This is a genomic window from Paracoccus zhejiangensis, assembly GCF_002847445.1.
GTDB classification, from domain to species: domain Bacteria; phylum Pseudomonadota; class Alphaproteobacteria; order Rhodobacterales; family Rhodobacteraceae; genus Paracoccus; species Paracoccus zhejiangensis.
The window spans coordinates 3,730,851-3,787,018 of the sequence record NZ_CP025430.1 but is presented as its reverse complement, the minus strand read 5'-3'; the positions used below and the strand labels follow the sequence as shown (position 1 = coordinate 3,787,018).

Annotated in this window: 56 protein-coding genes (2 of these 56 cut by a window edge); 20 read left to right on the top strand and 36 right to left on the bottom strand. The window is 66.6% G+C overall.

Going from position 1 to position 56,168, the window contains the following annotated elements:
* On the top strand, positions 1-6 hold the final stretch of the coding sequence (locus tag CX676_RS18410; RefSeq protein WP_408634466.1) for a DUF1289 domain-containing protein. The gene continues 231 nt to the left of window position 1, outside the view; the window shows 6 of its 237 coding nt (coding positions 232-237); its start codon lies off the left edge, out of view; the stop codon is at positions 4-6.
* On the opposite strand, the gene CX676_RS18405 is transcribed toward CX676_RS18410, so the two are convergent.
* The 23 genes from CX676_RS18405 to dusB all read right to left on the bottom strand — a co-directional run bounded on the left by CX676_RS18405 (position 7) and on the right by dusB (position 25,110).
* Entirely contained in the window at positions 7-753 is a 747-nt protein-coding gene (locus CX676_RS18405) for a class I SAM-dependent methyltransferase (protein WP_101753862.1), read from the bottom strand.
* 5 nt (positions 754-758) lie between these two features.
* Entirely contained in the window at positions 759-1,091 is a 333-nt protein-coding gene (locus CX676_RS18400) for a hypothetical protein (protein WP_101753860.1), read from the bottom strand.
* 4 nt (positions 1,092-1,095) lie between these two features.
* Positions 1,096-2,058 (bottom strand): DnaJ C-terminal domain-containing protein, encoded by a 963-nt coding sequence (locus tag CX676_RS18395; RefSeq protein WP_101753859.1) that lies wholly within the window; start codon positions 2,056-2,058, stop codon positions 1,096-1,098.
* Between the two features lie 56 nt (positions 2,059-2,114).
* The gene (locus tag CX676_RS18390; RefSeq protein ID WP_101753858.1) at positions 2,115-3,173 is read right to left on the bottom strand and encodes an aldo/keto reductase; all 1,059 of its coding nucleotides are present in this window, start codon (positions 3,171-3,173) and stop codon (positions 2,115-2,117) included.
* Positions 3,174-3,201: 28 nt separating this feature from the next.
* Positions 3,202-3,954 (bottom strand): ABC transporter ATP-binding protein, encoded by a 753-nt coding sequence (locus CX676_RS18385; RefSeq protein ID WP_101753857.1) that lies wholly within the window; start codon positions 3,952-3,954, stop codon positions 3,202-3,204.
* A gap of 1 nt (position 3,955) precedes the next feature.
* Positions 3,956-4,840: an ABC transporter ATP-binding protein gene (locus CX676_RS18380; protein WP_101753855.1), complete on the bottom strand. Its 885-nt coding sequence runs from the start codon at positions 4,838-4,840 to the stop codon at positions 3,956-3,958.
* Positions 4,837-5,754, bottom strand: a complete 918-nt coding sequence (gene nikC / locus CX676_RS18375; RefSeq protein ID WP_101753854.1) for a nickel transporter permease — start codon at positions 5,752-5,754, stop codon at positions 4,837-4,839. Before nikC ends, CX676_RS18380 begins: the two co-directional genes overlap by 4 nt.
* On the bottom strand, positions 5,751-6,743 hold the full coding sequence (locus tag CX676_RS18370) for an ABC transporter permease (RefSeq protein WP_198590370.1): 993 nt from the start codon (positions 6,741-6,743) through the stop codon (positions 5,751-5,753). Before CX676_RS18370 ends, nikC begins: the two co-directional genes overlap by 4 nt.
* A gap of 111 nt (positions 6,744-6,854) precedes the next feature.
* A complete protein-coding gene (locus CX676_RS18365; RefSeq protein WP_101753852.1) occupies positions 6,855-8,453 on the bottom strand; it encodes an ABC transporter substrate-binding protein in 1,599 nt (532 codons plus the stop codon).
* A gap of 102 nt (positions 8,454-8,555) precedes the next feature.
* On the bottom strand, positions 8,556-9,107 hold the full coding sequence (locus CX676_RS18360) for an invasion associated locus B family protein (protein WP_101753851.1): 552 nt from the start codon (positions 9,105-9,107) through the stop codon (positions 8,556-8,558).
* Positions 9,108-9,129: 22 nt separating this feature from the next.
* Positions 9,130-10,365 carry a molybdopterin-binding protein gene (locus CX676_RS18355; protein ID WP_332872942.1) on the bottom strand — a complete coding sequence of 412 codons (1,236 nt, stop codon included), beginning with the start codon at positions 10,363-10,365 and terminating at the stop codon, positions 9,130-9,132.
* Positions 10,362-10,856: a molybdopterin-guanine dinucleotide biosynthesis protein B gene (gene mobB / locus CX676_RS18350; protein WP_101753850.1), complete on the bottom strand. Its 495-nt coding sequence runs from the start codon at positions 10,854-10,856 to the stop codon at positions 10,362-10,364. The genes CX676_RS18355 and mobB overlap by 4 nt, the downstream gene beginning before the upstream one ends.
* Positions 10,853-11,461 (bottom strand): molybdenum cofactor guanylyltransferase MobA, encoded by a 609-nt coding sequence (gene mobA, locus CX676_RS18345; RefSeq protein WP_101753848.1) that lies wholly within the window; start codon positions 11,459-11,461, stop codon positions 10,853-10,855. Before mobA ends, mobB begins: the two co-directional genes overlap by 4 nt.
* Complete coding sequence (locus CX676_RS18340) at positions 11,454-12,335, bottom strand: formate dehydrogenase accessory sulfurtransferase FdhD (RefSeq protein WP_101753847.1); 882 nt, start codon at positions 12,333-12,335, stop codon at positions 11,454-11,456. The genes mobA and CX676_RS18340 overlap by 8 nt, the downstream gene beginning before the upstream one ends.
* Positions 12,336-12,401: 66 nt before the next feature.
* Positions 12,402-13,736, bottom strand: coding sequence for a GTPase HflX (gene hflX / locus CX676_RS18335; RefSeq protein WP_101753846.1), 1,335 nt, complete (start codon positions 13,734-13,736; stop codon positions 12,402-12,404).
* A complete protein-coding gene (gene hfq / locus CX676_RS18330; RefSeq protein WP_020949330.1) occupies positions 13,737-13,970 on the bottom strand; it encodes an RNA chaperone Hfq in 234 nt (77 codons plus the stop codon).
* A 192-nt stretch (positions 13,971-14,162) separates the two neighbouring features.
* Positions 14,163-15,809: a TrkH family potassium uptake protein gene (locus CX676_RS18325; RefSeq protein ID WP_101753845.1), complete on the bottom strand. Its 1,647-nt coding sequence runs from the start codon at positions 15,807-15,809 to the stop codon at positions 14,163-14,165.
* Positions 15,810-15,819: 10 nt separating this feature from the next.
* Positions 15,820-17,196, bottom strand: a complete 1,377-nt coding sequence (gene trkA / locus CX676_RS18320; protein WP_101753844.1) for a Trk system potassium transporter TrkA — start codon at positions 17,194-17,196, stop codon at positions 15,820-15,822.
* A gap of 560 nt (positions 17,197-17,756) precedes the next feature.
* On the bottom strand, positions 17,757-19,148 hold the full coding sequence (ntrX, locus tag CX676_RS18315; protein ID WP_101753843.1) for a nitrogen assimilation response regulator NtrX: 1,392 nt from the start codon (positions 19,146-19,148) through the stop codon (positions 17,757-17,759).
* On the bottom strand, positions 19,145-21,409 hold the full coding sequence (locus CX676_RS18310) for a sensor histidine kinase NtrY-like (RefSeq protein ID WP_101753842.1): 2,265 nt from the start codon (positions 21,407-21,409) through the stop codon (positions 19,145-19,147). The genes ntrX and CX676_RS18310 overlap by 4 nt, the downstream gene beginning before the upstream one ends.
* A gap of 72 nt (positions 21,410-21,481) precedes the next feature.
* A complete protein-coding gene (locus CX676_RS18305) occupies positions 21,482-22,951 on the bottom strand; it encodes a response regulator (protein WP_101753841.1) in 1,470 nt (489 codons plus the stop codon).
* Between the two features lie 21 nt (positions 22,952-22,972).
* Entirely contained in the window at positions 22,973-24,088 is a 1,116-nt protein-coding gene (locus CX676_RS18300; protein WP_101753840.1) for a two-component system sensor histidine kinase NtrB, read from the bottom strand.
* On the bottom strand, positions 24,085-25,110 hold the full coding sequence (gene dusB, locus CX676_RS18295) for a tRNA dihydrouridine synthase DusB (RefSeq protein ID WP_101753839.1): 1,026 nt from the start codon (positions 25,108-25,110) through the stop codon (positions 24,085-24,087). The genes CX676_RS18300 and dusB overlap by 4 nt, the downstream gene beginning before the upstream one ends.
* Positions 25,111-25,337: 227 nt before the next feature.
* Here dusB and CX676_RS18290 point away from each other — a divergent pair, with 227 nt between their 5' ends.
* From CX676_RS18290 to CX676_RS18275, 4 genes are all read left to right on the top strand, one after another.
* Complete coding sequence (locus CX676_RS18290; RefSeq protein ID WP_101753838.1) at positions 25,338-26,720, top strand: L-serine ammonia-lyase; 1,383 nt, start codon at positions 25,338-25,340, stop codon at positions 26,718-26,720.
* 112 nt (positions 26,721-26,832) lie between these two features.
* Entirely contained in the window at positions 26,833-27,384 is a 552-nt protein-coding gene (locus tag CX676_RS18285) for a COG3650 family protein (RefSeq protein ID WP_101753837.1), read from the top strand.
* A gap of 110 nt (positions 27,385-27,494) precedes the next feature.
* The gene (locus CX676_RS18280) at positions 27,495-29,645 is read left to right on the top strand and encodes a YjbH domain-containing protein (protein WP_232816523.1); all 2,151 of its coding nucleotides are present in this window, start codon (positions 27,495-27,497) and stop codon (positions 29,643-29,645) included.
* 5 nt (positions 29,646-29,650) lie between these two features.
* Positions 29,651-30,301: a YjbF family lipoprotein gene (locus CX676_RS18275; RefSeq protein WP_232816522.1), complete on the top strand. Its 651-nt coding sequence runs from the start codon at positions 29,651-29,653 to the stop codon at positions 30,299-30,301.
* A gap of 180 nt (positions 30,302-30,481) precedes the next feature.
* On the opposite strand, the gene CX676_RS18270 is transcribed toward CX676_RS18275, so the two are convergent.
* The 4 genes from CX676_RS18270 to CX676_RS18255 all read right to left on the bottom strand — a co-directional run bounded on the left by CX676_RS18270 (position 30,482) and on the right by CX676_RS18255 (position 32,992).
* The gene (locus tag CX676_RS18270) at positions 30,482-30,709 is read right to left on the bottom strand and encodes a hypothetical protein (RefSeq protein ID WP_101753834.1); all 228 of its coding nucleotides are present in this window, start codon (positions 30,707-30,709) and stop codon (positions 30,482-30,484) included.
* 192 nt (positions 30,710-30,901) lie between these two features.
* Entirely contained in the window at positions 30,902-31,684 is a 783-nt protein-coding gene (locus CX676_RS18265; protein WP_101754430.1) for a metal ABC transporter permease, read from the bottom strand.
* A complete protein-coding gene (locus CX676_RS18260; protein ID WP_101753833.1) occupies positions 31,677-32,483 on the bottom strand; it encodes a metal ABC transporter ATP-binding protein in 807 nt (268 codons plus the stop codon). The genes CX676_RS18265 and CX676_RS18260 overlap by 8 nt, the downstream gene beginning before the upstream one ends.
* On the bottom strand, positions 32,480-32,992 hold the full coding sequence (locus tag CX676_RS18255) for a Fur family transcriptional regulator (protein WP_101753832.1): 513 nt from the start codon (positions 32,990-32,992) through the stop codon (positions 32,480-32,482). Before CX676_RS18255 ends, CX676_RS18260 begins: the two co-directional genes overlap by 4 nt.
* A 90-nt stretch (positions 32,993-33,082) precedes the next feature.
* Here CX676_RS18255 and CX676_RS18250 point away from each other — a divergent pair, with 90 nt between their 5' ends.
* Together CX676_RS18250 and hemP are read left to right on the top strand one after the other, a co-directional pair.
* Positions 33,083-34,006, top strand: coding sequence for a zinc ABC transporter substrate-binding protein (locus CX676_RS18250; RefSeq protein ID WP_101753831.1), 924 nt, complete (start codon positions 33,083-33,085; stop codon positions 34,004-34,006).
* A gap of 123 nt (positions 34,007-34,129) precedes the next feature.
* On the top strand, positions 34,130-34,306 hold the full coding sequence (gene hemP / locus CX676_RS18245; RefSeq protein ID WP_101753830.1) for a hemin uptake protein HemP: 177 nt from the start codon (positions 34,130-34,132) through the stop codon (positions 34,304-34,306).
* Positions 34,307-34,309: 3 nt separating this feature from the next.
* On the opposite strand, the gene CX676_RS18240 is transcribed toward hemP, so the two are convergent.
* A complete protein-coding gene (locus tag CX676_RS18240) occupies positions 34,310-35,998 on the bottom strand; it encodes a pseudouridine synthase (RefSeq protein WP_101753829.1) in 1,689 nt (562 codons plus the stop codon).
* A gap of 155 nt (positions 35,999-36,153) precedes the next feature.
* Between CX676_RS18240 and CX676_RS18235 the strand changes: the two genes are divergently transcribed.
* The 13 genes from CX676_RS18235 to CX676_RS18175 all read left to right on the top strand — a co-directional run bounded on the left by CX676_RS18235 (position 36,154) and on the right by CX676_RS18175 (position 49,304).
* Positions 36,154-36,606, top strand: coding sequence for a nucleoside deaminase (locus CX676_RS18235; RefSeq protein ID WP_232816521.1), 453 nt, complete (start codon positions 36,154-36,156; stop codon positions 36,604-36,606).
* A gap of 80 nt (positions 36,607-36,686) precedes the next feature.
* Positions 36,687-37,202, top strand: a complete 516-nt coding sequence (locus CX676_RS18230; RefSeq protein WP_101753828.1) for a 2Fe-2S iron-sulfur cluster-binding protein — start codon at positions 36,687-36,689, stop codon at positions 37,200-37,202.
* Entirely contained in the window at positions 37,199-38,194 is a 996-nt protein-coding gene (locus CX676_RS18225; RefSeq protein WP_101753827.1) for an FAD binding domain-containing protein, read from the top strand. The genes CX676_RS18230 and CX676_RS18225 overlap by 4 nt, the downstream gene beginning before the upstream one ends.
* Positions 38,191-40,311, top strand: coding sequence for a xanthine dehydrogenase family protein molybdopterin-binding subunit (locus CX676_RS18220; protein ID WP_101753826.1), 2,121 nt, complete (start codon positions 38,191-38,193; stop codon positions 40,309-40,311). Before CX676_RS18225 ends, CX676_RS18220 begins: the two co-directional genes overlap by 4 nt.
* Positions 40,308-41,237 carry an NAD(P)-dependent oxidoreductase gene (locus CX676_RS18215; protein ID WP_101753825.1) on the top strand — a complete coding sequence of 310 codons (930 nt, stop codon included), beginning with the start codon at positions 40,308-40,310 and terminating at the stop codon, positions 41,235-41,237. Before CX676_RS18220 ends, CX676_RS18215 begins: the two co-directional genes overlap by 4 nt.
* A 14-nt stretch (positions 41,238-41,251) precedes the next feature.
* Positions 41,252-42,178 carry a hypothetical protein gene (locus CX676_RS18210; protein WP_157935988.1) on the top strand — a complete coding sequence of 309 codons (927 nt, stop codon included), beginning with the start codon at positions 41,252-41,254 and terminating at the stop codon, positions 42,176-42,178.
* 152 nt (positions 42,179-42,330) lie between these two features.
* The gene (locus CX676_RS18205; protein ID WP_101753823.1) at positions 42,331-43,317 is read left to right on the top strand and encodes a TRAP transporter substrate-binding protein; all 987 of its coding nucleotides are present in this window, start codon (positions 42,331-42,333) and stop codon (positions 43,315-43,317) included.
* Between the two features lie 57 nt (positions 43,318-43,374).
* Positions 43,375-43,884, top strand: a complete 510-nt coding sequence (locus CX676_RS18200) for a TRAP transporter small permease subunit (RefSeq protein WP_101753822.1) — start codon at positions 43,375-43,377, stop codon at positions 43,882-43,884.
* Between the two features lies 1 nt (position 43,885).
* Positions 43,886-45,202: a TRAP transporter large permease gene (locus CX676_RS18195; RefSeq protein WP_101753821.1), complete on the top strand. Its 1,317-nt coding sequence runs from the start codon at positions 43,886-43,888 to the stop codon at positions 45,200-45,202.
* Positions 45,203-45,233: 31 nt separating this feature from the next.
* Positions 45,234-46,742 (top strand): malonate--CoA ligase, encoded by a 1,509-nt coding sequence (locus CX676_RS18190; protein ID WP_101753820.1) that lies wholly within the window; start codon positions 45,234-45,236, stop codon positions 46,740-46,742.
* A 242-nt stretch (positions 46,743-46,984) separates the two neighbouring features.
* Positions 46,985-47,419, top strand: coding sequence for a type II 3-dehydroquinate dehydratase (aroQ, locus tag CX676_RS18185; RefSeq protein WP_101753819.1), 435 nt, complete (start codon positions 46,985-46,987; stop codon positions 47,417-47,419).
* Positions 47,420-47,423: 4 nt separating this feature from the next.
* A complete protein-coding gene (locus CX676_RS18180; protein ID WP_101753818.1) occupies positions 47,424-48,461 on the top strand; it encodes a Gfo/Idh/MocA family protein in 1,038 nt (345 codons plus the stop codon).
* Between the two features lie 81 nt (positions 48,462-48,542).
* Entirely contained in the window at positions 48,543-49,304 is a 762-nt protein-coding gene (locus CX676_RS18175) for an aldolase/citrate lyase family protein (protein ID WP_101753817.1), read from the top strand.
* A gap of 13 nt (positions 49,305-49,317) precedes the next feature.
* Here the strand turns inward: CX676_RS18175 and CX676_RS18170 are convergent, their stop codons facing one another.
* The 8 genes from CX676_RS18170 to CX676_RS18135 all read right to left on the bottom strand — a co-directional run.
* Positions 49,318-51,651 (bottom strand): aldehyde dehydrogenase family protein, encoded by a 2,334-nt coding sequence (locus tag CX676_RS18170; RefSeq protein ID WP_101754428.1) that lies wholly within the window; start codon positions 51,649-51,651, stop codon positions 49,318-49,320.
* A gap of 7 nt (positions 51,652-51,658) precedes the next feature.
* Positions 51,659-52,609 carry a deoxyribose-phosphate aldolase gene (gene deoC, locus CX676_RS18165; protein WP_101753816.1) on the bottom strand — a complete coding sequence of 317 codons (951 nt, stop codon included), beginning with the start codon at positions 52,607-52,609 and terminating at the stop codon, positions 51,659-51,661.
* A 96-nt stretch (positions 52,610-52,705) separates the two neighbouring features.
* Entirely contained in the window at positions 52,706-53,398 is a 693-nt protein-coding gene (locus CX676_RS18160) for a DUF1523 family protein (RefSeq protein WP_101753815.1), read from the bottom strand.
* A gap of 9 nt (positions 53,399-53,407) precedes the next feature.
* Complete coding sequence (locus CX676_RS18155; protein WP_101753814.1) at positions 53,408-53,689, bottom strand: hypothetical protein; 282 nt, start codon at positions 53,687-53,689, stop codon at positions 53,408-53,410.
* A complete protein-coding gene (locus tag CX676_RS18150; RefSeq protein ID WP_101753813.1) occupies positions 53,686-55,074 on the bottom strand; it encodes a DUF6638 family protein in 1,389 nt (462 codons plus the stop codon). Before CX676_RS18150 ends, CX676_RS18155 begins: the two co-directional genes overlap by 4 nt.
* A complete protein-coding gene (locus tag CX676_RS18145) occupies positions 55,071-55,430 on the bottom strand; it encodes a hypothetical protein (RefSeq protein WP_101753812.1) in 360 nt (119 codons plus the stop codon). Before CX676_RS18145 ends, CX676_RS18150 begins: the two co-directional genes overlap by 4 nt.
* A gap of 243 nt (positions 55,431-55,673) precedes the next feature.
* A complete protein-coding gene (locus tag CX676_RS18140; RefSeq protein WP_157935987.1) occupies positions 55,674-56,126 on the bottom strand; it encodes a hypothetical protein in 453 nt (150 codons plus the stop codon).
* Positions 56,123-56,168: the final stretch of an AAA family ATPase gene (locus tag CX676_RS18135; protein WP_101753810.1), read on the bottom strand. Its footprint extends 1,877 nt past the window's final position; only the last 46 of its 1,923 coding nucleotides appear in the window; its start codon lies beyond the right edge, outside the window; the stop codon is at positions 56,123-56,125. The genes CX676_RS18140 and CX676_RS18135 overlap by 4 nt, the downstream gene beginning before the upstream one ends.

The following is a 56,168-nucleotide window of genomic DNA, read 5'->3' as shown; positions in this document are numbered from 1 at the left end:
GACTGATCAATCCAGCCGGGCAAAGCGCCCGGTGATCGGCCAGCTGATCCGATATTCGGTCCCCGGATCACCCCAGAGCGCGGCGGTCTCGGCCATCGCGGTCTCGGCAATCGCGCCCTGACCCGCCCTGGCCGCCGCCTTCACCGCCGACCATGTCTCGACATAGCCCGCGAGCGCCGCAAGCGACCAATCCCGCTCGATCATCAGCGGCGGGATCGAAAGCTCGGCAAAGGGGAAATCCAGCGCGGCATAGCCCTGCTCGACATGCGCCCGGCCCTCGGGCCAGAACGGATGGATATCGCCCCAATAGAAGTCCTTGAATCGCGTGCCCGCCGGTCCGTCAAGCTGCGGCACGCCATAAGAGACCAGCGCCAGCGCCGCCCCCGGCGCGGCCACCCGGCGCACCTCGGCATGAAAGCGCGGCAGGTCGAACCAATGTGCCGCCTGCGCCGCCACGATCAGATCGACTGCTCCATCGGGCAGCGCGCTCTGCTCGGCCGGTTCGACGCGATAGGTGATATTCGGGCGCGGCTCGGCATGGGCGATCTGGTCGGCGCTGATATCGGTTCCCGTCACCCGGTCGAACTCGGCCGCCAGCAGCACGGTCAGCTGGCCGTTGCCACAGCCCACATCCAGCGCATGCCCGCGACCTGCCGGCAGCGCGGCCAGCGCCCCGGCCAGAGCCGGGGGATAGGTCGGGCGGTGGCGGGCATAGCCGGCCCCGCCCTCCTCGAAATGCCGCCGCTCGGCCATGCCGGTCAGCGCAGCCGCCGCACCACGGTATGGATGCGGGTGCGAACCTCGTCGGGTTCGGTGGCGACCGCCTGCATCAGCGCCCGCATGTCGCCGCGCATGGTGCTGAGCTGATCGACCAGCGACATGACCATGGTCAGCGCATCCTCGTGCAGCTCATAGGTGTCGCTGAGATCGCAGAGCAGTTGCAGCCGCGCCAGATCGGCCTCGCGGTAAAGCTGCTGGCCCTCGGCCTGCACCGGCTGGACGATACGGGCGCGGACGAAGGCGACCAGGCGCGGACCGTCGAGATCGTCAATGGCGGCGATGGCTTCTGCTTCGGTATAGGTGCGGCTCATCGGTTCACCCCTTCCTCTTGGCGCGGGCGTCATAGGCGTGTGACTTGCGCCAGTTTTCCATGAACGCGGCCAGATCGTCATCGACCTGCGGCGGCATCACCACCTTCAGCTCGACCTGCTGGTCGCCGCCATTCACCCCGCGACCGCGCAGGCGCAGCTTTTGCCCGGTGGTGGCGCCCTTGGGAATGGTCAGGTTCACCGGCCCGTCGATGGTCGGCGCGGCGACCTTGCCGCCCAGCACCGCCTCGTCGATCGAGATCGGCAGGGTGGTGAAGATGTCATCCCCCTCGCGCACGAAATCCGGGTGCTGGCCGACGCTGAGCGTCAGGTAGGCATCGCCCGCGCCGCCCTTGCCATAGCCGGGACCGCCCTTGCCCTTCAGCCGGATGGTCTGGCCCTCATGCGCGCCCTTCGGAATGGCAACCTCGAGATCGCTGCCATCGGGCATGGTGATCCGCGTCTTGCCGCCCTTGGCGGCGGTCAGAAAATCGACATCGAGCTGGAAACGGTGGTCCTGCCCGCGCATGCTGAAATCGGCCTCGCGCTGACCCGCCCCCGCGCCCGGACCGCCGCCGAAGCCGCGAAAGCCCCCCTGCCCCGGTCCGCCACGCCCGCCGCCGCGCTGGCCGAACAGATCGCCAAACACATCCGATAGGTCAGGATCGCCGCCAAAGCCGTAGTCCTGCGCATAGGGATTGCCCGCCGCCTCGGCATGTTGCCGGTAATAGCGCTGCTGCGGCCGCTCATGGCCCTGATCGTCGATCTCGCCCGCGTCAAAGCGCCGGCGCTGCTCGGGGTCTTTCAGCAGGTCATAGGCGGCCGAGGCAGCCTTGAAACGCTCGCCCGCCGCCGGATCGGGGTTCAGGTCGGGGTGATCGGTCTTGGCGATCTTGCGATAGGCCTTCTTGATCTCGGCATCGCTGGCACTCTTGGATACGCCCAAAGCTGCATATGGATCACCCGCCATTCCCCGGCCCCCGTCTTGGTTCTTGCCTCAACAAGATAACCACCGGAGAGGTTTCATCAATAGGGCTGGGGATGGGCCTTGTGCAGCCGGTCGATGGCTTTTGCCAGATCGCGGTCCATGCGCCGGTCGATCCCCGCCAGCAGATGCGAAAGCTGCAGGGCCGTGGTTGCGCCGATGATCGGCACGACCTTGAAGGGTCGGGTCAACTGCCAGGCCACGGCCAGATGCAGCGGGTCCCAGCCCTGTTCGGCGGCAAGCTGGTGATAGGCCGCCACCGCCGCGATCCCGCGCGCGGTCTTGCGCCCGCCGAGATTACCCAAGCCCCCATGCGCCTTGTCCACCGCCGCGCGGCTGCCATCGGGCAGCGAGCCCTCCTGATACTTGCCGGTCAGCAGCCCCGCAGCCAAAGGCGAATAGGACAGCAGCGTCACATCCTCGTTCACCGCGACCTCGGCCAGATCGGTGTCATAGGGGCGGTAGAGCAGTGAATACTCGTTCTGGATCGCCGCCATGCGCGGCCCGCCGGTTTCCCCGGCCATATCGAGCCATCGCGTCAGCCCCCATGCGCTTTCATTCGACAGGCCGGCAGCGCGGATCTTTCCCGCCGAAACCGCCGCCGCCAGCGCCCCCAGCACGTCGCGCATATGGTCCAGCGTCTGCTCGCGGTTCTGCCCCGAGGGGTCATAGGTCCAGTTCTGCCGGAAGGCATAGGAACCACGCACCGGCCAGTGCAGCTGGTAGAGGTCGATACGATCGGTGCCGAGGCGCTTCAGCGATCTGTCGATCGCCGCCGTTACCGCCTTGCCGTCAAAGGGGGTATTGCCGTTCACCATCTGGCTTGGCCCGGTGATCTTGGTGGCGATCTCGACCCGATTGCGGTGGCCGGTCCGCGCCAGCCAGCGGCCGATGATCTCCTCGGACCGGCCCACGGTCTCGCGCCGGATCGGGTTCACCGGATACATCTCGGCGCAGTCGAGAAAGGTCAGCCCGGCCTCCAGCGCCATATCCATCTGGGCATGGGCCTCGGCCTCCGCCGTCTGACTGCCGAAGATCATGGTGCCAAGGCAGATCTCGCTGACCTCGACATCGCTGCCGCCCAGTTTCACGCGCTGCATGGATTAGCCCTTGTCCCCGTCCACAACGTCACGCGCGCTCATAGCCCGCGCTGGCGGCGATCAGGTGCCGGGTATAATCCTCGGTCGCGCCGCCGTGACGCAGTTGATCGACGGTCATGATCTCCTCGATCCGCCCGCCGCGCATCACCGCCAACCGGTCGCACATGTGGCCCACAACGGAAAGGTCGTGACTGACCATGACATAGGTCAGCCCGTGCTCGGCCCGAAGATCGGTCAGCAGGTTCAGGATCTCGGCCTGCACGCTGACATCCAGCGCCGAGGTCGGCTCGTCCAGGAGCAGCAGCCGGGGCTCGGCCGCCAGCGCCCGGGCAATGGCGACGCGCTGGCGCTGGCCGCCCGACAACTGGTGCGGATAGCGGAAGCGGAAGCCCCGACCGAGGCCCACATCTTCCAAGAGCCGGGTGATGCGGCTGTCGATATCATCCATGCCCTGCAGCTTCAGCGTCTCCGACAGCACCCGGTCGACCGAATGACGCGGGTGCAGGCTGGCATAGGGGTCCTGAAACACCATCTGCACGGTCTTGTGAAAGGCCCGGTCGCGCTTTTGACCCGCAACCGCCTGCCCGGCGACCTCGATGGTGCCGGACCAGCTGTCGATCAGCCCGGTGATGGCGCGCAGGATGGTGGATTTGCCGCTGCCAGATTCGCCCACGAGGCCGAAACTCTCGCCCTCGGCCACGGTGAAGCTGGCGCCCTTGACGGCATCGACCCGGTCGGGCGGAAAACCGAACCAGACATTCAGGTCATCAACCCTCAGCATGTCAGAGGCCCCCCGGAAAATCGGTTTCGCTCAGTTCACCCTGCAGCGGGCCGTCGCGCCAGCTGTCCTGCCGCTGCAGCACCGCCAGCCGCTCGACCGGGTGATCGAGCCGCGGCAGGCTGTTCAACAGCCCCTGCGTATAGGGGTGGCGGGCATTGTGCAGATCCTTGGCGGCCAGCGTCTCGACGATGCGACCGGCATACATGATCAGCACCCGGTCGCAGAATTGCGCCACGAGGTTCAGGTCATGGCTGATGAAGATCAGCCCCATGCCACGGTCGCGCACCAGCCGGTCCATGATGTTCAGGACCTCGGTACGCACGGAAACGTCCAGCGCAGAGGTCGGCTCGTCGGCTATCAGGATCTCGGGATCGGGGGCCAGCATCATGGCGATCATGATGCGCTGACCCATGCCGCCCGAAACCTCGTGCGGATAGGCGCCCATGACCCGTTCGGGATCGCGGATCTGCACCGCGCGCAGCATCTCCAACGCCTTCTGCCGGGCGGCATCCCTCGCCCCGCCGGCATGAAGGCGATAGGCTTCGATGATCTGGTCGCCGATCTTCATCACCGGGTTCAGGCTGAACTTGGGGTCCTGCATGACCATGCTGATGCGGTTGCCGCGAATGGCGCGCATCTGCCGCTCGGGCAGGTTCAGGATCGACTGGCCGTCCAGCTCCAGCCGGTCGGCGCTGACCTTGCCGGGCGGCCGCACAAGGCCCAGCACGGCGCGTCCGGTCATCGACTTGCCCGAACCGGATTCGCCCACCACGCCAAGCCGTTCGCGCCCCAGATCAAAGCTGACCCCGCGCACCGCCTCGAACACGCCCTGACGGGTCGGAAAGGCAACGCGCAGGTTCTTCACCGACAGCAGCGGCGCGCTCATTCCTTGGCCCCCTTCGGGTCCAGCACGTCGCGCAGGCCGTCACCCAAGAGGTTGAAGGCCAGCGAGACGATGAAGATCGCCAGACCCGGCATGGCCGCGACCCACCAGAAATCGAGGATATAGGTCCGCCCGTCCGAGATCATCGCCCCCCATTCCGGCATCGGCGGCTGCGCACCAAGGCCGAGGAAACCCAGACCGGCGGCAGAGAGGATGATCCCCGCCATGTCCAGCGCCACCCGCACGATCAGCGAACTGACGCAGAGCGGCCAGATATGACCGATCAACAGCCGCATCGGCCCCGCCCCCTGCAAGCGCGCGGCGGCGATGAAATCGGCATTGCGGATGGTCAGCGTCTCGGCCCTTGCCAGTCGCGCATAGGGCGGCCAGGCGGTGATCGCCAAGGCCAGAACGGCATTGCCGATGCCGGCGCCTAGGGCGGCGACAAAGGCCAGCGCCAGCACCAGCTTGGGGAAGGCGAGGAAGATATCGGTGATCCGCATCAGCACCTGATCGACCCAGCCGCCGGCAAAGCCCGCCACCGTGCCGATGAAAAGCCCGATCACCGGCGCGATCAGCGCCACGGTGCCGACGATGAACAGCGTGATGCGCGAGCCGTGGATCAGCCGCGACAGGATATCCCGGCCCAGATGGTCGGTGCCCAGCCAATGCTCAGGCCCCGGCGGTTGCAGCCGGTCGGCAAGGTTCTGGCTGAACGGGCTGTAGGGCGCGAGCCAAGGCGCGAAGATCGCCATAAAGATCAGCAGGATCAGGATGACCAGCCCGAACATCGCCAGCTTGTTGGCGCGGAAGGTCAGCCAACCCTGGTAGATCGCCCCCAGCCGCGCCTGCCGGCGGGTCTGCGGCGCGTCGGTCAGCAGCCAGTCGCGGCGGCTTTGAAATTGCACGTCGCTCATTTCGACCTCGGATCCAGCACGCGATAGAGAAGATCGCTGAGAAGGTTCAGCCCGACGAAACAGGTGCCGATGACCACCGTGCCGCCCAGAACCGCGTTCATGTCACCGGCCAGAAGCGCCTTGGTCACGTATTGGCCGAGGCCGGGCCAGCTGAAGATGATCTCGGTCAGAACCGAACCCTCCAGCAGCGAGCCGAAGCTGAGCGCGATCACCGTGATGAGCGGGATCGAGATATTGCGGAAGGCATGGCGCCAGATCACCGCGCGTTCGCTGAGGCCCTTGACACGCGCCGTGGTGATATATTCTGCCGACAGCTGCTCCAGCATGAAGCTGCGGGTCATACGGCTGATATAGGCAAGGCTGAAATAGCCCAGCAGACTGGCGGGCAGGATGATGTGGGAAAACGCATCCTTGAACGCGCCCCAGTCGCCGGCGATCAGGCTGTCGACCATCAGAAGGCCGGTCACATTCGGCACCATGCCGGTATAGATGATATCCTGCCGGCCCGGGCCGCCGACCCAGCCAAGGATGCCGTAGAAGATCAGAAGACCCATCAGGCCCAGCCAGAAGATCGGCATGGAATAGCCAACCAGCGCCACGACGCGCGCAACCTGATCGACCCAGCCACCCCGGCGCGCGGCGGCGATGACGCCAAGCGGCACACCGACCAGCACGCCGATCAGCGTGCCAAGCGTGGCCAGTTCGACCGTGGCCGGGAAGACCCGCTTGATGTCGTTGATGACCAGCTGCCCGGTCGAGATCGACTTGCCGAAATCGCCCTGCAGCACGTCGCCGATATAGCCGATGAACTGCACGTAAAGCGGCTTGTCCAGCCCCATGGCCAGATAGGCGGCATCATATTGCGCCTGCGTGGCGCGGTCGCCGACGACCTTCAGCACCGGGTCGATGGGCATGACCCGGCCGATGATGAAGGTGACGAGAAGCAGGCCCAGAAGCGTCAGGAGCAGCGACAGGAACACCCCGCCGATGCGCTTCAGCCGGCGGAGGGTGGCGGCGCGGCGGTCAGCCGCCGAAGGGCCAGCGGGGGACGGGCCTGAAGCCCGCCCCCCCTCGGCACCGCTTTCGGTGCTGCTCAAGGCTTATTCGCCCTTGGTAACCGCGCGATAGATGACCGAGGTCACCGCCTTGCCCGAGTTCCAGTTCTCGACCCCGTCGCGCAACCCGGTCGGCTCGATCCGCTGGAACAGCGGCACGATCGGCGCCTCGGCCTGATATTGCTTCTGCAGGTCGATATACATTTGGGCGCGCTTCTCGCCGTCCTGCTCCAGCGTGGCATCGACGGTTGCCTTGCCCATCGCCTCGGGCACGGCATAGGCGTTGCGCCAGGCCAGAAGGCCGGTGGCATTGGCCTCGTCGCTGTTGTCGGGGTTATAAGCGAAGGTCGCGGCATTGGTGTTCGGGTCGGAATAATCCGGGCCCCATTCGCCAAGGAAGATCGGCACTTCGCGGGCACGATAGGCATCCAACACCTGCGCGCCGGTCATCTGCTCGATGTTCAGCGTCAGCCCGGCCTCGGCCATGGAAGCCTGCAGCGCCTGAGCCGTGTCGACATATTCGCGCAGGTCGCGAACCTTGGTGGTGATGGTCTTGCCGGCCATGCCGGCTTCCTCGATCAGCGCCTTTGCCTTGGCGACATCATAGGTATAGGGGTTCTCGTCCAGCGCACCCAGGTAGCCCGAGGGCAGGAAGGCCTGATGCACCATGAACTGGCCCTTCAGGAAGCTGCCGGCGATGCCCTCGTAATCGACGAGATATTTCATCGCCTCGACAACCTTGGGATTGGACAGAACCTCGTCCTTCTGGTTCAGACCCATGTAGAGGATACGGCCACGCGGCTCGTCCTGAACCTTGATGCCCTCGACGGTCGAGACCGCCTCTACATCCGTCGGCGTCAGGTTGCGGGCCACGTCGATATCGCCGGCCTCGAGCTGCAGGCGCTGCGCGCTCGACTCGGCGACGTTCTTCACGATCACCCGCGCCATCTTCGGCGCGCCCTGGAAGTAGTCGGCAAAGGCCGTCAGCTGCACCGCCTCGTTCGGGGTCCAGCCGGCCAGCACATAGGCGCCCGAGCCGGCATCGTTGTTCGACAGCCAGGCATTGCCCATGTCCTCGCCCTCGACATGCTGCATCACCAGCTCTTTATCGACCACGCTGGCGATGTTGGCGGTGAGGCAGTTCAGCACGAAGCTGGGCGCATAGGGCTTGTCCATCGTCAGCGTCAGCTTGTTGCCGTCCGCGGTGATGTTCGTCTCGACATTGTCGGCGGTGAAGCCGAACTGGGTCAGGATGAAGGCCGGGGTCTTGTCCAGCTTCACCGCACGCTGCAGCGACCAGGCGGCATCCTCGGCCCGGACCGGATTGCCCGAGTGGAACTTGACGCCTTCGCGCATGGTGAAGGTGATCGACAGCCCGTCCTCGCTGACCTCCCAGCTTTCGGCGAGGCTCGGCTGGAAGCCCTTGTCCAGGTCGAGCGGGTCGAAATCGACCAGGCGGTCATAGGTGTTGTTGTTGACGTCATTGCCCGAGAATTCGAAGGACTGCGCCGGGTCGAGGCTGATGATGTCGTCGATCGTGTGGGCCACGACCAGCACATCGGCCGGAGTCTCGGCATAGGCCGCCGGCGCGAAGGCCAGCGCCGTGGCCAGCAGCATCGCCCGCGTGTTCAAGAACTTGGTCATCTAAACGTCTCCCTGTGATTGTTCTCCGGCCGAACTCTCCGGTTCGGCGTCATGGCCGTGACAGTGGCGCAGGGCTGGCCGGTTTGGCAAGCCCCATCCGCCTTACTCGGTTGACGCAGCCGGTTTCAGCGCCGCCATGCCCTCGCTTAAACCCTTGGTCGAAATCGGAAAAACCGCCATCTCGGCACCTACGGCAGGACGGTATCCAGCCAGCACCTGCTCGGCCCCGGTCAACCGGTCCAGCGCCGCCTGATCGGGCAGGTTCACCGCCTCGCAGATCTGCGGGCTGCAGGCCTGCCAGATGAAGGGAAGCTGCTCGTCCTCGGTCGCACCTTCGGGTTGCAGGACGAAGCTCGAGGGCAGATGCGCCCCCACCGGCACCTGCGCGACGAGGATCTGTTTCCCGTCATCGGTCCAGAAGGCCAGCAGTTCGGCCAAGAGCTGGTTGGTTTCGCGCATCGAGATCCGCTGGCTCAACATGCAGCGGGTGCGGTTCACCCCCAGCGCCTCGCAGCGCACGGTCCAGTCGTCGAAGGCCTGCCCGTTCGAAATCTCGGCGGGCGCTTCGGCAGCCTCGGGCGCGGTGGCGTCCTGCGCAAGCGCGGCAAGCGGCAGGGTGGCGGCGAAAAGGGCGGAAATCAGAACATGTCGCATGAAGCGTCCTTGTTTGGGTCAATCATTGAAAATGGGCAAAGGGCAGATAGCGGACCGGCGTTCCGGGCGCGACCTCGACCGCGCCGTCGGGCAGTTCGACCAGGCCCTCGGCCCAGCTTAGCCCGCTGATCCGGCCCGAGCCTTCGGACTCGAACACCTCTGCCGCGCCATCCGCGTTCAGCCGGGCGCGCAGATATTCGCGCCGCCCGGGGCGTTTCGATTTGCCGAACGCGGCGGGAACCGTGAAGGCCAGCGGCTCGCGCCAGCCCGCGCCGGCGATCAGGCTGGCGGCGGGGCGGGCAAAGATCAGCGCGCAGACCAGCGCCGCGACCGGGTTGCCCGGCAGGCCGATCACCGGAACGCCCTGCCAGCAGGCCAGCGCCAAGGGCCGCCCCGGCTTCATCGCGATCCGCCACGCCGTCAGCTCGCCCTGTTCGGTCAACAGCCGGCTGACATGATCCTCGTCCCCCGCCGAGGCCCCGCCCGAGGTCAGGATCAGGTCGCACTCCCGCGCGCCCCGGTCCAGCGCCGCGGCGATGGCGGCGGGATCATCGGGCGCATGGCGCAGATCGACCGCCTCCGCTGCCCAGCCTTGGGCCAAGGCCAGAAGCATCGGCCGGTTCGCATCCCAGATCTGATGCGGCAGCGCGGGCAGGTCGGGGCTGGCGATGATCTCGTCGCCGGTCGACAGCACGCCGACGCGCAATCGTGGCCGCACCGCCAGCCGCGCGATCCCCAAAGCCGAAGCGAGCGCCAGATCAGCGGGCGTCAGCCGCCGCCCCTTGGGCAAAGCCAACGCCCCCTCGGCCATGTCCTCGCCCGCCATGCGGGTATTCGCCCCGCGCTTCGGGATCCGGTCGAACCGCACGCGCGCGCCGGTCACATGGCTTTCCTCTTGCAGGATCACCGTATCGACGCCCTCGGGCAGGATCGCCCCGGTCAGGATCTTCACCGCCTGCCCCTTGGGCAAGGCCCCCGCAAAGGGCTGTCCCGCCGCCGCCCGGCCCTCGGCCAAGGGCAATTCCTCGGCGGCGCTCTCATGGGCAAAACCGAACCCATCCACCGCCGCGTTGGCGCGCGGCGGGTTCGACCGCCGGGCAAAAGCATCCGCTGCCAGCACCCGCCCCAGGGCCTCACCCGTCGCCACCTCTTCGGTCCCTTTGAGCGGCGACAGCGCCGCCCTGAGCCGCGCCTGCGCCTCAGCCACCGGCAACCAGTCCACCCCGGGCGGCATCGAGGATTTCTCGGGGCGGTTCACCGGATCACCTGCGCATGGTCCCAGACAAAATCCGCCAGCGCCGCCGTGTCGTCATGGCCCAGCACCGGCAACGCTGTTTCGGGCGCGGCGGTCGAGGCGACGGCGATGATGTGATAGCCCTCGCCCAGCAGGGGCCGCCCGGTCTCGGGGCGGTGGCATTCGATCTTCGGATGCGGCGCGGTCTTGTAGCCCTCTACCAGCACGATGTCGCAGGGCTCCAGATGGGCGATCAGATCGCTCAGCATCGGCTCTGCTGCCACGTGCAGTTCCGTCATCAACGCCCAACGCGCGGGCGTCGACAGGATCACCTGCCCCGCCCCCTGCGCCCGCAGATGAAAGCTGTCGGTGCCCTCGACATCGATATCGGCGGCGTGATGGGCGTGCTTGATCGCACTGACCATCAGCCCGCGCTGGCGGAATTCATGGATCAGCCGCCCGGTCAGGTTGGTCTTGCCGGAATTCTTCTGCCCGGTGATGCCGAAAATTTTCATGCGCCGATCAACCTTTCCGCCGTGGCAATATCCTCGGGCGTGTTGACGTTGAAGAATGGATCATACGGGTCCGAGGACCAGACCGCCCGGCCCGCAGCATGGCCTTCGGTCCAGAGGACGATCTTTCGCAAACCGCCCTGCAGCGCCGCCCGCAGATCCTCGCGCAGCGCCACGGGCCAGAGGCCGAAGGTCGGATGCTGGCGGATCACGCCGGCCTCGTCGGGGCTGGCGGCCAGCGCCAGACCCTGCGGCCCTGCAGCGGCTTGCAACCGCGCCGCCAGATCGTCGGGAAAGAAGGGCGTATCGGCGGCGGCGGTGATGATGGCCTCCGCCCCCTGCCCCGCCGCCCAGTCGAGTCCGGCCAGAACACCGGCCAGAGGCCCGGCAAAACCCTCGATGCTGTCCGAAAGCACCGGCAGGCCAAGGGCGTCGAACCGCCCCGCATCGCCATTGGCGTTCAGCGCCAAGGTCGCGCATTGGGCGCCAAGCCGGGCGATCACCCGATCCATCAGGCTTTCGCCGCCGACCAACCGCAAGCCCTTGTCGCCGCCGCCCATGCGCGTCGCCCGTCCACCCGCCAGAATGACCCCTGGCAGCCTAGTCATCGGCGGCACTCTTGCGCCGGTGCTTGCGGTCTTCCTCGGGGACCGAGGCCAGATCGGCATCGAAAACCAGTCGCTCGGCCCCGGCCAGACAGGTGAAGCGCTGCCCGCGCATCCGGCCGATCAGCGTCAGCCCCACCTGCCCCGCGATCTCGACGCCCCAGCCGGTAAAGCCCGAGCGCGACGCCAGCACCGGAATGCCCATCTGCGCGCATTTGATGACCATCTCGCTGGTCAGCCGCCCGGTGGTGTAAAGAATCTTGTCTGTCCCTTCGACGCCGTGGCGGAACATGAAGCCGGCGATCTTGTCCACGGCATTGTGGCGGCCAACATCCTCCATGTAGACCAGCACCCGGTCCTTCTGGCACAGCACCGTGCCATGGATCGCCCCGGCCGCGAGATAGAGCGAGGGCAGCGTGTTGATCTGGCGCGCCAGCGCATAGAGCCAGCTGGTCCGAACCTCGGCCGCAGGCAGTTTCAGCCCCGCGATCCCCTCCATCAGGTCGCCAAAGACCGTGCCCACGGCGCAGCCCGAGGTGCGGGTCTTGCGCGACAGCTTGTCCTCGTAATCCGTCTGGGTGGCGGTGCGCACCACGACCGCCTCGGCTTCGGCGTCGAAATCGACGCCGGTCACCACCTCGCCCGGCTTCAGCATCCCCTGGTTGCGCAAGAACCCCAGCGCCAGATAGTCGGGATGATCGCCGATGGTCATGGCAGTGACGATCTCGCGGCCATTCAGCCAGATGGTCAACGGCCGTTCCTCGACCACCCGCAACTCGACCGGCTGGCCCAACTGGTCAAGGCCCGTCACCGCACGGGTCAGGCTGACGGCTTCGGGATCGGGCAAGATCGGCAGAGGTGGCAGCGGCTCGGTCATGCGCGGCAGTCTGGCGCGCAGACCCGGGGGGTGCAAGGGGGCAGGACCGGGGTGATCCCCGCGGCCCTATTCCGCTTCGCCGCCGCTCAGCGCCTCATAGGTCGCCTTCTGCCGTTCGGTCCAGCGCAGGTCGAGGTGCAGCCCGTCTTCGCCGGCCTCTTCGCGCTCGACCACGCCGGCCTCGTGCAGCCAGGCCCGGCGGCGACCGTCCGAGAAGGGCAGCACCACCTGCCCCGGATAGCGCGGTTCATCCAGGGCCTCGCCCAGATGGGCGTCGATGGCGGCAATCAGGTCGTCCAGTCCCTCGCCAGTCAGGGCGCTGACCGCCTGCACACCCTCGGTGCGCGAATCGGTGCGGCGCAGGGCGGCGCGGGTATCGGCGGACAGCGCGTCGATCTTGTTCCAGACCTCGATCAGCGCCACGTCCTCGTCCACGCCCAGCCCGTCGAGGATCTCGGCCACATCCGCCGCCTGTTCCTCGGTTTCGGGATGGCTGATGTCGCGGACATGCAGGACCAGATCGGCTTCCAGCACCTCTTCCAGTGTGGCGCGGAAGGCGGCGACCAGTTCATGCGGCAGGTCGCTGATGAAGCCCACGGTATCGGAGAGGATGATCTTGCGCCCCTGCGTCCCGCCGCGCGCATCGGGCAGGCGAATGGCGCGCATGGTCGGGTCCAGCGTGGCGAAAAGCATGTCCTTGGCCAGCACCTCGGCCCCGGTCAGGCGGTTGAACAGCGTCGATTTTCCCGCGTTCGTATAGCCAACCAGCGCGACGATCGGATAGGGCACCTTGGCCCTCGCGGCGCGGTGCAGGGTGCGAGTCTTCACCACGCGCTCCAGCTGCCGGCGCAGACGGGTCATCTGCTCATCGATGGCGCGGCGGTCGGCCTCGATCTGGGTTTCCCCCGGACCGCCGACGAATCCCAACCCGCCCCGCTGGCGTTCAAGGTGGGTCCAGGCCCGGACCAGCCGGGTGCGCTGATAGCTGAGGGCGGCCAGTTCCACCTGCAAGACACCCTCGCGCGTGCGGGCGCGGTCGGCGAATATCTCGAGGATCAGCCCGGTCCGGTCCAGAAGCTTGACCTCCCAGGCCTTTTCCAAATTGCGCTGCTGGACCGGGGTCACCGGGCCGTCGATCAGCACCAGATCAACCTCGGCCTCGGCCAGTCGCTCGCCGATCTCGGCGACCTTGCCCTTGCCGAACAGCCGACCCGCATCGGGCTTGCGCAGCCGCGCGACCTCGGAACCGACGATCTCGGTCCCCGGCAGGGCATGAGCCAGCGCAATGGCCTCGGCCAGCGCATGTTCGGGTTCACGCCGCTGGGTGCGCCGATCTGCGAGGTCGGGATGGATCACATAGGCGCGTGTCGGCCGGGCCTCGGTCGAGGTGGTTTCGGCCAATCAGTCCTCGCCTTCGTAGAGGCTGATCGGCTGCCCCGGCATGATCGTGCTGATCGCGTGCTTGTAGACAAGCTGCGATTGTCCATCGCGGCGCAGAAGCACGCAGAAGTTGTCAAACCAGGTGATGACGCCCTGCAGCTTCACGCCGTTGATCAGGAAGATCGTGACGGGCACCTTGGCTTTGCGGACGTGATTGAGAAACGCGTCCTGAAGGTTCTGCTTGTCGCCAGCCATCTGGTCTCAACCTGCCTGCTAAAGTTGGTCTATATATCAAGGTGTAGGCGCAGCGCAGCGCGCTTGCAAGTTACTTGACATCATCCGAAGCCATGGGCCGGCACAAGGGCAACAGCGCTTTTTATTCGCGCCTCTGGCAAATCCGATACAGTGTCGATGCTCGTTTGCAGCGGTTCTTTCGCCAAGAGGCGCTCAGCGACGCCAGAAATCGGGCGTGAACAGGGCCAGAATCGCCAATGTCTCCAGCCGCCCCACGATCATCGCACCGGCGAGGATGGACTTGTTGAAGATCGACAGGCCCGACCAGCCTTCCCACGGGGCCGAGGCGATGCCGGCAGTGCCCTCGAAGGTCGGGGTCAGGGGGATGGCTCCGGCCAGCGGGCCGGTATTCGTCAGCGCGGCGATGGACAGGATGGTCGCGGTCTCGAACTCGATCTGCTGGATCGAGATCAGCGTGACCACCACGGCGATGGACATGGCAAAGAGCATGAAGAAGATGAAGGCCAGATAGGCGCCCTCGCGCCGCAGCCGCCGGGCCATGCGCCCGCCCCCGGCGATCGAGCGCGGGTGGATGATCCGCTCCATCTCGCGTTCGCCATGGCGCGCAAGGGCATAGACGCGCAGCAGCTTCACCCCACCCGCCGTGGTCGCCACGCCGCCGCCAAAGATTGCCAGCCCGGCCAGGATCAGACCCGGCGAAGAGAGCCCCGACCAGGTCCGCGCGCCCTGCCAGTCGGCGCTGTTCCAGCCGGTCGTGGTCAGATAGCTGAGACCGTTGAAGAGGCCGCCCCAGGCCGCCGCCGCGCCCCTCACCACGCTTTCGAAAGGCTGCTGCGCGGGGCCCGCGGCGGCTTCGGCAGCGCCGGTCTTGGCCACGTCGATGGCACCGATGAAATGGCGGGCGAACAATACCAGTGCGACCAACAGCACGATCCCGGCGGCCAGCCGCAGTTCGGGATCGTCGATGACCCGCTCGGTCGAGCGCAGCTCGCCCCCGCCCGGCCAGAAGCGCCGCGAGAGGGCGAGGATCAGGAACAGGAAAACTACGACCTCGCCCGCCACGCCCGCGCCATCGGTGGCCGGGCCGATGACCGGCGAAATGCCCGAAGTGGCCAGTGTCCCCATCGCCCGGCACAGCGCCACGATGGAGCTGTCACCCAGAAGCAGCAGGATCACCCACATGACCAGCGTCAGCCCGGCATAGACCGGCGCAACCGCCTGCGCCGCGCGCAGTACGCGATAGGCGGGATCGACGAGCTCGGTCTGATAGGACGGGCTGGACAGATGCGGCTGAATCTCACGCGGGTTGGCGGATTTCGGCAGCCGCTCGAAATATTCCTGCCGGCCATAGGGTGAGGACATCAGTTCGAAGCCGCCCACCCGCAGTGGCGCGAGGATGGCGATGGCGGCGACCAGCATGAACAGCCCGCCCATCCAGCCGACGAGCGCCCGCCACAGATGCAGCGGCAGCGGCAAGAGGTCGGCGGAATAGAGCGAGGCCCCGGTGGTGGTCAGCGACGACACCATCTCCCACCAGGCGTTGAAGAGGCCTGTATCGGGCATGCTTTCGGAAAAAGGCACCGCCAGCATCAGCGGCAACAGGCCCATGGTCGCCACCATGGTCAAAAGCATTGAGCGGGCGCGCGGACCGGCCGGATTGGCGGCGGTGGCGATGCCAAGCATCCCCGCGAGGATCAGGAACAGGATACCGGAATAGAAGAAATTGCGCGCGATGGCGTCGAAATCCATCACCGAGGCATAGACAGCCGGGATCAGCATCGCCAAGGCGCCGATCCCGGCAAGGATCACGATCAGCGGCAGGCGGATCAGGACCGACATGCGCGCGGCCTCAGAAGAAGTCGATCGAGACCTGAAGCAGGCGCTCGACCTCGGGAACATCGGCGGACAGCGCGAAGATCAGCACGATGTCGCCCTCTTCGATGCGCATGTCCGAGCTGGGCTTCAGCACCTTGTCGCCCTTCTGCACCGCGCCGATCAGCACGCCCTCGGGAAACTCGATGTCGCGGATCGCCCGGCCCGAAATCGGCGAGGTGGACAGCACCTGCGCCTCGATCACCTCGGCCTCGGCATCACCGATGGAATAGATGTCGCGCACCCGGCCATGGCGGATATGGCGCAGGATGGTCGAGACGGTCGTGGCGCGCGGGTTGATATAGGCGTCGATGTCCAGCGCCGACATCAGCGGCACCAGCGTCGGGTCGTTGATCAGCGCGATGGCGAGCTTCGCCCCCGCCTGCTTGGCCCGGACCGAGGCGAGGATGTTGGTCTTGTCGTCATCGGTGATCGCCAGCACCGCATCGGCGCGCGGCACCGCGGCCTCTTCCAGCAGTTCCGCCGACAGCCCGTCGCCGTTCAGCACAATGGTCCGCTCGAGCGCATCCGCCGCAGCCTCGGCCCGGTGGCGGTCGCGTTCGATCAGCTTGGCGCGGACACGTTCGGGCCGCGCCTCGAGCGCACGTGCGACCGCAAGGCCCACATTGCCGGCGCCGATGATGACCACACGCTCCTGCTTCTCGGTGGGCTTGCCAAAGATCTCCAGCGCCCGGTCGACATCCTCGGAATGGGCGAAGACATAGATCTGGTCATGGGCGAACAACTGGTCGCCGGGCTCGGGCGCGAACAGCCGGCCATCACGGCGCACGCCGGCGACAATGGCGCGCAGGCTGGAAAAGATCTCGTTCAACTGCCGCAGGGGCGTATTCAGAACCGGGCTGTCCTCGTCCAGCGCGATACCCAACAGGTGAACGCGGTTGCCCATGAAGGTCTCGGCATCGAAGGTCGAGGGTGCCGACAGCCGCTGCATCGCCGCCTGCGCCACCTCGCGCTCGGGGCTGATGACCACGTCGATGGGCAGATGCTCGGTGCGGTAGAGATCGGAATAGATCGCATCCAGATAGGCGGCGCTGCGCAGCCGGGCGATCTTGCGCGGGATCTGGAACACCGAATGGGCCACCTGGCAGGTGACCATGTTCACCTCGTCCGAATGGGTCGCTGCGATGATCAGGTCGGCATCGCGCGCGCCGGCGCGGTCCAGCACGTCGGGATGGCTGGCAAAACCGGTCACGCCCTGCACGTCCAGCGCATCGGTCGCCCGTCGCACCAGCTCGGCATTGTTGTCGATCACGGTCACGTCGTTGCGCTCGACCGACAGATGCCGCGCGATCTGCCAGCCGACCTGCCCTGCCCCGCAGATGATGATCTTCATGCCGTCCCGTCCCGCTGGATCGTCAAAGTCCAAGCAATAGGCAAGATGGCGGCGAGGAGCAATCGGTCGCCCTCGTTGGGCCCTATTCCGGTGCCGTGACTGCCTGCCTCCCAGGTCTTCGCGCGGCGGTTGTGCTTGCCGCGGAAGGGCCATTGGCGTAGACTAATAGAGCCTGAAAAGCTGCAGCGGTTCGGTCGCGCTGCTAAGATGCTGGCCTTGGGATGATCCGGCCGGGGCAACCCGGTTCCAGCGCAGGCAGGGGCCGTCCAGCGACTGACCACGCGGTCGGAAACGGGCAGGGATTGCGCAGCATTGATGCAGGTCCCTGCGATCGGGCCAACCGTCAGGCGGGAGTGTAGCATTTGTTCTGCGCGGGCCGACATCGGTGTTTCGTCGTCTGTGCACCTTGGCGCCCACGGCATGGGCAAGGCGTTGTTTTCCCTCCGAACAGCATGCCCGGCGGTGTGAAGTCTGTTGCGGTCAGCCATTGGCGAACCCACTTCCAATGACCGACCGCAACATGGAACTGAAGGCCAGCCCCGGGGACCGGGGCTTGCGGCTCACTTGCCCGCCATCATCTCGTCATCGATCCTGACGCCGCCGACGACCCCCAGCGATTTCAGCTTGCGATGCAGGGCACTGCGCTCCATCCCGACGAATTGTGCGGTGCGACTGATATTGCCGCCAAAGCGGTTGATCTGCGCCAGGAGGTATTCGCGCTCGAACAGCTCGCGCGCCTCGCGCAAGGCCAGCGCAGTGATCTGCGGCCCGAGGCTCAGCGCCTCGCCGTTTTCCGAGCTTGCGCCCTGCGGCTCCAGCTCGGCCGGCTGGATCGGGCCGCTGTCCTCGGCCAGAATCAGCACCCGCTCGATCACGTTGCGCAGTTGCCGGATATTGCCGGGCCAGCGCATGGATTGCAGGGCCGCAACCGTCTCGTCGGGCAGCGCGCGCGGCGTCAGGCCCTGATCGCGGTTGAATTCCTCGATGAAATGCTGCGCCAGCAGGGGGATGTCATCCCGGCGCTCGGCCAGCGAGGGGACGACGACCGGCACGACGTTCAGCCGGTCGAACAATTCCTGCCGGAAGCGGCCACCGGCGATTTCGACGGCCAGATCGCGGTTGGTCGAGCTGACCACGCGCAGGTCGACCCGCACCCGATCGGCCCCGCCAGAGCGGCTGAATTGCTGCTCGGTCAACACCCGCAGGATCTTGGGCTGGGTGCCGACGGGCATGTCGGCGACCTCGTCGAAATAGATGACCCCACCATGCGCCTGTTCCAGCAGCCCCGGCTCGACCCCGCGCTCGGGCGTCTCGCGACCGAACAGCACCTCCTCCATCCGCTCAGGCTCGATGGTGGCGCAGGACACGGTGACGAAGGGCGCACGGGCGCGAGGGCTGTTGGCGTGGATATAGCGCGCGGCCAGTTCCTTGCCCGCCCCCGGCTCGCCGGTCAGCATCACCCGGCCATTCGATTTAGCGACCTTTTCCAGGTTGTCGCGCAGCCGCTTGAAGCTGGCCGAGATGCCCAGCATATCCGCCAGCTTCACATCGCCGCGCTTGAGGCTGCTGTTCTCGCGCCGAAGGCGGCTGGTCTCCATCGCCCGGTTGATCACCACCATCAGCTGGTCGATGTTGAAGGGCTTCTCGATGAAGTCATAGGCGCCCTGCCGGATCGCGGCGACCGCGATCTCGATATTGCCGTGCCCCGAGATGATGATGACCGGCACCTCGGGATTGTTGCGCTTGACCTGTTTCAGGATGTCGATCCCGTCCATCCGACTGTCCTTCAGCCAGATGTCGAGGATCATCAGCGAAGGTTCGGCGGCGTTCAGCTCGGCCATGGCCTCGTCCGAATTGGCCGCAACACGGGTCTGGAAGCCCTCGTCCTTCAGGATATCCGCGATCAGCTCGCGAATGTCGCGTTCGTCATCGACGATCAGAATGTCGCTCATGTCGTCCCCGTCTGCTCTTTTTCTGGTTTCTGCCGCCGGGACATCAGCCGGACCGGCTGGCGTTCCCGCGGCAATCTGATTTCGGCCATGGCCCCCTCATGGCCGGGCGCATCGGTCAAGGACAGGCTGCCGCCATGTTCCTCGATGATCTTCTTGACGATCGGCAGCCCCAGCCCGGTGCCCTGCGACTTCATCGTCACATAGGGCTCGAACAGGCGGGTGCGATCGGCGGGCAGGCCGGTGCCATTGTCGATGATGCGGATACTGACCGCATCGGGCTGGGCCTGCATCACCACCTCGATCCGCGGCACCCAGCCCTCGGGCGGGTTGGCGGCCTTCTCGTCCACCGCCTCGCCGGCATTCTTCAGGAGGTTGGTGAAGGCCTGGCTCAGCATCCCGGCATCGCAATCGACGATCACCGGCTGATCGGGGATCTGCGAGACCAGCGCCCCGCCAAGCGCATCCTGCTGGATCAGCGCCGCGTCGCGCAGCAGCCGCGCCAGATCGATCTCGGCCCGGTCGGGCTCGGGCATGCGGGCGAAGCGGCTGAATTCGTCGACAATGCGGCGCAGGTCGCCGGTCTGGCGGATGATGACGTCGACATATTGGTCAAGACTGGCGCGGTCCGCCTCGCCGGCCAGCGGCATGAACTTGCGCCTGAGCCGCTCGGCCGAGAGCTGGATCGGGGTCAGCGGGTTCTTGATCTCATGCGCCACGCGCCGGGCCACATCGCCCCAGGCGGCCATACGCTGCGCGCTGACCAGTTCGGTCACATCGTCAAAGGCCACCACATAGCCCTCGACCCCGCCATCGTTCGAGCGCCGGATCGCCATGCGCACCAGCAGGCTTTCCACCCGTCCCTCGCGGTTCAGCCGCACCTCGTCCTGCACCGCCTCGGCCACCGACCCGGAAAGCCGGTCGAACAGCGGCGCAAATTCAGGCACCGCCTGAGACAGAAGCGCATCGATGTCGCGCGCCGGGTCAAGCCCCAACAGCCGGGTGGCCGAGCGGTTCAGGAAATCGATCTCGCCGGCCGGATCCAGCCCGATCACCCCCGATGTAACCGAGGACAGCACGTTGTCGAACAGCCGGCGTTGCTCGTCACTGGCGCGGTAGCTTTCGATCAGTTCTTCGCGCTGGGTCTTCAGTTGCCGGGTCATGCGGTTGAAGCTTTCGCCAAGCGTCTGGATCTCGTCGCCGGTATCGGGCGCGGGAACCTGCACGTCCAGATCGCCCCGTCCGACCTGCTCGCTGGCCAGTGCCAGCTGCCCGATGGGCCGCGACAGCCGGCTGGCGAACCACAGGCCCAGCCAGATGGCGGCGGCGACCATCAGCAGCGCAAAGCCCAGATAGACCAGCGAAAACTCCAGCAGCACCCGCCCCCGGGTCTGTTCAAGCTGCTGGTAATCGCCCACGGTCTTGCGGGTGTCGTCCAGGAGCCCCAGCAGCGAGCCATCCACGTCGCGGGTGACGTAGAGGTAGCGGTCGGCCAGCGGCGGCAGCGAGACCAGCGCGCGGAACTCGTTGTTCTGCCAATCCTCGACCAGCACCAGCCCATCGGCCCGGGCCTGATCGAATTGCGTCACCGAGGGCGCCTCGTACCAGAAAAGATAAGATCGCTCACCGCGCGCGCGGATCTGGCCCGAACCGTCGATCACATAGGCCTCTCGCAGCCCGCGCTGGATCAGCCCCTGCCCCTGCGACAGCAATTCGCGCAACATTCCGTCCTGGATCAGCGGATTGTTCCGCGCCGCCTGCGTCAGCACCCCGGCCAGGGCACGGGCATCCTCGCTGAGATCGTGGCGGTGTTCCTCCTGATAGGCAACGGCGGCGGCCTGCGAGGTGGTCACCACCTGCTGCACCCGGTCCGAGAACCAGCCCTCGAGCCCGATATTGACCAGCAATCCGGCGAAAAGGGCGACCAGCACGGTGGGCACGAGCGCGATGATGGCAAAGACGCCGACCAGCCGCATATGCAGCCGCGATCCAGCCGCCGAGGCGCGCCGCGCCGCCAGAAGCCGCAGCAGCCGCATGGTGACAAGCCCGGCCAGCGCGATCAGGTAGACCACGTCCAGCATCAGCACCAGCCGCAGCACCCATTGCGGCGTGCGCGCGCCGAAAGGCCCAAGAACGAGAATGGTCGCGGCGGCCAGCGCAAAGCCCAGCCCCAGCATCGCGCCACTGACTGCGCCTTCCAGCCGCCAGCCATCGCCCAACCCGGCAAGCCTGTTCCGTATCGAGCCGCCTGCAGCTCCTGCCATCGCCACCTCAACGCCGTCTTCTGCGGCTGTTGTTGCAATGCCGTGACTCTGGCATTGCTTTCTGTGGCCCTTTTACATCAGTTTGCGCCGCCGTGTCACCTCGATATTCAGGTCGGTCAGCTTCTTGCGCAGGGTATTGCGGTTTATTCCCAGCAAATCAGCGCAACGCAGCTGATTTCCGCCGGTCGCATCGAGCGCGATTTCCAGTAGCGGCTTCTCGATTTCGCGTAGGATGCGGTCATAGAGGCCCGGCGGCGGCAGCTCCTCGCCATGCAGGTCGAAATAGCGTTGCAGATGCGCCTCGACTGAATCCGCCAGCCGGGCATCGGCGGCCGAGACCATCTGCGGCATCCGGCTGCCGCGATCGGGCGCGCCCGGGGAAAGGCGCGGCTCGGCCACCCGGGCCGACAGTTCAGCCCCCGGCACCTGCGCCAGCGCCTCGCGTGCCTCGGTCTCGGTGATCTCGGCCTGTGCGGCGGTCAGGGCCAGTCGGCGCATGGTGTTTTCCAGCTCGCGCACATTGCCGGGGAAGGGATGCGAACGGATCAGCGCCGCCGCCCCTTCCGACAGGCTGCGGTCGGGCAGGCCCTGAGCCGCCGCGCGGGCCAGAAGGTGCCGGGCCAAGGGCACGATATCCTCAATCCGCGCGCGCAACGGCGGCACGTTCATCGTCACCCCGGCCAGCCGGTAATAGAGATCCGCGCGCAGCCGCCCCGCCGCCAGATCGGCCTGCGGATCATGGCCCATGGTCGAGATCAGCCGCGGCGCCCGGCCCGGCTCGGGATCGGCCTCGAGGGTCTCGATCAGCCCGACCAGCCGGGCCTGCGCCGCCGGATCGAAGCCCGCCGGGTTCTCGATGATGACCGATCCCCCAGCTGCCTGGGTCTCGATCCGGGCAACCGCCGCATCCAGCGGATCGGCAGAACTCAGCACCACCAGCCCGCGATCCTTGCGGTCGGAAAGGTCGTGGAAACTGCGCGCGATCATCGACTTGCCCACCCCCGCCTCGCCCGAGACGACCACCGGCAGATCGGCGTTCAGCACCCGCGCAACCATGCGGAACAGCGCCTGCATCGCCGGGGCATGGCCGATCAGCGGCATGGCCGGATCGGCGCTGGCGGCCCCGCCCTCGGGCGACACGGTCTCGCCCGCGACCGTCGGCTCGCTGGATCGACGCGGGCGGCGCGACAGGGCTTGGCCCGCCTTGCCCATCAGGTCAGGCAGGTCGAAGGGCTTGGGCAGGTATTCGAAGGCATCGGCCTCGGTGGCGCGGATGGCGGTGACGATGGTATTCTGGGCCGAGATGACGATGACCGGCAGGTCGGGCCGGGCCTTGCGGATCGCGGGAATGCGGTCGATGCCATTGCCGTCAGGCATCATCACATCGGTGATGACCAGATCCCCCCGCCCCTCGTCCACCCATTTCGTCAGCTGCGCCAGCGAGCCGGTCGCGTGGACCCGGCAGCCCGCCCGGGTCAGCGCCTGGGTCAGGACGGTGCGGATGGTGCGGTCGTCGTCGGCGATCAGAACGGTGCCATCCATGGTTTCGGTCCTCGTGACTGTCTAGGCTTTTGGCAATGAAAGGCGGAAAATCGTGCGGCCGGGGCGGCTGTCGACCTGCACCCAGGCGCCGTGATCGGTGATGATCTTCGAAACCAGCGCCAGACCCAGCCCGGTGCCGTTCTCGCGCCCCGAGACGAAGGGTTCGAAGATCTGGCCGGCAATGGCCTCGGGCAGGCCCGGCCCGTCATCCTCGATCTCGATCTGCAGCGGCAGCGCCCGGCCACCCGGCTCGGCCTCGGAGGGCGGCAGCCGCATGGCGTGGTCGTAATGGGTGCGCAGGCGGATGGTGCCGCCGCGCCGCGACAGCGCCTCGGCGGCGTTCTTGACCAGGTTGAGGCAGACCTGCATCAGCTGGTCGGGATCGGCCAAGGCGGAAGGCAGCGAGGGGTCGTAATCGGTCAGTATCCGCAGCCCCTTGGCAAAGCCCACCTTGGCCGAGCGGCGCACCTGCTCCAGCACGTCATGGACATTGACCGGCCCCAGTTTCGGCCCGGTCGTATCGCCAAAACGCTCGACCTGATCCAGCAGCGCAACGATGCGGCGGCTTTCGCTGACGATCATCTCGGCCATCTCGCGATCCTCGGGCGAGGCGTTCATCGCCATCAGCTGCGCCGCGCCGCGAATGCCGGCCAGCGGATTCTTGATCTCATGGGCCAGCATCTCGGCCATGCCGATGGCACTGCGGGCAGCGGTGCGCACGGCGCGGTGCTGGCCGTGGCGGTCGTCCATCTCGCTTGGCACGATCAAGAGCGACAGCCCATCCGGCACATCCGCCGCCGGGCCGGCATGCAGTGTGGCATAGCGCGCCTCGTGCCGGCCGGCGCGGTCGCCGATCTGGAAGCAGACATGGGGCTGGAACAGCGTCTCGTCGCCGCGCACCACCCGCTCGGCCATGGGCGCGATCGAGGGATCGATGCGCAGCCGGCCGGCCATCTCCTCGCCCTCCAGCGCCTTGCCGAGAGTCGAGCGGCGGGACAGGTTCAACCAGATCTCGGCCGCGTCATTCAATGCCGCCACCCGCCCCTTGGCATCCAGCACCAGCGCCGGAAGCGGCAGGCCCAGCCAGCCGGTTCCCGGATCCGAGGCGGTGAAATCGGGGGGCGGCAGGCAGGTCATGCGGCGCGCCCCACGGGGTCGCCCATCGGATCGCCCGAGGCGTCGCCGAAACAGCTGCGGATCAGGGCGAGCGTCGCCGCCGGGCTGTCGGCGCGCAACATCAGGTCGCGACCGGGGGCGCCATTGGCTTCGGCATACCAGCCCAGATGCTTGCGCGCGACGCGCAGGCCCAGCTCCTCGCCATAGAGCGACAGGATATCCTCATAGTGATCGGCCACGGCTTCGGCCAGCGCCGCACCCTGCGGCACATCGGGCGCCGGCGTGCCCCACAGCTCATGCGCGATCTGCGCCAGCCGCCACGGAGCCCCCTGCGCACCGCGTCCGACCATCACCGCATCGGCGCCCGACAGCGCCAGCGCGGCGCGGGCCGAGGCGGCATCGATCACATCGCCATTGGCGACCAGCGGCGGCCGCCCGGGCAGGTTCGCCACCGCCCGGATGGCGTCCCAATCGGCGCTGCCCTTGTAGAACTGCGCCCGCGTCCGGCCATGCACGGTCAGCATCTGCACGCCGGCCTCGCTGGCCCGCCGGGCCAGTTCCGGCGCGTTCAGGCAATCGGCGTCCCAGCCAAGCCGCATCTTCAGCGTCACCGGCAGGTCGACCGCGCCGACCACGGCATCGATCAGCCCCAGCGCATGATCCAGATCACGCATCAGCGCCGCGCCGGACAGCCCGCCCGTCACCTTCTTGGCCGGGCAACCCATGTTGATGTCGATGATCCGCGCGCCCATGCCGGCGACGATCCGCGCCGTCTCGGCCATCGCTCCGGCCTCGCGCCCGGCGATCTGGACGCTGACCGGCAGCGCGCCCTCGGTCAGCGCCTTGGCCCGCACCGCCGCGCGGGTCGAGGGGCGCGGCGTCACCATCTCGGTCGAGGCTACCATCTCGCTGACCAGCAGCCCCGCGCCATAGCGCGCCACCTGCCGGCGGAAGGGCAAGTCGGTGATGCCGGCCATCGGCGCAAGAAAGACCGGCGGGCCAAGCCGCTGGTCGCCGACAAGGATGGGGTCAGGCTGGGTCATGTCTCTCATTCACTCGGGGGCGGCACTGCTGCAAGGCGAGCGGGCCGCCTGTCCCTGCGACGTGATCGCAGGGACAGGTCATTGTTCAAATATGCGGCATTGTGCCCATTATATAGGCAGCAGCTGCAAGGGTCGAGTCGCTGCCGCCCGGTTCCGTGGTCGTTTTCCGGCTGGCAGAGACGGCGCTCGCGCCGCATACACTGGGCAGGTGGTGAAGGAGAAGCGTGATGTTCCTGTCAGTGTTCGATCTGTTCAAGATCGGTGTCGGCCCGTCCTCGTCGCATACGATGGGGCCAATGGTGGCCGGGTCGCGCTTCCTACAATCGCTGCGCGAGCAACCCTTCCGCGCCCATGGGCTGAAGGCCAGCCTGCATGGCAGCCTCGCCTTTACCGGCAAGGGTCACGCGACCGACCGCGCCACCATCCTGGGGCTGGCAGGCTTCGTGCCCGAAACCATCGATGCCGAGGCGGCCGAGGCGGCGCTGGCCCGCAACCGGGAAACCCGCGTGCTGGCACCCGAGGGCCTGCCGGAGCTGGCCTTCGACCCCGAGGTCGATCTGCGTTTCGACTATGACCACGCCCTGCCCGGCCATGCCAATGGCATGACGCTGTCGGCCACCGATGCACAGGGCGACGTGATCTATCACCAGGTCTATTACTCGGTCGGCGGCGGCTTCGTGCTGACCGAGGAGGAGCTGGCGAAGAAGGGCGACGAGGGGCGCAGCGATGCCGTCTCCAAGGTGCCCTATCCCTTTGCCAGCGCCGCCGAAATGCTGGAGATGGCCAAGGCCTCGGGCAAGTCCATCGCCGCGATGAAGCGCGAGAACGAGCGGGTCTATCGCAGCGACGCCAAGACCGACGAGGGGTTGCGGCGGATCTGGCAGGTGATGCGCGACTGCATGGACCGGGGACTGTCCACCGGCGGGCATCTGCCCGGCGGGCTGAACGTCCGCCGCCGCGCCAAGGGCGTGCATGAAAAGCTGATGGCCGAGCGCGGCATGAACCTGACCGCGCCGCATGTCATCAACGACTGGATGTCGACCTATGCCATGGCGGTGAACGAGGAGAACGCTGCCGGCGGCCAGGTCGTCACCTCGCCCACCAATGGCGCGGCGGGGGTTCTGCCCGCCGTCATCCGCTATTGGCTCGACCACGTGCCGGGGGCCAGCGAGCGCGACCTGCCCGATTTCCTGCTGACGGCGGCGGCGGTCGGCGGGCTGATCAAGCACAATGCCTCGATCTCGGGTGCCGAATGCGGCTGTCAGGCCGAGGTGGGCAGCGCCTCCGCCATGGCGGCGGCCGGCTTGGCCGCGGTTCTGGGCGGCACGCCCGAGCAGGTCGAGAACGCAGCCGAGATCGCGCTGGAGCATCACCTGGGCATGACCTGCGATCCGGTGCGCGGGCTGGTGCAGGTGCCCTGCATCGAGCGCAACGGCTTGGGCGCGATCAAGGCGGTCTCTGCGGCCAGCCTCGCCCTGCGTGGCGATGGCGAGCATATCGTGCCGCTGGACGCCGCCATCGAGACCATGCGCCAGACCGGCCGCGACATGAGCGAGAAGTACAAGGAAACCTCGCTTGGCGGGCTGGCGGTGAACGTTCCGAACTGCTGATCGGCGCGGCTTGGGCGGCGCTTCGCCCGCGAAACCGCAGCGGCCTTGCCCCGGCAGGCGGCATTTTGCTATCGCTGGCCGGACAGTGATCCCAGCCCGAAGGCAAAATACCATGAAACTGCGCCTCGCCGCCCTTGCGGTTCTGCCCCTTGCCCTGGCCGCCTGCGACGATCAGGCGATGACCGACCTTCAGTCCAGCCTCGGCATGAAGCCCGAAGTGGCGGAACAGCCGGCCACACCCTCGGGTCCGCCCGCCGTCTCGCCGCTGGAGCAGGCGATCGAGGTCGAGGGTGGCGAACATGTCGCCTCGGCCACGGCCAATTCCGAGACGCTGAACACCGTGGCCTTTGTCGCGCGCGGCAACGAACCCTTCTGGACCGTCGAGGCCTCGGGCGAGCGGGCGGTCTACAAGACCCCGGAAAACCAGAAGGGCCGGACCGTCACCGTGCGCCGCCTGACCTTCGCGCAGGGCGTCGAATTCGTCGGCACGCTGGACGGCAGCGCCTTCGCGCTGACCGTGCGCGGCACCGATTGCGTCGATGACATGTCGGGCGAGAAATTCCCGATGTCGGCGACGCTGAAGATCGGCGGCCGGACGAACAATGGCTGCGCAGCCCCCGCAGCGGCCGCAGCGACCGAGACAACTGCCGCGCCGCAGGGCTGAGGCCTGTTGCCCATAGGTCGCGGGCCTGCACCTAAGTGATGTCGCGGGGCTGTCCGCAGCCGCGCGCGCCCGCTAATGTGGGCAAGATACCGACAGGAGACCCCATCCTCATGCGCCATTCGCGTCTGTTCCGCCAATTGCTGGCGACCACCCTGCCTGTGGCCCTGCTGGTGGCCTCTGGAACCCAGACAGCCCTGGCCGAACCGATGATCGGCACATCGCTGAATGCCTATGGCATGCCCGGCGCGATCGACACGCCGACCGCCGAAGGCCTTGACGACGGCACGCTTGGCGGCTCGGTCGGCGTGTCCGACTATGCCCGCCGCAACTCCATCGTCTTCCAGGCCTTGCCCCGGATGACCGCCGCCCTGCGTTATTCGCGGCTGGACGGGGTCGATCGTTCGCGTGGCTTCCTCTGGGACCGTTCGTTCGACGTGCGGTTCCGCGTCCTTGACGAGGACGAGGCCGGCTGGCGCCCCGCGGTCGCCGTGGGCCTGCAGGATTTCATGGGCACCGGCATCTATTCAGCCGAGTACCTGGTCGCCACCAAGACCCTGACGCCGCGCCTGCGGGTCAGCGCCGGTGTTGGCTGGGGGCGCCTCGGCGGCGAAGAGCGGCGCACCTCGGATGTGGGCGAGGGTGGCAAGCTGAACGTGAAGGACTGGTTCACTGGTCCGGCCAAGCCCTTTGCCTCGGTCGCCTGGCAGGCCACCGACAACCTGCGGCTGGTCGCCGAATACTCGACCGACCCCTATGCGCGCGAAGTGACCACCGGCGGCGAGGAAGAACCCAAGAGCAAGCTGAACCTCGGCGCGAACTATCACTTCGGCGAGAATTACCAGATCGGCGTCTACACCGTCGGCGGCAATACCTTTGGCGCCCAGTTCAGCGTGGCGCTGAACCCGCGCCAGGCGCCCTTCCCCTCGGGCCTGGAAAAGGCACCGGCCCCAGTTCGCCCGCGCCCCGCGCCGGGTGCCGACCCGGAAGGCTGGGCGGGTGTCTGGGCCAACGACCCCACCGCCCATCCGGCGATCCAGACCGCGCTTGGCGACGCGCTGCGCGACGAGGGCCAGACCCTCGAGTCGATGGCGCTTTCGGCCAACCGCGCCGAGGTCCGGATCCGCAATGGCCGCTATGTCCAGCATGCCGAGGCGATCGGCCGCACCGCGCGGCTGATGACCCGTGCCCTGCCCCCCTCGGTCGAGACCTTCGTCATCACCACCTCGGCTGACGGTCTGCCGACCAGCTCGGTGACGCTGCGCCGCTCGGATGTCGAACGGCTGGAGAATACCGAGGTCAGCCAGATCGCCAATGCGGCGGTCCTGACCGATGCCGATCCCCGCCCCGGAAATCTGGTCATGACGCCGGGCCTTTACCCGCGATTCCAGTGGGGCCTGACACCCTACCTGTCGACCTCGCTTTTCGACCCCGATCAGCCGTTCCGCTACGAGGTCGGCGCCCAGGCCAGGGCGAAATACGAACTTGTTCCGGGGTTGGTCTTGTCCGGCACGGTGCGCCAGCGCGCCTTTGGCTCGATCAAGCAAGAGGCTCCCGGGGCCTACACGACCGACGAGTACGAGGCGCTGAACACCGATTACGCCGCGAACGGTGTCCCGCGCGTGCGCTCGGATGGCCGGATGTATTCAGGCAACAGCAGCCCGACCATCCCCGAGCTAACGCTGAACTGGTACGCGAAGCCCACCGACACGGTCTATACCCGCGTCACCGTCGGCCTTCTCGAGCGTGCCTATGGCGGCGTCTCGACCGAGGCGCTGTGGAAGCCGGTCAACTTGCCGCTGGCGCTTGGGGCCGAGATCAACCGGGTCAAGAAGCGCGATTTCGAGGACGCATTGAGTTTCCGCGACTACGAAGTGACCACCGGTCACGTCTCGGCTTATTACGAGTTCGGTGGCGGCTTTACCGGGCAGGTCGATATCGGCCGCTATCTGGCCGGCGATGACGGCGCCACGGTCACGCTGACCCGTGAATTTGCCAATGGCTGGCGCGTCGGGGCCTATGCCACCAAGACCAACATGAGCGAGGAAGATTTCGGCGAAGGCTCCTTCGACAAGGGCATCACCATCTCGCTGCCGGTGGCCTGGGCCACCGGGCAGCCGTCGCTGCAGCGCGTGGGCGGCGATCTGCGCTCGCTGTCACGCGATGGCGGCTCGCGTCTGCGGATCAATGACCGGCTCTACGACACCGTGCGCGAAAGCCATTCGGGCAAACTTTACGAAGGTTGGGGGAAATTCTGGCGATGACCGGCATGACGATGACGCGCGCAATTGGCCTTTCCATGCTGGCTCTGCTGGCCGCCTGCGGCAACGATACGGCCGAGCCCAATGCAACGCCGCTGGGGCTGGCCGGACAGGCCGCCCAGCAGATCATGGCCGAGCGCAAGGCGGCCAGCGAGCCGAAAGCCCCTGCCCGGACACAGGAGCAGATCGCCGCCGAGGCGCTGCGCGTGAACCCCGGCCCGCTGATCATGGCTGGTCTTGAAACGGCCGGACGGACGCAGGTGATGGCCATGACCGGCCAGAACGGTGCCATGCGTACCTACATGACGCCGAACGAGCAGGCGCTGATCCTGCGGAGCGGCATGCTGGTGGGCACGCGCGGGCTGGGCAATGACATGTCGGTCACCGAAGCCTCGACCGAGGGCCTGATTCGAGCCGGGCGGGCAGGCAACGGCCAGCGGGTCATCCGCTATTATGCCGGCGACGGGCTGGAGCGGCCGCTGACCTTCAATTGCACGGTCGGCGCAGGTCCCAATCCCGGTGTGATGGTCGAGAACTGCGAGGGACTGGGCATCAGCTTCCAGAACAGCTTCATGGTCCAGGGCGGGCAGATTCCGGTCTCGCGGCAATGGGCCGGGCCGAGGCTGGGCTATGTCACCATCCAGACGCTGCGGCCCTGACAGGGCCTCAACGACCTCCTCAGAGACGAAAACCCGCTCCGAAATGGGCGGGTTTTTTCATGCCAGAGCCGTCTCCGGCACCGCCTGCCTGTCACCCGCCGCTTTCGGGGCATTGCGCAAACGAAAAGGGCTGGCACAAGGCCAGCCCTCCAATCGAAATCCCCAGAAGGGGAAGCGATCTTACTCGGTGGTGGTGGTGTCGTCGTCGTCGTCGTCCGAAGCGACGGCGGCGATCACGCCCAGCAGCAGCAGGGCGGGAACAACCAGGCCGGCGTTCGACGACGCGGGCTGTTCTTCAACAACGACCGGCTCGACTTCGACGACGGGGGCGACATAGCCACCGGCCAGAGCCGAGGTTGCGGTCAGGCCGAGGACGGCGGCGAAAGTAGCAAATTTGGTCATGATCATGCTCCGTTTCATTTGACAGATGCCGTCACCGGCAACATCGCTGCGACAGTTGCATAAACCCGGGTCTTTGAAAAGCCGGGTCATTTCAGATTCCCGGCGGGTTTGCGCCCACTGTTGCATATTCGCCAACACCATCCAGACTACACTGGTTCCGCCGATTTTGCCACGATTTCGGACCGTTGCATTCTTGCACTAGCCGCGGCGGAGGATCGCGCCGAAGGCGAAAAAGGCGGCCGCCGCGACCACGATCGAGGGTCCGGCGGGGGAATCCAGACGCAGGCTGGACCACAACCCTGCGGCGACCGAAAGCGTCGCAAGCCCGGTCGCAATGACCGCCATGTGCTCGGGCGTCCGCGACCAGACCCGCGCAGCGGCGGCGGGCACGATCAGCATGGCGGAAATCAGCAGCGCCCCGACGATGCGAATGGCCACGGCGACCACTAGGGCTAGTGCCACAGCGAGAATCAACCGCTCCAGGCGGGTGTCGATGCCGGCAGCCATCGCCAGTTCCTCGTTCACCGTGGCACTGACCAGCCGCTGCCAGCGCCAGACGAGCAAGCCCAGCACCACCAGCGCCCCGCCCCAGATCCAGACCAGGTCGGTCCGACCGACCGCGAGGATGTCGCCGAAGAGGAAAGCCGTCAGATCGACCCGCAGGTCGGGCACGAAACTGGCCGCAACCAGGCCCAAGGCCAGCGCGGAGTGCGCGGCAACGCCCAGAAGCGTGTCCATCGCATGGCCACGCCCCACCAGCGTCGACACCAGCAGCGCCATCGCCAGCGCCACGGCCAGCGTGCCGGCATAGATCGAAACGCCGAAGGCAAAGCTCAGCGCGACGCCCAGAATCGCCGCATGGGCCGTCGAATCACCGAAATAGGCCATGCGCCGCCAGACCACGAAGCAACCGAGCGGCCCGGCGGCGAGCGCCAGCCCAAAGCCCGCAAGCGCCGCGCGGACAAGGAAATCGTCAAGCATGATGGTGGTCTTTCGCGTGGTCATGCCCGTGATGGTCATGTCCCTTATCGCCGTGTGCATGATGATCATGGCCATGCGGGTGATCGTGGTCATGGTCGTGATGGTGCTGATAGAGGGCCAGCGTGCCCTCGGACCCAGCACCGAACAGGGCACGGTATTCCGGCGCACCACTGACCTGCTGGGGTGTGCCCTCGCAGCAGATATGGCCATTGAGACAGAGAACCCGGTCCGAGGCCCGCATCACCACCAGAAGATCATGGCTGACCAGCAGGATCGCCGCGCCGGTCTCGGCCCGGATCTCCTCGATCAGCTTGTAGAAACCGACGATTCCCGGCTGATCCAGCCCCTGCGTCGGCTCGTCCAGAACCAGCAGCTGTGGCTGCGACAAAAGCGCCCGGGCCAGCAGGACACGCTGGAATTGGCCGCCCGAGAGCTGCGTGATCTGCTGGCGCTCGACCCCTTCGACGCCAACCCGGCGCAGCATCGCTGCCGACGCCGAATCGCTGACCCGCTGCGGCAGCGACAGGAAGCGCCGCACGGTCATCGGCATGGCCGTGTCGATATGCACCCGCTGCGGCACATAGCCGATGCGCAGCCCTGCCTGCCGCGTCACCTGACCAGAGGCCAGCGCCACATGGCCCAGAAGCGCCCGGACCAGCGACGATTTGCCCGAGCCGTTCGGCCCCACCACGGTCACGATCTCGCCCGGCGCGATCGCCAGGTCGACGCCGCTCAGCACCGGCTCGGTGGTGCCGGTGCGGTGGATGGTCAGGCCATCGGCGCGAATCAGCGGGGTCATTCGCCCTGCTCCACCGCGGCGCAGGCGTCGCAAAGGCCAAGCGCTTCAACGGTCATCCGTTCGACCGAGAAGCCGACGCCGCCCGCTGCAGCACGCAGCGCGCTTCGAATCTCGGGCGCATCGGCTTCGGCAACCTTGTTGCAGGCGCGGCAGATCAGGAAAGCCGGGGCGTGGTCATGGCCGGGGCTGAGACAGGCGGCGAAGGCATTCAACCGCTGCACCCGATGCGCCAGCCCATGCTGAACAAGGAAATCCAGCGCCCGGTAAGCCACCGGCGGCTGGCTGCCAAAGCCTTCGGCCCCCAGCCGTTCCAGCACCTCATAGGCGCCAAGCGCGCGGTGGGTTTCCAGCAGGATCTCCAGCGTGCGGCGGCGCACCGGGGTCAGGCGCACGCCCTGTTCGGCAGCCAGATCATCGGCCGCCTGCAGCGCCTGCGTGCGGCAGGTGCTGTGGTCATGCGAGGCAAAGGCGGTGGCCGCGTCATCAGCGGCGTGATTTTCGACAGACATGAGTTATCTTATAACATTTCGATTGACTTGTAATGTTATTACATTCAAAGGGAGGGGTCGTACAACCCTTTCCTGCTTACGGACCCTGCAATGCGCTTTCTGCCCTTCGCCTCTGCCCCGCTTCTCATTGCCCTCGGCGCCGCCTCCGCGACTGCCGACGCGCCCTCGGTGATCGCGGATATCCCGGCCACCGGCTCGCTGGTGCAGCAGGTTCTGGGCGATCTGGGCGAGGTGCGGGTGCTGCTGCCGGCGGGCGGGAACGAGCATCACCACCAGATCCGTCCCTCGGATGCCGCCGCGCTGCAGGAGGCCGGCCTGCTGGTCTGGATCGGACCCGACCTAACGCCCTGGCTGGCGCGATCCGCCGATTCGCTCAACAGCGGCGTCTCGTTGAGGCTGCTGGACCTGCCCGAGACAAGCCTGCGCGCGTTTTCAGATGAAGACGATCACGACCATGCGCATGAGGACGGCCACGACCACGCGCACGGCCCGACCGATCCCCATGCCTGGCTTGACCCGCAGAACGGGAAAATCTGGCTGACGGCCATCGCCGGCGCGCTGTCCGAGGCAGATCCCGAGAACGCCACAACCTATACGGCGAATGCCGAGGCGGGCGTCGCGAAGATCGACGACGCGGCAGCGGCCGTAACCGCGCAGCTTGCCCCCGTCGCGCAGGATCGTTTCGTCGCCTTCCACGACGCCTATGGCTATTTCACCGAGGCCTTCGGCCTTGCCCCGGCGATCCCCGTCGCGCTTGGCGATGCCAGCACGCCCTCGGCCGCGCGACTGTCGGCGATTCGGGACACCATCACGGCGGAAAAGGTCACCTGTGCCTTTCCCGAGGCCGGGCATGACCCGTCCCTGATCGAGTCCCTGATTGCCGGCACGCCGATTCGCGCAGGCGAGGCACTGGACCCGACGGGCAGCGGGCAGCCGATGGGGCCTTCGCTTTACCCGGCGATCCTGACCGGAATGGGCGAGACGATCTCGGCCTGTCTCGGCCAGCCGGAGTGAACCCGACAGGCGCGGAAAGGCCGGAGAAATAATACCCGACTCTTTTCCTTTGACATATCCGACTATTCTTGTCAGGTTGCGTTCAGGCCTAATGTCACGCCCTCACTCACGAAGGACAGAACCATGACCGCGACCCGCCCTGCCGAGTTTTCCCGCCCCGGCGTCTCCGTGCTGAGCCGTCTGCCCGCGCATGATGCCGAGCTGCTGACTGCCGGCGGCAATCAGGCGCTGATCGTGTTGAAGGATCAGGTCTATCAGCTGCGGATCACCCGGGCGGGCAAACTGATCCTGACGAAGTAAGGCTCAGCCGCGCGGTGCGCGCGGCTTGCCACCACCGGGACGGCCGCCGCCGGGTTTTCCACCACCGGGACGCGGCCCCTTGCCCGCAGCCGGTCGGCCTTTCCCGCCGGCCGGACCGCCCGAGAAGCCGCCCTTGCGCGGGCCACCGGAGTTGAAACCCTCGCCACGCGGCTTGAAACCACCCTCGCCGCGCGGTTTGAAGTCTCCCTCTCCACGCGGTTTGAAACCGCCTTCACCGCGAGGCTTGAACCCACCTTCGCCACGCGGTTTGAAGCCACCCTCGCCACGGGGCTTGAAGCCCTCATCGCTGCGGTCACGCTTCACCCAGGGTTTCTTGTCGCCATCCTCGCGCCGGGCGAACGGTTTGCGATCACCGTCCTCGCGCTTGGCCCAAGGCTTGCGGTCGCCGTCTTCACGCTTGGCATACGGCTTGCGGTCGCCATCCTCACGCTTGGCCCAAGGCTTGCGGTCACCATCTTCACGCCGGGCAAACGGCTTGCGGTCACCATCTTCACGCCGGGCAAACGGCTTGCGATCACCCTCTTCACGTTTGGTCCAAGGCTTCCGGTCGCCGTCTTCACGCCGCGCAAACGGTTTCCGGTCACCGTCCTCACGCCGCGCAAACGGTTTCCGATCACCATCCTCACGCTTGGCCCAGGGCTTGCGGTCACCGTCCTCACGCCGCGCAAACGGTTTCCGATCACCATCCTCACGCTTGGCCCAGGGCTTGCGGTCACCGTCCTCACGCCGGGCGAACGGCTTGCCGCCGTCGCGGCGCTCGCCCCGGTCGTCGTTGCGGCCAAAGGGTTTGCGCTCGCCATCGGGCTTGCCGAAACGCGGCTTGCGCTCTCCATCCGCAGCGGACCGGCGCGGGCCGGACTCGGCTCCACGGGCACGGAAATCGCGCGGCTTCTCGTCCTCGGTCTCGCCGGTCAGAAGCCCGCCCAGCTGGTCGCGCAGCACCTTGCGCTTCACCTCGCGGACCTCGTTCTCTTCCATGCCGGTCAGCTTGAACGGGCCATAGCCGATGCGGATCAGCCGGTTCACCTGCAGGCCGATATGCGTCATGGCGCGACGGATCTCGCGGTTGCGACCCTCGCGGATGCCGACGGTCAGCCAGGCATTCGCGCCCTGCTGGCTGTCGAGACGCACCTCCATCGGCTGGAAATCCTCGCCATCGATGGTGACGCCCCGGCGCAGCGGGTCAAAGGTCAGGTCAGTCGGCGTGCCGTTCACCCGCACCCGGTAGCGGCGCAGCCAGCCGGTCGCCGGCAGTTCCAGCCGCCGCTTCAGCTCGCCATCATTGGTCAGAAGCAACAGCCCTTCCGAATTCAGGTCCAGCCGTCCGACGGTCATCACCCGGGGCAGGTCGCGCGGCAGCGCGTCGAAGATCGTCTGCCGGCCCTTCTCGTCGGCTTCCGACGTGACCAGCCCGACCGGCTTGTAATACATCCAGAGCCGCGTTTCCTGCGGCGCGTCCAGCGGCTTGCCATCGACGGTGATGCGGTCGGTGGGGCGCACGTCCAGCGCGGGCGAGGTGATCTTCTCGCCGTTCACCGTCACCCGGCCCTCGAGGATGATCCTCTCGGCATCGCGGCGGCTGGCCACGCCGGCGCGGGCGATGACCTTGGCGATGCGGTCGACATCGGCGGGCTTGTCGGTGTTGGAATCGGGGGTTTGGTCGTCGGTCATGGCGATCTCTCCTGCGCATCACTGCGGTGGTTTTGGTTAAGCTGGCGGTCATACGCCTGTGGATGGCGAAAGGGAAGCGGATTGCGCGCCGCAGGGGGCGGGCGTCACGTCACGGGCATCTTGCGGCGCCGCCCCACACGGGCCAGAACAATCCCATGCAGCGCTTTACCTCGCATATGGATCAGGCCCTGGCCGAGGCCCGCGCCGCCGCCCTGCGCGGCGAGGTGCCGGTCGGCGCGGTGCTGATCGATCCCTCGGGCCGGGTCATCGCCGCAGATGGCAACCGCACGCGCGAACTGTTGGACCCCACCGCCCATGCCGAGATCCAGGTGATCCGCGCCGCCTGCCGCGCCGCCGGCTCGCAGCGCCTGCCCGGCCATGCGCTCTGGGTGACGCTGGAGCCCTGCCCGATGTGCGCTGCCGCCATCTCGGCCGCGCGGATCGAACTCTTGTATTACGGCGCCGACGACCCGCGTATGGGCGGCGTGGCCCATGGCGCGCGGGTCTTTGACCATCCGCAATGCCACCACCGCCCGCAGGTCTATGACGGCATCAACGCGGGCGAGTCGCGGGCGCTGTTGCAGGACTTCTTCGCCAAGCGACGCTAGGTCAGGCTGGGGCGGGCGGCTTTACTTCGCGCCCTGCCCGCCTAATCTGCAAGGCAGGCAAGGCCGAGGAGGAGCTTCCGATGCCAATACCCGTCAGCCTGACCGTCGACGGAAAGCCCGTCACGCTGTCGCTGGACCCGCGCGTCACCATCCTCGACGCCTTGCGCGATCATCTGGGCAATTTCTCGGCCAAGAAAGGCTGCGATCACGGGCAATGCGGGGCCTGCACGGTTCTGATCGATGGCCGCCGGGTGCTGTCCTGCCTGTGTCTCGCCGTTTCCCATGACGGCGCCACAATCACCACGGCGGCGGGCCTCGGCCTGCCGGGCGATCTGCACCCGATGCAGCAGGCCTTCATCGATCATGACGGGCTGCAATGCGGCTATTGCACGCCGGGGCAGATCTGTTCCGCCGTCGGCATGCTGGCCGAGGCGCGCGAGGGGATGCCCAGCCATGTCACTGCCGATCTGAGCGCCCCGGTCAGCCTGAGCGATGCCGAGATCCGCGAGCGCATGTCAGGCAATCTCTGCCGCTGCGGCGCCTATGCCAATATCCTCACCGCCATCCGCGAAGTTGCAGGGGCGGATAGATCATGACCCCCTTCGATTACACCCGCGCGCAAGACCCGACCGATGCCCTTGACCAGCTGACCCCGGGCGGGCGTTTCCTTGCCGGCGGCACCAATCTGCTCGATCTGATGAAACTGGGGATCGCCCGGCCAACGCGGCTTGTCGACATCAACCGCCTGCCGCTGGACCGGATCGAGGAGACCGGCGCGGGGGGCCTACGGATCGGCGCCATGGTCCGCAACAGCGATCTGGCCGCCCATCCGCTGATCCGGGCGCGCTATCCCTTCGTCGCGCAGGCGCTGCTGGCCGGGGCATCCGGGCAGTTGCGCAACATGGCCTCGACCGGCGGCAACCTGATGCAGCGGGTGCGCTGCGTCTATTTTCAGGATCTGACCACGCCCTGCAACAAGCGCGACCCCGGCAGCGGCTGCCCGGCGCGCGAGGGGTTTGGGCGCTACAATGCGATCTTCGACACCGAGGGCGACTGCATCGCCGCCCATCCCTCCGACCTCTGCGTGCCGCTGGCGGCGCTGGAGGCGGTGGTGGTGGTGCAGGGTCATGCGGGAGAGCGGCGGATCCCCTTCGCCGACTTCCACCGGCTGGCGGGCGACACGCCCGAGCGTGACAGCAATCTGGCCGAGGACGAATTGATCCTTGCCGTCGAACTGCCCGCCCTGCCCTTCGCCGCCCGCTCGCACTATCGCAAGATCCGCGAACGCGCCTCCTATGCCTTTGCGCTGGTCTCGGTCGCGGCGGCGCTGGAGCTGCGGGACGGCGTGGTGCAGGATATCCGGCTGGCGCTTGGCGGTGTGTCGCACAGGCCGCACCGGGCGACGCTGGCCGAGGCGGCGCTACGCGGACAGCCGGCCAGACGCGAAAACTTCCTTGCCGCCATCGAGAAGGAACTGGCCCCGGCCCGCGTCACCGACGCCAATGCCTACAAGTTGCCGATGCTGCGGAACGCGGCGGTGGCGATGCTGGCCGGTCTGGCCGGTCTTAGCGTAGGAGGCCGGCCATGAACCGCCCCAATGATCCGCGATCCGTCGGCGCGCCGCGTCGGCGGGTCGAAGGCCCGCTGAAGGTCAGCGGCACGGCGCCTTACGCCTATGAGCATCCGGCGGTGAACCCGGCCTATCTCTGGCCTCTGACCGCCCCGGTCGCGCGGGGCGAGATCGCCGAGATCGACAGCAGCGAGGCCGAGGCGCTTCCCGGCGTCCTGCTGGTGATGACCCATCTGAACGCGCCGCGGCTTTGGCTTGGTAATGATGCCTCGCTGAAGATCCTGCAATCACCGGAGATCGCCCATCATGGCCAGTTCATCGGTGCCGTCGTGGCTGCAGATGCCACGACCGCACGGCAGGCGGCCGATCTGGTGCGGATCACGATCACCCCCGCGCCTTTCGAGGCCACGTTCCACCCGGACGGCACGGGTTCCACCGTCCCCCGCAAGGTCGGCGGCAGCCCCGGCGAAATGACGCGCGGCGATCTGGGCGCGGCAGAGGCGGCGGCAGTGCATCGCGTGGATCAGCACTATGCCCATCCGATCCACCACCATAACCCGCTGGAGCCCCATGCGCTGATCGCGCAATGGCGCGAGGATCGCAGCCTTGATCCGCGCAAATGCCGGCTGACCATCTGGGACGCCAATCAGGGCGTCCTGCCCTCGCAGGCCTATCTGCCGCCGCTTTTCGGCATCCTGCCGAACCAGTTGCGGATCATCGCGCCCTATACCGGCGGCGGCTTCGGCGGCAAGGGCCTGCCTTTGCCGCATGTGGTTCTGACCATCCTTGCCGCCAAGATGCTGCGCGGGCGGCCGGTGAAATATGCCATGACCCGGCGGCAGATGTTCGCGACAACCGGCCACCGGCCCGAAAGCGCGAACCACATCCGACTGACCGCTGACGAGGATGGCCGGCTTCTGGGGATCAAGCATGAGGTAACGGCCCCCACCGCCCGGCTGAAGACCTATATCGACGCCTCGGCCGGCAGTTCGAAATCCTTCTATGCCGCACCGGCCTGCCGCACGCTCTACCGCAGCCAGGCGCTGGACATCGCGCCGGCAACCTTCATGCGCGGGCCGGGCGAGTTTACCGGCATGTTCGCGCTGGAAACCGCCATGGACGAGCTGGCCCATGCCTGCGGGCTGGACCCGATCGAGCTGCGCCTGAGGAACGAGCCCGAGACCGATCCGCAAAGCGGCAAACCCTTCAGCACACGCAACCTGACCGCCTGCTACCACGAGGGTGCGGCGGCCTTTGGCTGGTCGGCGCGCAATGCCATTCCGGGCCAGCGGCGCGAGGGCGAATGGCTGATCGGGCTTGGCATGGCGGCGGCGGTGTTTCCACATGTCTACATGCTGCCCACCCGCTGCCGCATCCGTTTCAAGGGCGGGCGCTATCAGGTGCAGTTGGGCGCAAGCGATATCGGCACCGGCGCCTGGACCATCCTGCCGCAGATCGCCGCCGATGCGCTGGCGGTGCCGATCGACCAGATCGCGCTGGAGATCGGACGTTCGGGCCTCAGCCTTGCCATGGTCGCAGGCGGCAGCGCCGGCACCTACAGCTGGGGCGGGGCGATCATCCGGGCGGCCGAGAGGTTCCGCACCAAACATGGCGACACCCCGTCCGAAGGCGCACAGGTCGTGGCCGGGGGCGGTCCGCCCAAGGGCTACAAGAACTACTCGATGCACGCCTATGGCGCGCATTTCGCCGAGGCCCGGGTGAACATGGTGACCGGAGAGGTGCGGGTGCCGCGGATGCTGGGCGCTTATGCCGCGGGCCAGATCATCAACCCGATCACCGCGCGCTCGCAGATGATCGGCGGTATGACCATGGGCATCTCTGCGGCCCTCTTCGAGGAAAGCGTGCTCGATCCGCGCTTTGGCCATGTGGTGAATGCCGATTTCGCCGGATATCACATCGCCTCTCATGCCGATATCGGCAAGTTGGACGCGATCTGGATCGACGAGTTCGACCCCTGGTTCGGCCCGACCGGCGCCAAGGGCATCGGCGAGATCGGCATCGTGGGCGTGCCGGCTGCCATCGGCAACGCAATCTTCAACGCCACTGGCATCCGGCTACGCGACATGCCCTTCACCCCCGACAAGCTGCTGATGTCCGGGGGGCTGTCCCCATGACCCTCATCGCCATGCCCGCCGCCGGCGCCATGGGCGCAGGACTGGCCCGCATCTTGACCGCACATGGCGCCACCGTGCTGACCCGGACGGAAGGCCGCAGCGCCGCCACCCGCCAGCGCGCCGCCGAGGCCGGCATGACCGACGCGACCCAGGCCGAAATGGCGGCGGCGGACCTGATCCTCTCGGTCGTCCCGCCCGCGACTGCGCGCGACACCGCCGAAACGCTGATGGCGGCGCTGCCGACCGGGCATCGCCCGATCTATGCCGATCTGAACGCCATCGCCCCTGCGCGCATGGCAGAGCTGGCGGATCTGGTCGAAGGCGCGGGGGCGCGGATCGTCGATGGCGGCATCATTGGAATGCCGCCGGGGCCTGACGGCGCAAACCCGCCGCTGATCTATCTCTCGGGCACAGCGGATGACGCCGCCACGATCCTGTCGCGATACGGGCTACCTGTTCAGGTGATGTCCGGCGGCATCGGCGAAGCCTCGGCCCTGAAGATGTGCTATGGCGCGATGACCAAGGGCCTGACCGGGTTGATGGCCGCGATGTTCATGGCCGCCGAGCGCGCCGGGATCGGCGCAGCCCTTCACGCCGAATTGTCCCGCAGCCAGCCGGAGCTTCTGAAGCGCGGCGAAGGTGCGTTGCCCGACATGTTCCCCAAGGCCTATCGCTGGGTGAACGAGATGGAACAGATCGCCGATTTCCTTGGCCCTGACCGGCCGGAATCGCAGGTCTGGCAGGGACTTGCCGGGCTTTACCAGAGGATCGCCGAGGACCGGCAGGGCGAGGCGGAGCACATCGGCCAGTTGCGGCATTCCTCGACCGGAGTCGCTGATCACCCGCAGGTTTCGGTTATTCAGCGTTTTCAAGCTATTGCCGAGACTCGGGCACCGGGTTACCCTTCTTGCGGTGAGCGGTGGTGACGAGGGGAAAGATGATGGGTAGGGCACACAAGGACGGTCCGGGCATGGGCATGACCCGGCGACAATTCTCTGCGACAGCGATGGCCGCTGGACTGGCTGCTTCCACCGGTCTGGCGCGTGCGCAGCAACCGCTGCCGATCCTGCGCATCGTCGAATCCGGCCACAGCCTGACCGATGGTGTCATCGAACCCCTGCGCGACATGATCAACGCTGCCGGAGGCCGAGGAACCGAACTGGTGAAGTCGACCATTCCCGGCAGCCCGATGCAATGGCGTTGGGATCATCCTGCCGATCCGGACATTATGAAGCCCGAAGTCATGGCCGGTTTCGACCTCATGGTGAACACAGAGCGGGTGCCGCTTTCGAACACGGCGCAATGGCATGATTCTTCAGGCTATGCGCTGAAATTCTTTGACCATGCATGGAAACATGGCCGCGATGGCAAGGGCGCAGCCAGCATTCTCTATGCGACCTGGATTGAGGTCACCAGCGGTTCGGGCAACGAAAACCCTCACAACGATCCCGATGCCGAGATCCCTTTCCGAGAACGGCTGGACCGCGAGGCCGCGGGCTGGCAACAGATCCTCGACCATGTGAACCAGAATCGCCCACAAGGTTCGCCGGAGATGAAGCTGATTCCTGGAACCGGAATCATGGCTGCCGCCTATGACGAGATTGCCGCCGGAACGGCGCCGGGCCTGACCGAGATGAAGCAGCTGTTCCACGACAACATCCACATCAACCTGCTTGGCTGCTACATGATCGCTCTGGCGCATTTCGCGGTGATCTATAACCGCGATCCGCATGGACTGCCGCATGGCGTGCCCAACAATGGCGGACCAAGCGCCGAACAGGCCGCCTGGATGCAGGATCTGGTCTGGAGGGTGGTGACCTCCGATCCCAGGGCCAAGACCGACGGCAGCGGCAAGTTGGATTACTGATTCCGATTACTGATTCCGGCCGGGCGCCTTGCAGTCTCTGCAGGGTTGCCTCACGCCCCCTTCTTCGCCAGACTGCACCAATCGGTCTTTGGGCCGGACGGTCGCGCGGAGGAGCGCGTGTCGCCGCCGCGGACCGGCAAAGGGAGGACAACATGAACAACATGACCGTGGCCACTCTGGCCATGATGCTGGCTGCGCCTGTCGCAGCCCATGCGCAGACGCTGAAGGCCAGCCACCAGTTTCCGGGTGGCAAGGGCGATGCCCGCGACGAGATGGTGCAGATGATCGCCAGCGAGGTCGCCGCCGCCGATGTCGGGATCGATATCCGCGTCTATCCCGGTGAATCGCTCTACAAGGCCCGCGATCAGTGGAGCGCGCTGACCCGGGGCCAACTCGACATCAGCTCTTTCCCGCTCGATTACGCCTCTGGTCGGGTGCCGCAGTTCAGCGTGACGCTGATGCCGGGGCTGGTGCGCAACCATGAGCGCGCGACACGGCTGAACGCCTCGCCCTTCATGGAATCGATCCACAAGATCATCGAGGAGAACAACGTCATCGTTCTGTCGGATGCCTGGCTGGCCGGTGGATTCGTCAGCAAGAAGAACTGCATCGAGACCCCCGAGAGCATTGCCGGGCAAGTGACCCGCGCCGCCGGCCCTGCTTTCGAGCAGATGCTTGTTGGCGCCGGTGCCTCGATCTCGTCGATGCCCTCGTCCGAGATCTACACGGGCATGCAGACCGGGGTGCTGGACGCGGCCAATACCTCGTCCGGCTCGATGGTCAGCTATCGCCTGTTCGAACAGGCCAAATGCCTGACCGCCCCGGGCGAGAATGCGCTGTGGTTCATGTACGAGCCGATCCTGATGTCCAAGACCGTCTATGACCGGTTGACCCCGGAGCAGCAGCAGGCGCTGATGGATGCCGGGCAGAAGGCCGAGGACTGGTTTGCAGAGCAGGCACCGGGGCTGGACGAGGCGATGATCAAGCAGTTCGAGGAGTCTGGCGTCGAGGTCGTATCGATGACGACCGAGAATTACGACGCCTGGCTGAAGATCGCGCAGGAAACCTCGTACAAGAACTTCGCCGACGAGGTCGAGGGCGGCAAGGATCTGATCGACCAGGCGCTGGCCGTCGAATGACCTGAACCGGCGGGGCGCGCGTCTCCGCCGGTGCTTTTCTGCGGGGGACAGGCAGGGATGAAGACCTATCTTGGCGTGCTGGGCTGGCTGGCCCGGCTGTGTGGCGGGTTGGCGATGCTGCTTCTGGTGGCGGCCGTGCTGGTGGTCACGCAAATGGTGGTGATCCGCTATGTGCTGAACGGCTCGACCATCTGGCAGACGGAATTCGTCATCTACGCCACAACTGCGGCGATGCTTTTGGGTTCGCCCTATGTGCTGGCGCTGCGCGGTCATGTCGGCGTCGATGTGCTGGTCGAGGCGGCAGGCGCGGGCTGGCGGCGGGTGATGAACCTGATTGCCGCCATCGCCTCGCTGATCTTTGTCGGCGCGATGGCCTGGTCGGGAATGCACTTCCTGCTGGAAGCCCTCGCTGGCGGCTGGACCACCGACACGGTCTGGGCGCTGCCGCTGTGGATCCCCTTCTGGCCGCTACCCGTCGCCATGATCCTGATGCTGGCACAGCTTCTGGCCGACGTGGTGCTGGCCCTGCGGCCCGATCTCACGCCCACCAACGTGGCGGGGGTCTGAGATGTCCCCGGCAATGGCAGGTTTCCTCGTCCTCATCGGCCTTCTGCTGCTTCTGGCCGTCGGCACGCCCATCGCCTTCGCCCTCGGCACCGTGGCCATCGTCGCGCTGGTCCTGTCCGAGGGGCTTTTCGCCCTCGATGGCGTGGCCGAGACCTTCTGGGTCGGGCTGGCGAATTTCGGTCTCGTCTCGATCCCCATGTTCATCCTGATGGGCGCGGCCATCGCCTCCAGTCCCGCCGGCAAGGATCTCTATGAGGCCTTGGACCGCTGGCTCTACCGGGTGCCGGGGGGCATGGTCATGTCGAATATCGGCGCCTGTGCGCTGTTTGCCGCGCTCTCCGGGTCCAGCCCGGCCACCTGCGCCGCCATCGGCAAGATGGGCATCCCCGAGATGACCAAGCGCGGCTATCCCGACAGCCTTGCCGCCGGCTCGATCGCGGCGGGGGGAACGCTTGGCATCCTGATCCCGCCCTCGGTCACCATGATCGTCTATGGCATCTCGACCGAGACCAGCATCGGGCGGCTGTTCCTGGCCGGGTTGATGCCGGGGCTGATGCTGACCGGCCTCTTCATGGCATGGGCGCTGTTCGACTGCTGGCGGCGCGGCATCGGACTGGGCGATCTGACCCGGCGCTATTCGCTGGCCGAGCGGCTGGAGAACCTGCCCCGCGTGCTGCCCTTCCTGATGATCGTCGCGGCGATCCTGTTCGTGCTTTACGGCGGTGTCGCCACGCCCTCCGAGGCCGCAGGTGCCGGCGCGCTGATCTGCATCCTGTTGGTCGCGGTGATCTACAAGATGTGGAACCCGCGCCCGATGGCCGCGATCTTCCGCGACACCATCCGCGAGGCGGTGATGATCATGCTGATCATCGGCGCGGCGGAGCTGTTCGCTTTTGCGCTTTCCTCGCTGTTCATCACCCAGACACTGGCCGGCTGGATCGCCGGGCTGGAGGTGAACCGCTGGGTGCTGATGGGCATCATCAACCTGTTCCTGCTGTTTGCCGGCTTCTTCCTGCCGCCCGTTGCCATCATCCTGATGACCGCGCCGATCCTGATGCCGATCCTTGATGCCCATGGCTTCGACCCCTACTGGTTCGCGGTGATCCTGACGATCAACATGGAGATCGGCCTCATCACCCCGCCTGTCGGGCTGAACCTTTATGTCATCAACTCGATCGCGCCCCGCATCTCGCTGCGCGACATCCTGATGGGCTCGCTGCCCTTCGTCGGCATGATGGTACTGGGCATCGTCATCCTGTCGATCTTTCCCGAGATCGCCACTGGCCTGCCCGATCTTGTGATGGGACCGGCAAGGTGAGATGACAGGCGCGCAGCAACGGAGACCAGCCATGACCAATACGCTTTTCGACGCGCTGATGGGTCCGCATCGGGGATCGGAGCGGGTCTTCCTGATCCTGCCCGACGGCAATGCGCTGAGCTATGCGGATATCGACCGGCTGTCGGCGCGTCTGGCGAACCTGCTGGTGGCCGAAGGCGTGAAACCCGGCGACCGGGTGGCGGTGCAGGTCGAGAAATCGCCCGAGGCGCTGGCGCTCTATCTCGGCTGCCTCAGGGCGGGGGCGGTTTTCCTGCCGCTGAACACGGCCTATACCGCCGCCGAGGTTGCCTATTTCGTCGGTGACGCAGAACCCGCGATGGTGGTCTGCGATCCGTCCCGCGAGGCGCAGCGCGCGGCGTTCATGGGCGACAGTCCGGCGGTCTTGATGACGCTGGCGGGCGACGGCACCGGCAGCCTGATGGCGGGTGCCGCCGAGATGGACGATGTGCAGGAGCCGGTCGAACGCGGCCCGGATGATCTGGCGGCGATCCTTTACACCTCGGGCACCACCGGACGCTCGAAAGGCGCGATGCTGAGCCACCGGAACCTGCTGTCGAATGCCGAGGTGCTAACGGATTACTGGCGCTTCACCGCAGATGACGTGCTGCTGCACGCGCTGCCAATCTTTCACACCCACGGGCTATTCGTCGCCACCAATGTCCTGATGCTGGCCGGCGGGGCGATGATCTGGCTGGCGAAGTTCGACGCCAAACAGGTCATGTCGCTGATGCCGCGCGCCACCAGCATGATGGGCGTGCCGACCTTCTATACCCGGTTGCTGGACCAGCCCGGCTTCGACCACGCCCTTGCCGGCCATATGCGCCTCTTCACCTCCGGCAGTGCGCCCCTGCTAGCCGAGACGCATCGGGCGTTCGAGGCCCGCACCGGCCAGCGCATCCTTGAGCGCTATGGCATGACCGAGACGAACATGAACACCTCGAACCCCTACGAGGGCGAGCGGCGGGCCGGCACCGTGGGCTTTCCCCTGCCGGGCGTCGAGCTGCGCATCATGGAAGGCGGGGCCGAGGTGGCAGCGGGCGAGATCGGCACCATCGAGGTGCGCGGCGAGAATGTCTTTCAGGGCTATTGGCGGATGCCCGAGAAGACCGCCGAGGAATTGCGACCCGATGGCTGGTTCATCACCGGCGATCTGGGGCTGATTGACGAGGGTGGCTATGTTAGCATCGTCGGGCGCGGCAAGGACCTGATCATCTCGGGCGGGTTCAACGTCTATCCGATCGAGGTCGAGGATGTGATCGACCGGCTGCCGGGCGTCCTGGAAAGCGCGGTGATCGGCCTGCCCCATCCCGATTTCGGCGAGGGGGTGGTCGCCGTGATCGCGCGTGAAAAGGGTGCCGAGCTCGAGGAGCAAGCCATCATCGCGGCGCTGGCCGACCGGCTGGCGAAGTTCAAGCAGCCCAAGCGCGTGATCGTCGTCGACGAACTGCCGCGCAACACCATGGGCAAGGTGCAGAAGGCGGCACTCAGGAAGGAACATGAGGGGCTGTTCGCCCGCTGACAGACCCGGCCCGGATACGCCGCGCAAGCGGCCCGGGCCAGCGCCTGCCCGTCCCGGCGGGCCGGCGCTTTGCCACCACAGGTCCCGAGTTCAGAGCGGCGAGGGGCTTGGCACCATAAACCGCATCGACGCCCCGTTGCGATGCCGTCCCACGGGCAGGCGCCGGCCCTTCGCTGCGCCTTTGGCCTTCCCCTTTCCGCGCGGCGCGCGCTAGAAACAATCCACGCGATACGGGGGCAGACATGAAAACCATCTACGTCCTGAACGGGCCGAACCTGAACCTCCTGGGCAAGCGCCAGCCCGAGATTTATGGCCGCGAGACGCTGGAGGATGTCGAGAAACTGTGCCGCGACACGGCTGGCACGGGCTATGACATCCGCCTGCTGCAATCGAACCACGAGGGCCAGATCGTCGACTGGATCCACGAGGCGCGCGAAAAGGCGGCGGGCATCGTCATCAACCCTGCCGCCCTGACCCATACCTCGGTCGCGGTGCTGGACGCGCTGCATGCCTTCGAAGGCCCGGTCATCGAGGTCCATATCAGTCAGGTCCACAAGCGCGAGGCTTTCCGGCACCATTCCTATGTCTCGCTGCGCGCCGATGGGGTGATCGCCGGGCTGGGGATCGAGGGCTATGCCGCCGCCACCCGCCGGATCGTGCAGCTGACGCAGGGCTGAGGCGATGGCCCCGCCGGTCAGCCGCATCGCCATTGTCGGTGCCGGGGTGATCGGGCGGATGCACGCCAAGGCCATCGCCATGGCGCCCGGCGTGACCCTTGCCGCGATCGTCGATCCCTCGCCCGAGGCGCAGGCCGTGGCGGCCGAGTTCGCCGTGCCGCTTCACGCCAGTCTCGAGAGCCTGATCGATAACAACGGTATCGACGGGGTGATCCTGGCCACGCCGAACCAGCTGCACGCACCCGGCGCGCTAACCTGCATCGCGGCGGGTCTGCCGGTGCTGGTGGAAAAGCCGCTGGCCGGCGATCTGGCCGGGGCGCGCGCCATCGTCGCCGCTGCCAACGCCGCCGGTGTTGCCGTCGCAACCGGCCATCACCGCCGCCACAACCCGCTGATCGTCCGGGCCAAGGCGCTGATCGATGAGGGCGCGCTTGGCCAAATCGCCGCGATCCATGGTAGCACATGGTTCCTGAAGCCCGATGCCTATTTCGAGGCCGACTGGCGGCGCAAGCCGGGTGCCGGCCCGGTCTACCTGAACTTAATCCACGACATTGACCTGATGATGCATTTCTGCGGTCCGGTGGCGCGGCTTCAAGCGATGACCACCAATGCCGTCCGTGGCTTCGAGGTCGAGGATACGGCCGTGGTGTCGCTGCAGTTTCAGAACGGCGCGCTTGGTACCATCACCGTCAGCGACACCGTTCCCGCGCCATGGAGCTGGGAGCTGACCGCACGCGAGAACCCGGCCTATCCCGCCACCGGACAGGATTGCTACTGGATCGCCGGCACGGAAGGTTCGCTGGCGCTGCCCAGCCTGACTCTCTGGCGCCAGCCGGGCTGGCACGAAGCGATCAGCGCCACCCGCTTTCCCTTCGACCTCGCCGATCCACTTGTCCTGCAAGCGGCACAGTTCGGCCGGGTGGTGCGGGGCGAGGAACCACCGCTGGTCACGGCAAGCGACGGGCTTGCCGCGCTCGAGGTGGTCGAGGCAGTCAGGCAGGCGGCGGCGCGTGGCCAGATGGTCGTTCCCGGCGAGACTTGAGGCGTGGAACGGGTTGCATTCGGCGCCGGCCAAGGCTCAAACTGTATACCAGACCCCGAACCCAGCGAAGGACCGCGCCAGATGGACCTGCCCAAGAACCGCTTCAAGGCCGCGCTCAAGGCCGGCCAGCGCCAGATCGGCGTCTGGTGCTCGATCCCCGACCCGAACAGCATCGAGCTTCTGGCCAATTGCGGCTATGACTGGCTCTTGATCGATACAGAGCATACGCCGATCGAATCGACCGAGGCCGTGGCGCTGCTACGCGCCGCCGAGCCCTACCCGACCACGCCCATCGTTCGGCCGGGCTGGAACGACATGGTGGATATCAAGCGGCTTCTGGATGGCGGGGCGCAGTCGCTGCTGATCCCCTATGTGCAATCCGCCGACGAGGCGCGGGCGGCGGTGGCGGCGGTGCGCTATCCCCCGCGCGGGATGCGGGGCGTGTCGGGCCTGTCGCGGGCCAGCCGCTTCGGGGCGATCAAGGATTACAACATCCGCGCCGAGGAGGAGATCTGCCTGCTGCTGCAACTCGAGACGCTGGAGGCGATCGAGCATCTGGACGAGATCTGCACCATCGACGGCGTGGACGGGGTGTTCATCGGCCCGGCCGATCTGGCGGCTTCGATGGGGCATCTGGGCAATGCCGGCCATCCCGAGGTCAGGGCCAAGATCGTCGAGACCATCCAGCGCCTGACCGCTGCCGGCATGCCCGCAGGGTTCCTGTCGGCCGATCAGGAGATGGCGCGCGCCGCCGCCGATGCCGGCGCGTTGTTCGTGGCGGTCGATCTGGACACCGCGCTGCTCAGGCGCAGTGCCGTGGCGCGGCGCGAGGAGTGGCGCTGACGCGCCGTCCCGATCAGTAAGCCGCGCTGCCTGTTCCGGCGGGCAGCGCGCCATAGGGCAGCCAGATGGTCTTGGTCTGGGTGGCCTGCCGAAGGAACGCGCGCCCCTGCGCCTGCGCCCCGGTCCAGTCGCGATGCGCGGGCGACCAGACGGGTTTCAGGTTGCCGCCCCCCGCCTTTTCGACGCCTGCCAGCCGGGCGCGATCGCCGACATACCACAGCCCTGCAACCTCATCATGCGCGGCCAGTACCTTTGCCAGTTCGTCCTTGGACCCGGTCACGATATTGACCACGCCACCCGGCAGATCCGAGGTGTCGAAGACCTGATAGAGATCCAGCACCGGCAGCGGATCATCCTGCGCCGGCACGACCACGACCGCATTCCCCATCGCAATCGCCGGCATCACCAGCGACATGAAAGCCGATAGCGGCTGGTCGTTCGGGCAGGCGATGCCGATGACGCCGTAAGGCTCGGGCAGCACGTTCACCAGATGCGCGGGCTTGGCCTGCACGTTGCGTCCGTCGAACTTGTCGGCCCATGCGGCATAGTGGAAGGCGCGGGCAATGGCGGCCTGCACCTCGGCCTTGCTGCTGCGCTTGGCGAACTCGTCGGCGCGGGCCGAGAGGTTCTCGGCGATGTAATAGAGCACCTGCGCCCGGGCATGGCCGCCCATGCCGGCCCATTTGCCGGCCTTGGCCGCCGCCTCGACGGCAGTGCGGATATCCTTGCGGCTGCCAAGCGGCGCCATGCCGCCCGGCACGGCATAATTCGCCCCGCCATCCGGCCGCTTCTGCGCGCCGCCGATATAGAGCTTGGCGGTCCGGTCGATACCGCCGCCCTGCCCGTCACCGCCGGGCGCGGTCTGAGCTGCGCCGGCCTCGGGTTCCTTGCGCGGCTTCACCGGCGGTTCGGCCAGATAGTCCAGCATCCCGGTGAACCCGCCCTCGCGTCCGAAGCCGCTTTCGCGATAGCCGCCAAAGGGCGCCGCCGCGTCGAACATGTTGGCGCAGTTGATCCAGATGACCCCGGCCTTGATCCGCGCCGCCAGATCGGTGGCGACGGTGGCGCTTTCCGACCAGACCGAACCGGCAAGGCCGTAACGGGTGTTGTTGGCCAGTTCGACCGCCTCGTCCGCCGTGCGGAAGGTGGACAGCGTGGCGATCGGGCCAAAGATCTCCTCGACCATGCCCGGATTGGCCGGGGCGATGTTCTTCAGATAGCCGGGGGCGATGAAGCAGCCCTCGCCCGGCTGACCGCCGACGAGTTCCGCACCGGCATCGGTCGCGGCGCGGCAGATGGCCTGAATGCGGTCCTTCTGCACCGGATCGACGATGGCGCCGATATCGGTGGACTTGTCCAGCGGCGGCCCCACGATCAGCTTCGCCATGCGGGCGTTCAGCAGCGTCTCGAACCGATCCGCCACGGCCTCGGCCACGAGAATGCGCGAGCCGGCGCAGCAGACCTGCCCTTGGTTGAACCAGATGGAATCGACCACGCCCTCGACCGCGGCATCGAGATCGGCATCCTCCATGACGATGAAAGGCGACTTGCCGCCCAGTTCCAGTGTCAGCTTGCGGCCTGTGCCCGAGAGCTTCGCGGCAATGGCCCGGCCCACTTCGGTCGAGCCGGTGAAGGCGATCTTGTCGACCTCGGCCTCGACGATGGCCGCACCCGTTGCGCCGTCGCCGGTGACGATATTGACCACGCCGGCAGGCAAGCCGACCTCCTGACATATCTCGGCAAAGGCCAGCGCGGTCAGCGAGGTGTATTCGGCCGGTTTCAGCACCACCGTATTCCCGGCGGCCAGCGCCGGCGCGATCTTCCACGCCAGCATCAGCAGCGGAAAGTTCCACGGGATGATCTGGCCGCAAACCCCCAGCGGCGCATGGCCGGGGAATTCGGCATCACGCAGCTCGGCCCAGCCTGCATGGTGATAGAAATGCCGGGCGACAAGCGGAATGTCGATGTCGCGGCTTTCGCGGATCGGCTTGCCGTTATCCAGCGTTTCGAGCACCGACAGGAAGCGCTCGCGCTTCTGCACATGGCGGGCAATGGCGTATAGGTAGCGCGCCCGCTCGCTGCCGGAAAGCGCCGCCCAGCCCTTCTGCGCCTTGCGCGCGGCCTTGACCGCCGCCTCGACATCCGCCGCCGTGCCCTGAGACACCTCGGCCAGCGCCTCGCCGGTCGAGGGGTTGGAACTGGCAAAGGTCTTGCCCGGCGTCTGGAACTTGCCGCCGATGAAATGACCGAAGGGCGACTTGGCCTTCAGCCAGTCGCGCACCGCCGCGCTGTCCTCGACCGAGGGGCCATAATCCATGCTCTCCATGATCTTGCTCACGTTTGACATGTTCCCCTCAGGCGATGGCTTGGCGATGGGCCGCAGCATAGCGGCCGGTGACGTGGTGGCTGATCTGGCGCTCGATATCGCCCAGAAGCGAGCTGGCGCCGATGCGGAAGAGATCGGGACGCAGCCAGTCGCGGCCCAGTTCCTCTTTCATCAGCACCTGCCAGGCGATGGCGTCCTTGGCGGTGCGCAGCCCGCCGGCGGGCTTGAAGCCGACGGTATGGCCCGACAGCGCCTGATAGTCCCGGATGGTGCGGCACATGACCAGCGAGACGGGCAGCGTGGCATTCACCCCCTCTTTCCCGGTCGAGGTCTTGATCCAGTCGGACCCGGCCTGCATGGCGACATGGCTGGCCTTGGCGACGTTTTCCAGCGATTTCAGATCGCCGGTGGCCAGAATGGCCTTCATCTTCGAGGCGCCGCAGGCCTCGCGCATGGCGCTGATCTCGTCATAAAGCGCGGCCCAATCGCCCTGCAGCACATGGGCGCGGGTGATGACGATGTCGATCTCGTCCGCGCCCTGATCGACGGCATAGCGGATCTCGGCCAGACGCAGGTCCAGGGGCATCAGCCCGGCGGGAAAGCCGGTGGCGACCGAGGCGACCGGCACTCCGGAATTGCCAAGCGCACGCTTGGCCGCTGCAACCATGGTCGGATAGACGCAGACGGCGCCGGTGGTCAGGCCATCGACGCCCATGGCCTCGAGCAGTTCCGGCGCGATCGGCTGCATCGCCTTGGCGCAAAGCCGCGCCACCCGGTCTTCGGTATCATCGCCCGCCAGCGTGGTCAGGTCGATGCAGCGCACGGCGTTCAGAAGCCAGGCCGCCTGAAAATCCTTCTTCAGGCTGCGCCGCGCCGGCAGCGTGGCCGCGCGGCGTTCCACGGCAGGCGTGTTGATGCGGATGGCCTCGAACCAGTCGAGGCGCAGATCGGTGCCGGGATTTCGTGTTGTCGCGGTCATGGTCCCCTCGGCCCGTTGGATCAGGCCAGCCTAGCGATGCGCCAGCCAGCCCACAAGTCGCGTCGGGGCGTCACTTTTTCGGCAGGCCGCACCCGGTCAGGGACGCGGCTTGCCCCGCCAGGTACCCATCCAGCCCGAGACCTTGCCCTTGGCCTCGCTGGCCTCGGACACAACGCGGTCGCGGGCGGCATCGGCGCGGTTTTCCACACCGTCCCAGGCCTGATCGACGCGAGCTACGGCGGGGTCGATGGTGCGTTGGCGGAACTGCGCCCACATCCGCCAGACAAGCAGCAGGACGAAGAACAGCACGATCAGGATGATCATCGCCGGCCAGTTACGCGGATGCTCGTTCGGCCCGGCCACCGTGTCGATCGAGATGGCGTTCGGATAGGTCGAGAGCCACGGAATCCGCCAGCCATAGGCGGTGATGCTGACCCATTGCGGCGCCTGCGCGGTGGATTGCAGGTTGGTCGCCTCGGAATGCAGGTTCGAGCTGTCGTATTTGAAATAGGGCGGCCAGATCCAGCCGGTATCCTCGTTGCGATAGACGAAGACCTTGCCGTTCGGGCGCACCGTGTCGATGAAGCGGATGTCGCGCTGGCCCTGCTGGTTCTCGACCGTGCCGGTATCATCGCTGGCATAGAAGATGCTGTTCGTGGGGCTGATATAGGTCAGCCGGTTATACGTATTGGTGATCCTGACCGTGTTCTTCGAGGGCAGCGCATAGTCGAGAAAGGCGAAGACGACGACGCCAAGCAGAACCCCCAGCACAACCTTGACGTAATGCATCTGATACCCCTACTGCCAGTTGACCCAATAGATGATCCCCATAATCGCCGCGGTCGGAATGATAAAGACCAGCCACAGCAACCTTGCGCGCAGGCTTTTCTCGAAATTGACCATCGAGCGGCGGACGAACTCGTCCCGGTCGGCACTGTCGCCGGCCTGTTCGGGATGGCGTTCGTCCCATTCATCTTCCAGCGCCTCGCGCCTCAGCGAACGCATGTAGATCCACAGCAGGAAATACAGCGCCGCTTCCAGCAGCAGCACCAGCACGATCAGTCGGAACAGTGCGGTCAACGGCTGAACCCCCAAGGCGGCGTGACGGGCGGCCGCGCTGCCCCTTCCGACAGCCTAGCACGCGCGCTGCCCCATGGGCCAGCCGGTGCCGCACGGGCCGTTACTTCGGGCTCGGCCATGCCCGGCTCGGGCCCGAACAGCGCATCGCGGGTGCCCTGCTTGTCGATCTGGTACTCACGGGCCAGGAACTCGGCCACATAGGCCTGCTTCGGCTCGGACCAGGTCTGGTAAAGCCTGTAGAACAGCGGCTTGTGGGTGATGAACAGCTGCCGCACATCGCTGGGGCCCAGTTCCGACAGCAGCCGGTTGATCAGTTCGCGGGCCGGGCCGGGCGTGGCGCGGATGGCGTAGAAATAGGCCGGATCGGCGCTGTCGATCACCGGCCAGTCGCCCCCCTGTTCGGAATAGCGCAAGAGCGCCGACAGCCCGCGGATCTCGGATGGCAGTTGCGCCCCCATGCGGGCGGCGGCGCGGCGCAGTTCCGCCCTCGTGCCGCTGCCGGTATCGATGCCAAGCCGGGTTGCGGCATCGACAAGGATGAAATCGATCTTCTGGCGCAGGATCGGCGCGGCATCGGCGCCGCGCGCGCTGGCGATCGGCTCGGCCAGCGCATTCCGCGCCAGCCATGCGGCGATCTGGTTCACCTGCAGCGTGGTCATGGTCTGGAAGCCCGGCAGGTCGATATGCGCCTTGGGGTCGCTGAAGATCATCGCAGGCTGCTTGGCCGAGCGGATGACATAGACCCCGCCGAAATCCGAAGTCCAGAAATCCTGCACGTCAAAGCCGGTCTGCTGCAGATGCACCGGGTTGCGCACCACGTCGCCGGTCTTCTTCGCCTGCTCGATCATCTCGGCGATCAGCACGTCATCCCACCAGCCATCCGGCTCGGTGCGGAAACGTTCGATCAGCGCGGTCAGCCGGTCGGCCTCGGCGACATGGTTGCCGGTGGTGTCGGCGCTGATCGTCAGGTGCCGGATCGCGGCCAGATCGGCGGGACCACTGAACTGCCAGACCTGATCGTCGATCTCGCCCAGCACCGCATCCCGCGCGGTCAGACTGAACAGCTGGCTTTCATTCTCGGTGATGAAAGCGCGCAGCACGTCGCGCAGCACCGAGAGATCCGCATTCAACAGCGGCGCGGTCTTCTGCTCGGTCGTCAGCAGGATGAACTGCCGGTTGCCGCCATCGGGGCGCAGGTAATCCATATCGTCCAGCTCGTCCCCGATCTCGGGGGAATAGCCGCTGATGTCGATGTGGAACTCGGTCAGCGCGGTTTCCTTGCCCGTCACCTTCTTCAGCGCGCGATTGTAAAGCGCGACCCAGGCGGTCGAATTTACCCGGATCAGGTTGCCGAACATCAGGCCCTTTTCGATCAGGCGTTTCATTTCGCAAGCTCCCGCAGGGCGCGGCGGCGCGACTGCCAAAGCTGCCAGCACCACCGGATGAAAAGGTAAAGATAGGCGAGCATGGCCGAGCCCATCAACACGAACAGGCTGATCGGTTCGTCCCAGAAGGCCTCGAAAGCGGCGGGGTCCAGATATTTGCCCGCCGCCCAGATCGCCGTGTAGAGCGCCGTGACCCAGCCCGCGAGCCGCCCGATCTGCCGAAGCATCAGAATAACGGCGGCGATCAGGGTCTTGCCGGGTCTGAGGGCCAGGCGGCGCAGGGCATAATGGGCCAGTCCGAGGGTGAGGAAGGGCAAGGCCGTCAGGACAAGGGCGACGCGTTCGACGGTGGTCATGGGGTGGCCCGGAGTGCAACGGAGGGCAAAGGCCGACCGCGGGTGGCCGCTGGGGCGGTTCGTGTGGGGGCCTTTATGGCGAAAGGATATCGAACGGCTGTTCGGCGCGGGGCGTCACCAAAGCGGCCGCCCTGGGGGGCGGTCGGCCGCTGCCCGGCGGGCTGACGCCCGCGTTTCGGGCGAGGAATACTGCAACTTAGTAGCAATAGGCCGCTCTCAAATGTCTGTCTCATGGCGAAAGCTTCACGGTCCGCGTATGTCAGAAGTAATCCGGGCCCATCCTCGCCAAAGAATAGCCTGTGACAACGCGACTACCTTGGCCGCATCCACTTCGGCATCGCGCCTCTCATACGCTTCCCTCATAGTTCTCAATTCAACTATCAGTTCGTTGTCGCTTGGATCATGAGGACTCAATAGTAATTGGATTTCATAAGCACATTTCACCATTTCCATTCGGTGCGCGTCGTCTTCCAAACCGTCAGTTCTGTACAAAATCGTTAGAAGACCGAGGTATTCCGCCAGCTTGGAGCGAAGCATGTTGAGCCAATCTTGGCGAAACTGTGCGAGTGCCACTTCCTGAGTCAACTTCCGGTTTGCAGCCTGCGCCTTGGTCGCTAACCAAGCGCCCCAAACCGCTGCGCTGGCAGCGATCATTGCTGCCGCGACGGGTACTGCGACCGCCCAGTTGATGGTCACCCCTGCCCCCCAAACCGCTTCCGTGCCTCTTCCATCCGTTCC

Bases quoted from the DNA above. Each gene is read 5' to 3' on its own strand.
- CX676_RS18405 (WP_101753862.1), bottom strand. From the start codon at position 753: ATGGCCGAGCGGCGGCATTTCGAGGAGGGCGGGGCCGGCTATGCCCGC.
- CX676_RS18400 (WP_101753860.1), bottom strand. From the start codon at position 1,091: ATGAGCCGCACCTATACCGAAGCAGAAGCCATCGCCGCCATTGACGAT.
- CX676_RS18395 (WP_101753859.1), bottom strand. From the start codon at position 2,058: ATGGCGGGTGATCCATATGCAGCTTTGGGCGTATCCAAGAGTGCCAGC.
- CX676_RS18390 (WP_101753858.1), bottom strand. From the start codon at position 3,173: ATGCAGCGCGTGAAACTGGGCGGCAGCGATGTCGAGGTCAGCGAGATC.
- CX676_RS18385 (WP_101753857.1), bottom strand. From the start codon at position 3,954: ATGCTGAGGGTTGATGACCTGAATGTCTGGTTCGGTTTTCCGCCCGAC.
- CX676_RS18380 (WP_101753855.1), bottom strand. From the start codon at position 4,840: ATGAGCGCGCCGCTGCTGTCGGTGAAGAACCTGCGCGTTGCCTTTCCG.
- nikC (WP_101753854.1), bottom strand. From the start codon at position 5,754: ATGAGCGACGTGCAATTTCAAAGCCGCCGCGACTGGCTGCTGACCGAC.
- CX676_RS18365 (WP_101753852.1), bottom strand. From the start codon at position 8,453: ATGACCAAGTTCTTGAACACGCGGGCGATGCTGCTGGCCACGGCGCTG.
- CX676_RS18360 (WP_101753851.1), bottom strand. From the start codon at position 9,107: ATGCGACATGTTCTGATTTCCGCCCTTTTCGCCGCCACCCTGCCGCTT.
- mobB (WP_101753850.1), bottom strand. From the start codon at position 10,856: ATGAAAATTTTCGGCATCACCGGGCAGAAGAATTCCGGCAAGACCAAC.
- mobA (WP_101753848.1), bottom strand. From the start codon at position 11,461: ATGACTAGGCTGCCAGGGGTCATTCTGGCGGGTGGACGGGCGACGCGC.
- CX676_RS18340 (WP_101753847.1), bottom strand. From the start codon at position 12,335: ATGACCGAGCCGCTGCCACCTCTGCCGATCTTGCCCGATCCCGAAGCC.
- hfq (WP_020949330.1), bottom strand. From the start codon at position 13,970: ATGGCTGGCGACAAGCAGAACCTTCAGGACGCGTTTCTCAATCACGTC.
- CX676_RS18325 (WP_101753845.1), bottom strand. From the start codon at position 15,809: ATGTCGGTCCTGATCCGCCTGCCGCTGATCGTGATCCTTGCCGGGATC.
- trkA (WP_101753844.1), bottom strand. From the start codon at position 17,196: ATGAAGATCATCATCTGCGGGGCAGGGCAGGTCGGCTGGCAGATCGCG.
- ntrX (WP_101753843.1), bottom strand. From the start codon at position 19,148: ATGAGCGACATTCTGATCGTCGATGACGAACGCGACATTCGCGAGCTG.
- CX676_RS18310 (WP_101753842.1), bottom strand. From the start codon at position 21,409: ATGGCAGGAGCTGCAGGCGGCTCGATACGGAACAGGCTTGCCGGGTTG.
- CX676_RS18305 (WP_101753841.1), bottom strand. From the start codon at position 22,951: ATGGATGGCACCGTTCTGATCGCCGACGACGACCGCACCATCCGCACC.
- CX676_RS18300 (WP_101753840.1), bottom strand. From the start codon at position 24,088: ATGACCTGCCTGCCGCCCCCCGATTTCACCGCCTCGGATCCGGGAACC.
- dusB (WP_101753839.1), bottom strand. From the start codon at position 25,110: ATGACCCAGCCTGACCCCATCCTTGTCGGCGACCAGCGGCTTGGCCCG.
- CX676_RS18290 (WP_101753838.1), top strand. From the start codon at position 25,338: ATGTTCCTGTCAGTGTTCGATCTGTTCAAGATCGGTGTCGGCCCGTCC.
- CX676_RS18285 (WP_101753837.1), top strand. From the start codon at position 26,833: ATGAAACTGCGCCTCGCCGCCCTTGCGGTTCTGCCCCTTGCCCTGGCC.
- CX676_RS18280 (WP_232816523.1), top strand. From the start codon at position 27,495: ATGCGCCATTCGCGTCTGTTCCGCCAATTGCTGGCGACCACCCTGCCT.
- CX676_RS18275 (WP_232816522.1), top strand. From the start codon at position 29,651: ATGACGATGACGCGCGCAATTGGCCTTTCCATGCTGGCTCTGCTGGCC.
- CX676_RS18270 (WP_101753834.1), bottom strand. From the start codon at position 30,709: ATGATCATGACCAAATTTGCTACTTTCGCCGCCGTCCTCGGCCTGACC.
- CX676_RS18265 (WP_101754430.1), bottom strand. From the start codon at position 31,684: ATGCTTGACGATTTCCTTGTCCGCGCGGCGCTTGCGGGCTTTGGGCTG.
- CX676_RS18260 (WP_101753833.1), bottom strand. From the start codon at position 32,483: ATGACCCCGCTGATTCGCGCCGATGGCCTGACCATCCACCGCACCGGC.
- CX676_RS18255 (WP_101753832.1), bottom strand. From the start codon at position 32,992: ATGTCTGTCGAAAATCACGCCGCTGATGACGCGGCCACCGCCTTTGCC.
- CX676_RS18250 (WP_101753831.1), top strand. From the start codon at position 33,083: ATGCGCTTTCTGCCCTTCGCCTCTGCCCCGCTTCTCATTGCCCTCGGC.
- hemP (WP_101753830.1), top strand. From the start codon at position 34,130: ATGACCGCGACCCGCCCTGCCGAGTTTTCCCGCCCCGGCGTCTCCGTG.
- CX676_RS18240 (WP_101753829.1), bottom strand. From the start codon at position 35,998: ATGACCGACGACCAAACCCCCGATTCCAACACCGACAAGCCCGCCGAT.
- CX676_RS18235 (WP_232816521.1), top strand. From the start codon at position 36,154: ATGCAGCGCTTTACCTCGCATATGGATCAGGCCCTGGCCGAGGCCCGC.
- CX676_RS18230 (WP_101753828.1), top strand. From the start codon at position 36,687: ATGCCAATACCCGTCAGCCTGACCGTCGACGGAAAGCCCGTCACGCTG.
- CX676_RS18225 (WP_101753827.1), top strand. From the start codon at position 37,199: ATGACCCCCTTCGATTACACCCGCGCGCAAGACCCGACCGATGCCCTT.
- CX676_RS18220 (WP_101753826.1), top strand. From the start codon at position 38,191: ATGAACCGCCCCAATGATCCGCGATCCGTCGGCGCGCCGCGTCGGCGG.
- CX676_RS18215 (WP_101753825.1), top strand. From the start codon at position 40,308: ATGACCCTCATCGCCATGCCCGCCGCCGGCGCCATGGGCGCAGGACTG.
- CX676_RS18210 (WP_157935988.1), top strand. From the start codon at position 41,252: ATGGGTAGGGCACACAAGGACGGTCCGGGCATGGGCATGACCCGGCGA.
- CX676_RS18205 (WP_101753823.1), top strand. From the start codon at position 42,331: ATGAACAACATGACCGTGGCCACTCTGGCCATGATGCTGGCTGCGCCT.
- CX676_RS18200 (WP_101753822.1), top strand. From the start codon at position 43,375: ATGAAGACCTATCTTGGCGTGCTGGGCTGGCTGGCCCGGCTGTGTGGC.
- CX676_RS18195 (WP_101753821.1), top strand. From the start codon at position 43,886: ATGTCCCCGGCAATGGCAGGTTTCCTCGTCCTCATCGGCCTTCTGCTG.
- CX676_RS18190 (WP_101753820.1), top strand. From the start codon at position 45,234: ATGACCAATACGCTTTTCGACGCGCTGATGGGTCCGCATCGGGGATCG.
- aroQ (WP_101753819.1), top strand. From the start codon at position 46,985: ATGAAAACCATCTACGTCCTGAACGGGCCGAACCTGAACCTCCTGGGC.
- CX676_RS18180 (WP_101753818.1), top strand. From the start codon at position 47,424: ATGGCCCCGCCGGTCAGCCGCATCGCCATTGTCGGTGCCGGGGTGATC.
- CX676_RS18175 (WP_101753817.1), top strand. From the start codon at position 48,543: ATGGACCTGCCCAAGAACCGCTTCAAGGCCGCGCTCAAGGCCGGCCAG.
- CX676_RS18170 (WP_101754428.1), bottom strand. From the start codon at position 51,651: ATGTCAAACGTGAGCAAGATCATGGAGAGCATGGATTATGGCCCCTCG.
- deoC (WP_101753816.1), bottom strand. From the start codon at position 52,609: ATGACCGCGACAACACGAAATCCCGGCACCGATCTGCGCCTCGACTGG.
- CX676_RS18160 (WP_101753815.1), bottom strand. From the start codon at position 53,398: ATGCATTACGTCAAGGTTGTGCTGGGGGTTCTGCTTGGCGTCGTCGTC.
- CX676_RS18150 (WP_101753813.1), bottom strand. From the start codon at position 55,074: ATGAAACGCCTGATCGAAAAGGGCCTGATGTTCGGCAACCTGATCCGG.
- CX676_RS18145 (WP_101753812.1), bottom strand. From the start codon at position 55,430: ATGACCACCGTCGAACGCGTCGCCCTTGTCCTGACGGCCTTGCCCTTC.